We start from the raw sequence: 57,671 nt of genomic DNA on the forward strand, positions 1-57,671 counted from the left end.
GGCGGTCCAGCCGGTAGGCGTGACCGGCGGTCTGCACCACGGCCGAACTGGGTGTGGTGTCTCCACCCATAAACAGCGAGATGCCCACGACACCTTCATTGCCTACGCCAGCGGTTTCGGCGGATGCACCGGTCTCCGTCACATAGTGCAGGGATACGATGGACGTGGTGGGGAAAAATGCGTGGCGCAGCTGCGTGCCGGGCTCGTACAGCATCTGGCCCAGTGGCAGGGGCACCAGCTCCAGGTGGTTGGCAAACAGGTCAAAGTCCGCCTGCGGCAAAGACGCCAACAAATGGTTTTGTTGCGGGTTGTGCAGGGCGGACACGGCGTGAATGTCGGATTTTGGCATCTTAGACACCCGCCACAATTTCAACACCAATACCCCGGTAACCCAGGAAACGGCTGCTGCGGCTGAACATGGGCTCACCACTCACGCGGTACTGCTGCTCCTTGCCGCCCGGCAGGTGGCGGTGGAAGATCAGGTCCAGAAACGGCTCACGCGCCGCGATGGTGGCGCGCAGGGCCTCGCGGTCGGCGGCGTCCCAACCGTCGCCCTCTACCACCTTGGAAACACCTTGCACGGTTTCCACCTGCAGGCCTAGCATCTCCAGCACGGGGCCCGATACCTTGGTGAAGTTGCCGTTTTCATCCTGCTCCCAATACCAGTCCGACGCCAGCTCGGTCAGGCTGCGGTAACGCGCCTCACTCTCGCGCAGCTCGGCGGTGCGCTCCAGCACCGTCTGTTCCAGCACCTTGTTGAAGTCGGCCAGCTTTTTGTACAACAGGCGCACCTCTAGCATGTTGTGGATACGTGTTTTCACCTCGACCAGGTCAAAGGGTTTGCTGACAAAGTCTTTGGCACCCGCTTGCAGGGCACGCAGCTTGTGGCCCGGTTGGGCCGTGAGCACAATCACCGGCAGGTACGCGTCTACCGTGTTGGTCTTGAGGCTTTCCATCACCTGAAAACCATCCATCACCGGCATCTGCAGGTCCAGCAGTATCAGGTCGTAGGCGTTTTGGCTGTGCAGGGCCGCCACTTCCTCGGGGGCCATGGTGGACGTGACACCGGTGTACCCCGCGGAGTGCAGCAGCTGCTCCAGCAGCTGCACGTTGGACTCCTGGTCGTCCACTATCAGGATTTTGGCTTGGAGAATTTCAGTCGTATCGATCATGGGGTGTTACCTTAGTTTCATTTCAATCCAGAAGACGCTGCCCACACCCAGTTTGCTGTGGGCGCCTATCGAGCCGCCCATCAGTTCCATCAGGCGTTTGCTCAGCGCCAGGCCTACGCCCGTGCCTTCTTCCGCTCCGCCCGTCTCGCGCACCAGGCGGTTGTAGGGCTGGAACAGCAGGGCCAATTTGTTGGGGGTCATGCCAAAGCCGGTGTCCCGCACCTCCAGGCGCAACCGCTGCTGTGGCACCACACTGCAGCTCACCTGTACCGAACCACCGGGCCGGTTGTATTTGATGGCATTGGACAACAGGTGGGTCATCACCTGGTGCAAGCGGGCGCGGTCTACCACCACATCCGCGCCCGCGGGGGCCGGTTCAAACTGCACCGTAATGCCCGCGCGGCGTGCGCCGGCCGCCAGGTTGGAGCTGCACTCCTGCAAAAATTCCGACAGCTGCACGGGCTCGGGTTCCAGCTTCAGCTGGCCCGCTTCAATGCTTGTCAGGTCCAGAATTTCACCAATCAGGTCCAGCAGGTACCAGCCGGCCCGCAGGATTTGTTGGATGCTATTGGCCTGTGCCGGGTTGGGGGCGGGCAGGGCGGTTGCCATGAGCTGGGCGAAACCCAGAATCGCATTCAGGGGTGAGCGCAACTCATGCGACATATGGGACAAAAAATCCGATTTGGCCAGGCTGGCCTTGTCCGCCACCGCGCGGGCCGCTTCCAGCTCCTGGCTTTTGGTGCGCAAAGACTCGTCCATCTGCTTGCGTTGTGATATGTCGTTGAGCACCATGCGCTGCACCGGTGTGCCAGCGCCGTCTTGTGCCATGCTGATGCACAGGTGGGCCCAGAAAGCGGCACCGTCGCGCCGGCGCATCTGCAGCTCACACTCCTGGGGGGTCCCGGTGGCCAGCAGGGCCTTGCGGCAGCGGTAATACACGTCCTGGTCCGGTTGGGTGATCAACTGGCTGATGGGTTTGTTGACCAGGTCGCTGCGTGCCAGGTTCAGCAGGGTCGCGGCGGTGAAGTTGGCCTCGGTGATCAGCCCGCTCTCGGCCACCGTGCAATACCCCACCGGGGCCATGTCAAACAGGTCAAAGTACCGGGCCCGCGCAGCGTCCAGGTCCACCTGGGTTTGGCGCAGCTCTTCGTTCTGCATCTCCAGTTCGATCTGGTGCACCCGCAGCTCGTGCAGCATGTTGCGTGCGGCGTCCATCGACACGTCTTGTGTGTCGCCGGTCTTGCTAGTGGTGGCCTGGGCGTAGGCCCTGTCCTCGGCCCGCCGGCGCAGGGACTGCGTGGGGTGGTTAGCGGGATGGTGCATGGTCTTTGCGGCGCTCGGTGGTGGCAATCGCATACATCAGGCCCTCAGCGTTGACCAGGGCCGTAGAGGTGAGTGACACCTCCACCACCTGGCCATCCTTGGTGAGCCTTTGTGTGGCGTAGGGCTCCAACGTTTCTGCCTGGCTGAGCTGGTGCACCCGGTCCCGCTCATGCTTGTAGTTGTCTTTGGGGATACGTTCGCGCACATTTATCTTCAGCGCTTCGTCCTCACTCCAGCCGTACAGGCGGGTGGCACCCGGGTTCCAGGCCAGGGTGCGGCCCTCCAGGTCTTGCACGGTGATGGCGTCCGACGCATCCCGCACCACCACGGCCAGGCGCCGCAGCTCATTGGCCTGGCGCAGGGCCTCACGGGCACGCACGATCTCGGTGATCTCGACAAAGGTGATCACCACCCCCTCAATCACATTGTCCAGCGTGCGGTAGGGCAGTATGCGCATGGTAAAAAACTTGCCTCCCGTGGTCTGCACATCCACTTCCTTGGGGATCAGCGTCTGGAGCACAGCCTGGGTGTCGGCCACCAGGCGGTCGTAACCCACCAGGTTGGAGACAATATGGCCCACCGGTCGGCCCACATCACTCAGTATCAGGTTGATGATCAGCGTAGCAGCCGGCGTAAAACGCAGGATGCGCAGGCTGTGGTCTACAAAAATGGTGCCAATGCCGGTGCCCGCCAGCAGGTTGTTCATGTCGTTGTTGGCGCGGGACAAATCCACCACCTTGGTCTGCAGCTCGGTGTTGACGGTGGTCAACTCCTCGTTGATGGACTGCATCTCTTCTTTGGAGGTCTCCAGCTCTTCGTTGCTGGACTGCAGCTCTTCATTGACCGACTGCATTTCTTCGTTGGACGACTTGAGTTCTTCGTTGGCCGTTTCCAGCTCTTCGTTGGCGGCGTGCAGGTACTCTTCTTTGGCCTGCAGTTCGTCGTTCAGCTCGGCAATCTGGGTGGTGGCGTCGCGGCCATCGTCGGCGTGGGCGAGCTTGGGTTTTGCCGCGGCCTGCGCCACCGGCAGGGCCGCGCCGGTGGCTTGCTCCAGCATGACCAGGTACAGCGGCGACTCCAGCGCAGCGGCCGGCCCCTGCTCCACCGGGCAAATACTCAGATTCACCAGGGTGTGGTGGCCATTGGTTTTGACCCGTATGCCCAGCACGCTGACCGCGTCCTTGGTGCGCACCACCTTGTGCAGCGTGGTGGTCAGGTCGCGGCGCAGGCCCTCGCGCGCCATCTTCAGGATGTTGCTGATGCCGGCTTCACCCGGCGTGGGCTCCAGGTACATGCCACTGCGGCCATGCAGAAACAGCACATCGCCCTGGGCATTGACTAGCGCACCCACCGCCGCCATCTGCCGCAGCAGGGTTTGTTCGGTCAGCTCGCGCAGCGACACCTTGGCGGCCTGTGCCAGCCCGCCTGCGGTGGCCGCTGTGGCGGCATTGGCCCGACCAGAGGAGGGCAAAAACCGGCCCAGCGCTGCACGGTGGGCGCCCTGAAAATCTTCCTTGCGCTGGTACAGCTTGGCCTTGCGCTCCAGTGTGGCAAACAGGTCGCCAAATTCGCCCACCGTCTCCGAGGTGCCCAGAAACAACATGCCGCCCGGGCTCAGTGCGTAGTGGAACGGCGCGATCAGCTTCTTCTGCAGGTCTGCACCCAGGTAGATCATCAGGTTGCGGCAGCTGATCAGGTCGAGTTTGGAAAACGGCGGGTCCTTGATCAGGTCCTGCTCCGAGAACACCAGCATGTCGCGTATGCCCTTGAGCACCCGGTAGGCACCGCCACCGGGCTCCGGCGTGAAAAAACGCGCCAGCCGCTCGGGTGTGATGTCGTCGGCAATACTGGCCGGGTAAAGCCCGGCCCGAGCCACCGCAATGGCGCGGCTGTCGATGTCGGTGGCAAACACCTGGATGCGGAAGTTTTGCTTGAGTGCCTCCAGCCGCTCCTGCAGCAGGATGGCAATCGAATAGGCTTCTTCGCCGGTGGAGCAGCCCGTGGTCCATGCGCGGATGACACTGCCCGATGCCTTTCCCTCAAACAGCTTGGGGATGACCAGCGCTTCTAGTGCCGCAAAGGCCTCGGGGTCGCGGAAAAAATTGGTCACCCCGATCAGCAGGTCGCGGAACAGGGCCTCCACCTCGGGTGGTGTTTGCTGCAGGTACAACACATAACTGTCCAGTGTTTCGACCTGGTGCACGGACATGCGCCGCTCGATGCGGCGGTAAATGGTGGTGGGTTTGTACTGCGAGAAGTCGTGCCCGGTCTGGGCCCGCAGCAGGATGAAGATTTTTTTCAGCGCCTGCTCGGACTGGGGCAGCTCGGTAGCGGCGGCGCGGGGGGGCTTGCCAAACGCATGGCGGGTGTAGGCGATCAGCTGGGCGGGCATTTCTGCCGGGGGCAGCTCGTAGTCCACCTGGCCCGTGGCCAGGGCATTGCGCGGCATGGTCTCAAATTCGCAGGAGGCGATGTTTTGCACCATCACCATGCCACCGCCATGTTTGATGGCCCGGGTGCCCAGCGTGCCGTCGCTGCCGTTGCCCGACAACACGATGCCTATGGCCCGCTCCTGCTGGTCTTGCGCCAAGGACTGGAACAGGTAGTCAATGGGCAAGCGGTGGCCACGCGCGGCCGTGGGCTCCAGCAGGTGCAATGCACCGTTCAGGAACGCCATGTCGCGGTTGGGCGGGATGATGTAGACACAGTTGATCTGCACCACCATGCCGTCCTCTACCTCCCACACCTGCATGCGGGTGGTGCGTTGTATGAGTTCGGTCAGCAGGCTGTTGTGGTCCGGTGCCAGGTGCTGCACCAGTACAAAGGCCATGCCGGGTTCACTGTCGGTGGGCATGCCCGAGAAGAAGGCCGCAAACGCGGCCAGCCCACCCGCAGACGCACCAATGCCCACAATCGGAAACGCGGCAGACGGTGCCAGAGTGGGGGGTGCCGATGGGGTCAAACGCTCTACTCCTAAAAATATAGCAACTAATGTAATGCAGACGGGGGCTAGAGGCTAATTTGGCTCTAAACGTTGGTCTGGAGATCGGTTTGCGCCAGTTCCAGCCCCTGGTCCAGTGCCAGCATGAACTCGGCAATCTTGATGGGTTTGGTCAGGTAACGGAAGAAGCCCGCCTCCAGCCCCTTCTCCACATCCCGTGGCATGGCATTGGCGCTGAGCGCCAGCACCGGTATGTGGGTGGTCAAGGGGTCGTCGCGCAGCAGGCCCAGGGCCTGCAGGCCGCTGATGCCGGGCAGGTTGATGTCCATCAGAATCACATCGGGCTGGTGGGTACGCGCCATGGCAATGCCACGCACGCCGTCTTCTGCGCGCAGCAGGCGTATGTCGGTGCGCCGGGCAATCAGCTGGGCCACCAGTTCCATATTGGCATCGTTGTCTTCCACATACAGCAGGGTGCGCACCGTGGTGCCGGGCTGCACGGGTGCGGGCAGCAGCGCCAGTTCTTCCGCCGCATCCAGGATCAGCGACTGGGGGACGGCCAGGTTGAGCTCGATCCAGAAATCGCTGCCCACACCTACGGTGCTGTGGGCACCAATGCTGCCGCCCATCAGCTCCACCAGGCGTTTGCTGACCACCAGGCCAATGCCGGTGCCCTCTTCGTCGCTGTCCTCCTGGCCCAGGCGGTTGAAGGGCTGGAACAGCTGGTCCAGGCTGCGGGCCGACAGGCCTTCACCCGTGTCGCGCACGCTGATGTGCATACGGGTCTTGCCCGCCGGGCGGAAGGTGATGTCCACCGCGCCGTCCTGGCGGTTGTATTTGATGGCGTTGGCCAGCAGGTTCACAAACACCTGCTTCACCCGGGTGCGGTCGGCCTGCACAAAACAGGGCGCCTTGAAGTTGGGGAAGCGCATCTGTATGCCGCGTTGGCGGGCCTGGGGCTCCATCATGGTCTGGCAGTCGCGCAGCACCTCTTGCAGCGACACGGGTTCCATGGACAGGGACAACTTGCCGGACTCGATCAACGCCAGGTCCAAAATCTCGTTGATCAGCTCCAGCAGGTACCAGCCCGCTTTCAATATCTGCTCGATGCTGGCCCGCTGGGTTTCGGTGGGTGGCGGCACGCCCGAGTCCATCAGCTGGGCAAAACCCAGGATGGCGTTCAGCGGCGAGCGCAACTCGTGGCTCATGCTGGACAAAAAGTCGGATTTGGCGCGGTTGGCCTTGTCGGCAATGGAGCGGGCGGTCTCCAGCTCCCCGTTCTTGACCTGCAATCGCTGGTCCAGCAGCGAACGTTCGGTCTCGGCCAGTTTGCGGGCGGTGTTGTCGGTACCAATCAACAGGTAACCAATGATGGTGTGGTCTTCACCGCGCAGGGCGGTGACCGACACCAACGCCGGCAGGCGGGAGCCGTCCTTGCGGATGTAGCTCAGTTCGTAAATGTCTTCCATGCCGCGCGAGGCCTTGTAGGCCAGGGCCTCAAACCCGGGGGCAATGTCGCAGTCATGCTCGGCGGCCAGGGCCATGGCTCGGGCTATCAGCTCATCGGGGTCGGACAGGTTGGCCGGCGTGATCTGGTTCACCACCTCGGCCGCGGTGTAACCCAGCATACGTTCGGTGCCGACATTAAAAATCTGGATCACGCCCTGGGCATCGGTGGCAATGCAGGAGAAATTGGCGCTGCTGAAGATGGCGCTTTGCAGGGCTCCGGCTTTGCGCAGTTCTTCTTCGGCCTGTTTGCGGGCGCTGATGTCACGCAGGATGCCGGTGAAGTAGAGCTGCCCGCCCAGTGTCATCTGGCTGACGGCAATCTCCAGCGGGAAAAAGCTGCCGTCTTGTCGGAAGCCCATCACCTCGCGGCCCAGGCCTTTGGCGCGCTCCGCGTCGCTGACGCCGTAGTGCTCCAGCGACACCTTGTGTTGCTCCTGGTCCAGCTCGGGTATCAAAAACCCGAACGACTTGCCCTTGAGCGCGTCGGCGCTGTAGCCAAACATCTGCTCGATGGCCGGGTTGGCCGACTCGATGATGCCGCCGCTGGCCTGTAGCGTCACGATGCCATCGCCCACGGTGTTCAGAATGGTCTGCACCCGCGCGGCGCTGTCGCGCAGGGTTTGTTGGGCGGTGTACTCGGCTGTCACGTTGCGGAACACCAGCACGGCGCCTACCACCTGGCCCTGCAGGTCACGCACGGGGGCGCAGCTGTCGGCAATGTCGAACTCGCGGCCATCGCGGCCTATCAGCACGGTGTGGTTGGCCAGGCCCTGCACGGTGCCCATCTTCAAGACCCGTGCGACGGGAATGGTGGCAATGTGGCGGTCCGCCTTGTTGACGATGTGGAACACCTCGCTCACCGGGCGGCCTGCTGCCTGGGCCTGGGTCCAGCCGGTCATCTCCTGGGCGACGGGGTTGAGCAGGGTGATGCGGGCCTGGGCGTCGGTGGCAATCACCGCGTCAGCAATCGAGTTGAGCGTCACGGTGAGTTTCTGGGTGCTGTCCTGCAGGGCGTCGTTGGTGGTCTGCAAGAGTGCGTTGGTGGCCAACTGCTCGGCCAGCAAATGTTGGGTTTCTGCATGCACGCTGTTTTTGAGCCGCATCTGCGCGGCGCGGTAGCTGGCGTAGGCGAAGTACACCGCCCACAGCAACGCCAGCACGGCAATGCCAATGATGATGGCAAACAGCCGGCGCATGCTGGTGTCGAACTGGGTGTTGTGCCGTGCCTGGATGTCGGTCTCGATCTGGACGATGCTGCGCATCTCTGCCCGAATGGCGTCCATCAGCCGCTTGCCTTCGTCGTTGTTGACCACTGCCAGCGCGCCAGCCGCGTCTTTGTTGCGCCGTGCGGCAATGGCGTCGTCCATTTCGTCCAGCTTGGCGGTCAATAGCGGTGCAATGGTGTCCACATGCTGGCGGGCCGGGGCGCTGGTGGTCAGCTCCCGCAACACAGCCAAGTGGGAGCGGATGTTGTCGTGCACACCGCGGTAGGGCTCCAGAAAGGTCTCGCCACCGGTCAGGGCATAACCCCGCTGGCTGGTTTCGGCCACCGTCAGGGCCGACAACAGGTCGTCGGCGGCGGTGATGACGATGCGCGAATCCCGGCGGTGGTTGGAGGCCTGTTCGATCTGGCCGTAGGACCAGAAGGTAAACACCACCCCCAGGCCCATGAGCAGACTCACGGCGGTGAGCCAGGCAATGTTTTTGTGGGTGGATTTCAAGGGACGTACTTTCGTGTTCGGCTCAGTCGTGGCGCTCGGACCCTTATACGCGCATCCTTTGGTGAACAAGCATTTACTTTTTTCCAGCACGCAGACTGGGGGGTGGTAGAGCTAGCGTAGCCCCTTGCCACCTTGTATTCGGTGCGCTGGCACACCCAGCGCAGCACTTATATGAAAAATAGGGCTCTAGCCCCCGTGAATACTGACTAATACGCTATCAAAACAATAGCATATTGCGCGGCGTGTGTTGTGGGTGTGTTTGCGCACAGACCCCCAGGCCGGCCCACACAACAATGGAATTTCACCCGTGAACGTGCATGTTGTACGCCGCGGTTTGTCGTGGTTTCTTTTGTCTGGAGTATTCATCATGAACGTTCACAACAGGTTTTCTGCAGTTTTGCCCGCCGTGCTGCTGGTATCGGTTCTTGGTCTGAGCGCCTGCGCCGGCATGACCCACCAGGAAAAGGGCACCGCCACCGGTGCGGTAGTGGGTGGCGCAGCCGGTGCCGTGCTGGGCGGCGGTGTATTGGGCACGGCTGCAGGCGCAGCCGTGGGTGGTGTGATTGGCCACGAGGTGACCAAGCCCAAGTAAGCAGGTGCTGCCCCTTGCGGGGCATGCTGCAACAGCGGGGCGCTTGGCGCCCCGTTTGGCGTTTGCGGCGGCGTGTCTTTTCTATTGGGTCCGGCGGGCGTAGCGCTCAAAGGCGGTTACCGGCAGCGGCATACAAAAGAAGAAGCCCTGGTAGGTGTGGCAACCGGCGGCACTCAGAAACTCGCGCTGGGCCTCCAGCTCCACCCCCTCGGCAATCACGTTCATGCCCAGGCTTTGCACCAGGGCAATGATGGTCTTGGCAATGGAGGCGTCGTGGTGGTCACTGAGGATGTCGCGCACAAAACTGCGGTCGATCTTGAGCTCGTCCAGCGGCAGGCGTTTGAGGTACGACAGCGACGAATACCCCGTGCCAAAGTCATCCAGCGAAAAACACACACCCTTGGCCTTCAGGATGAACATCTTCTCGATGACCGATGGCACATCGTCTATCAGCAGGGTCTCGGTCAACTCCAGCTTCAGGCGCTGGGCATTGGCTCCCGAGTCGGCCAATGCCTCCAGCACCTGTTCCACAAAGTCGGGCCGGCGAAACTGGTGGGCGCTGACATTCACCGCCAGGCACAGGTGTTGGGTCTTGGGTGACTCGGCCCAGCGGGCCAACTGCGCACACGCGGCCTGCAGCACCCACTGGCCCAAGGGCAGGATGAGGCCGGTTTCTTCTGCCAGGGGAATGAATTTACCCGGCGGCATGAGCCCATGCACGGGATGTTGCCAGTGCACCAGTACCTCGGCACCGGTGGCGCGGCCATCGCCCACCACCTGGGGCTGGAAGTGCAGGATCAACTGGTCGTCCGAGATGGCGCGGCGCAAGTCGGCCTCCAGCGAGGCCCGCTGCAGGATGGCGGTTTGCATGGCCGGGTCAAAAAACTGCAGGCCGTTGCGGCCGATCTCCTTGGTTTTGTACATGGCCATGTCGGCCTGTTTGAGCAGGTTTTCGCTGGACTCTTTGGCACCAAAAAACAAGGTCGCGCCCACACTGGCCGTGCTACGGTGCTCCACATCACCCAGGCGGTAAGGGCGGTTGAGCGAAGCCAGGATTTTTTCGCCCACATCTTGCGCCTGGTTGGCGGCATCGCTGCGCTGGGTGTGCAGGTTTTCCAGCACGACCACAAACTCGTCACCGCCCAGGCGGGCCACGGTGTCACCCTCGCGCACACAGTCGGTCAGCCGTTGCGCCACCTGCTGCAACAACAGGTCGCCCATGTCATGGCCCAGTGTGTCGTTCAGTGTCTTGAAGTGGTCCAGGTCCAGAAACATGACACAGCCGTAGGTGGTGTTGCGGGTGCTCACAATCATGGCCTGCTGCAGGCGGTCCAGCAGCAGGGTGCGGTTGGGCAGGCGGGTCAGAGGGTCAAAAAAGGCCAGTTCGTTGATCTTCTCGTCAGACCGTTTGCGCGCGCTGATGTCGCGGATATTGCATTGGATGACGGTGACACCGGCGCAGTCGTAGGTGTTGCTGACAAATTCAACCGGCACGATGGCGCCGTTTTTCTTGCGCAGCGGCAGGTCGTCATACCGCACATAACCTTGGGACTGCAGTTCGGAGAATTTTTCCTGGCTCTCCAGTACATCCACAAAGGCCCCCACTTCCCACAGCTTCTTGCCCAGTAGTTCCGTGTGGGAGTAGCCCAGCAGGTCGATCAGGAAGGGATTGGCGTCTTCAATTTCTGCCGTACTGGCGTTCAGCAGCAGGATGCCGTCCCGGGCCGTTTCGAACAATCGTCGGTAACGCATCTCCGATACCCGTAGCGCAGCCGTAGCGCTGCCTTTGCGTGCACCCGGCTGACGGGCGGCCTTTTTGGCGGGGCATGGGTCTGGCATAGGAGTGGTGCGCGACGCGGTGGGAGGGCAAAGAAGACCCGAACCAACTGGCACGGGAGAAGTGGTTGACGATAAAGGCGCCCTCCCAATGGTGTCCGTGCGATGGCGAACCCTGTGTGTGGCCTGTTGTTGGCGTGTTACTGCGCTGTGTGTGTGGCAACGAACGGACGGATACACGGGTACTGCGTAGTCTCGGGCTTTTGATAACAACAGGAGCTACCCATGAAACCCGTTCTTAGACTGACGATCACCGCTGTTGCGGTGCTGATGGCCGGCCAGGCGCTTGCCGAGGTCACCTTTTTCGAGCGAGAGAACTTCCAGGGCCGCTCCTTCACGGCCCAGCAGCAGGTTCCCAATTTGCAGCGTTCTGGATTTAACGACCGCGCCTCCTCCATGATTGTGGGTGGTGACCGCAATGCGCGCTGGGAAGTGTGTGAAGACGCCCGCTTTGGCGGCCACTGCATGATCCTTCGCCCAGGGCATTACCCCTCGCTGTCGGCCATGGGCCTGAATGACCAGGTCTCGTCGGTCAAGCCGGTGCGCCGCAATGGGCGTGATGTGGATGAGCGGATGGCGCCTGCGCCGCTGCCCTCACAGGTGACGTTTTATGAAAACGAAGGCTTTCAGGGCCGCAGCTTCTCTTCAGACAAGCAGGTTGAAAATTTTGCCAGCACCGGTTTTAACGACCGGGCCTCGTCGGCCGTGGTGCTGGGCCAGCGCTGGGAGGTGTGTAACAACAGCCGCTTCGGCGGAGACTGCATGGTGCTCAACCCTGGCCGTTACCCCTCGTTGGCTGCCATGGGCATCAATGACCGCATTTCTTCCGTGCGCGCACTGGAAGGGAATGTCCGTGTAGATGAGCGTCGGCTTGCACCCGCGCCGCTGGCCGTGTATGACAACCGCCGCCGCCAGAACGAACGCATCTTCGAGGCAGACGTGACTTCGGTCCGTGCCGTGGTTGGCCCGCCGGAGCAGCGCTGCTGGATGGAGCGTGAAGAGGTCGCGGCAACCCGTGGCGAAGCCAATGTGGGCGGTGCTGTTATCGGTGCGCTGATCGGTGGCGTATTGGGTCACCAGGTGGGCGGTGGTGTGGGCAAAGACATTGCAACCGCGGGTGGTGCCGTGGCCGGAGGCGTCATCGGCTCCAATGTGGGCCGCAACAACAGTGGCACACCGGCCACCACACGCGACGTGCAGAAGTGCGCCACACGCCCCAGCACTGCCGCACCGGCATTCTGGGATGTGTCGTACAACTTCCGCGGTGTGGAGCACCGTGTCCAGATGACCACACAGCCGGGTGCCACGATTCCGGTCAATGCCCAGGGTGAACCCCGCAGCTAAAGCGGTAGTGTTGCGCTGACGAAAAAAAGCCCGGGCAACCGGGCTTTTTGCTGTCTGGCGGTAAGCCGGAAAACTCAGACCTGGGACTTGAAGTAGTGGAAGGAGTGCACAAAGGCGTCACGCACTTTGTCCATCTCGGCCACCATGGCATCCCAGCTCTCTTCGCTGGCGGTTTTCATTTCACCGAACTTGGCCACGGCGAGGTTGGACTGCTCTTGCAGCTTGGCCATTTCGGCCTTGTACATGTCGCGTGCGTCTTCCTTGGCTTCTGTGGCTTTGGCCTGCAGGGCGTTCATGTTGGTGTTGAGGTCGTCCAGCTGGGACTTCATTTTTTCGATGTAGGCGGACTTTTGGGTCATGGTGTTGGTTCCTGGTTGGTAAGGGGTCGTACAAGCATGTTTATGCTGCCAGCTCAGCATTGGCTGGCGAGTGGGTGTGCGTCCGTTCGCTTGCGCACGGACTTTGGCCGGGCCGCTGGTTAATCTGTGCTCCAGTTCCTCAGCACGTTCATGAAACCGCTATGACCCACTATCTGCGCCTGCCCACCGCCCTTCGGCTTCTGCGTCTGGCCTGTATGGCGGGATTGGGTCTGTGTTTTACCGCCTGTGCCTCGTTACCCGACGTGGCCTATCTGCAAGAGATCACGCCGTCGGCATCGGGCCCCACAGTCACCAGCGGCAAAGGAACCTTGAGCAAAAAAGCTGGCGGGGCGCTACTGCCCAAGCGCTGGAAAAATTCGCATGTGGATGTCAATGCGCTGGCCTCTTTGGAGGAACTTGCGACCGGCAAACCGCTGATTGCAGGCAACAAGGTGACCCTGCTGTACGACGGCCCCCAGACCATGGCATCCATGATGGCCGCCATTGCAGCGGCCAAAGACCATATCAACCTGGAGACCTACATCTTTGACCAGGACGAGATCGGCCTGCAATTTGCGCAGCTGCTGATCGCGCGCCAAAAGTCGGGTGTGCAGGTGCACATCATTTATGACGCGGTGGGAACCTTTGGCACCCCCCAGGCCTTTTTTGACAACATGCGCGAAGCGGGCATACGCCTGGTTGCCTTTAACCCCGTCAACCCGTTGAAAGGTTGGGGCAGCTGGTCGCCCAATAACCGGGACCACAAAAAACTGCTGGTGGTGGACGGCAAAGTGGCGTTTACCGGGGGTGTGAACATCAGCGGGGCCTATGCGAACAGTTCGTTGTTCCGGTCCCGGAACCGCAGCAGCGCCAAGGTCGGGTGGCGCGACACCCATATCCGCGTAGAAGGCCCGGCGGTGGCGGCCATGCAGTGGGAATTTTTGACCAGTTGGGTGAGCCAGGCATCGCCCGAACTGAGCGACAGCAATTTTTTCCCTCCGCTGGGCAATGCAGGGGACAAGCTGGTGCGGGTGCTGGCCAGCGGGCCCGATACAGACCAGGACATTTACGCGGCACACATCCTGGCGATTGACTCTGCCGTCAAGTCCATCCACATCACCAGTGCCTACTTTGTGCCGGATGTGCAGATCTTGCGGGCCTTGACCCGGGCTGCGCGCCGCGGTGTGGATGTAAAAATCATCTTGCCCGGCGTCACGGACGTGGGCCTGGTGTTTTATGCCGGTCAGTCGTTCTACGACGAAATGCTGAGCAGCGGGATTCGGGTGTTTGAGCTGCAGATTGCCGTTCTGCACGCCAAGACAGCCGTCATCGACCGGCTGTGGTCTACGGTGGGGTCGACGAATATCGACACGCGCAGTTTTCTGCACAACTACGAACTCAATGTGGTGGTGCTGGACAACGCGTTTGCCGAGTCCCTGGAGTCGGCCTTTGAAGAAGATCTGCGTTATTCCACCGAGGTCAAGGCCGATGAGTGGGGCAAGCGCCCCTTCTCCAACCGACTGAAGGAATGGGCCGCGCGCCGCATGGAGTATTGGCTGTAGAGCCGGAAGACCTGCGCTCTGGCCCAAGGGGCATCAGTTGTTCAGTAGCAGTTGCAGGATCACACCGGTGGCGATGGCCACCAGGATGTAGTCGCTGCCACTTTGTACCCAGTGGTAACCACGCGGTGGTGCGCTGAGGCGGTGGCCGCGCCAGTCTTCTACAACGTATTGCCGTGTGCGGTACTGGTATGGCAGGTGACCGCCGCGGTAGTACGAATGGTTGGGGCCGGCACCACGCTCTGCGCGGTAGTCACCACGGTTATCTCGGTCACCGCGTTGGTTGTTGTGGCCGTGGCCACGTCCGTCGTTGTCATTGTTGTAGTAACGATTTTGTTGGCGGGCATCGTCGCGGCGGTCCCGGTCGCGGTTGTTGTCGTTGTTGCGCTGGTTCTGTTCATAGCGGTTGCGGTTGGCACCGGGCGCATCGCCTTGGGCAAACGCAAACTGCCCGGCGAAGAGTGAAACTGCCAGCACCGTACAAAGGGTGGCCTTGCTTTTCATGATCATGGTGAACTCCAGTGGTTTGCGGGTTTGCAATCTGAAGATAGGGCCGTGTGGTGCAGATGTCGGTGCGCAGCCGCACGCACATGGGAATGCGACAGGGATGCGGAAAAAAACGGGCCGTATGTTTGCCATCGCACCGATGGCCGGAGGCTTTGTTTTTAGTATTCACCCGTAGGCCAAAGCTTGGCTCACATGTTCCCGTTATTCAATTTCTTAAAGGACTCCACACCATGAACAAAGACCAAATCTCCGGTACCGCCAAAGACATCGCTGGAAAAGTGCAAGAGGGCGCCGGCAAACTGGTAGGCAGCACCGAGCAACAGCTCAAGGGCCTGGAAAAGCAGATCGAGGGCAAGGCTGAGAAGCGCGCGGGTGATGTGAAAGAACTGGTTCAGGACGCCAAGGATATTGTCAAGAACGCTGTCAAATAAGCCGAAACCACAGAGCATCTCACCCTGGCGCGTATTACGGCCTGGTCTGCTGTAGCCCCAGCATGGCCAGGAAGTCAACGGCATACTGCGCCATGGGTGAGTAGCTGCGCCCCTTGAGGGACACCACACCCAGGTCGGAAAACTGGGTGGGGATGTCCGAGGTGGTCAAACGCACCAGCCGCCCGTCGGCAACCTCTTCCAGCGCACCGGCGTCGGCGCAAGCCACCACGGTGTCGGTGGCCATGGCCACGGTCTTGAGCAGGTTCAAATCGTCGCACTCAATGGCCAGAGGCAGGCGCACATCCTGAGGCAACCCCATCAGGGATGCCAGCAACAACAAAATCTTTTCCGGCACCCGCACGCTGGCCAATCCATAGGGCAGCAAGGCCTTGCCCTGCACGCTTGTTTGGTTCAGCAAGGGATGGCCTTTGCGCACATAAAAACTCGCCGTCAACTGTCCGATGCGGGTGACTTCCAGATCCGATGTAGCCGGTATGTTGCGCAGGTCGGCCACATAAAAATCCAGTTCTTCTGCACGCAGGTGGTCGGCCAGGTAATTGGCATTGTTCACCTCCACCCGCACATGGACGGCGGGGAACCGCGTGCGCATGTCGGTCAGCAGGACCGGCAGCAGCGTGGCCGCGGGGTAAGGGCCTACGCCGATGGCAATGTCGCCCATTTGGCGTTCGCGGTACAGGCTGACGTCACGTTCCAGGCAGTGGTTGTCGAACACCAGTTTGCGGGCGCGCTCAACCACAAACGCACCCGCATCGGTGCAGCGCACCTCGGTTGAACCCCGGTCGAACAGCTGCAGGCCCAGTTCGTCTTCAGCAGCCTGGATGCTGCGGCTGAACGCCGGCTGGCTCAGGTGGCATTGTTGTGCCGCGCGACCAAAGTTGCGGGTGTCGGCCAGTGCCACCAGGTGTTTGAGCCGCCGAATTTCCATACAGATCTTCCTTGTCATCCAATGCAGCCGATGCATTGATTTTCGCGTTTGAATGCATTGGACGAATTTTAGGGGTGCTTCCACAATCCGTCCAAAACTTGGATAGGACAGGAAAATGGCAAAACACCGAACCCCACGCCGACTGGCTTTTGCAGTGGCCACACTGCTTGTGTTGTGCACGGGCTGTAGCAAAACCGCAGGCATTGGCGGCACGGCGGGTGATGCCAGCCCTGAGACCCTGAAGGTCAACGCCCAATTCGCCCAAGCGCTGAAGCTGGACGACACAGCTGACTTTGAAGATGCCAAGCGCGGTTTCATCGCCCGGCCCAGCGGCACCATCACACAGGCCGACGGCACGGTGTTGAAGGACTTTGCGGCCTACGACTTTTTGGCTAGCAAGGCCGCCGATACGGTCAACCCCAGTCTGTGGCGCCATGCCCAGCTCAATGCCAATATTGGCCTGTTCAAGGTGACCGATGGGGTGTACCAGCTGCGCGGGTTTGATATCGCCAATATGACGCTGATCGAAGGCAAGACGGGCTGGATTGTGGTTGACCCGCTGACCGCCCGCGAGACGGCCAGCGCGGCCTTGGCGTTTGCGCGCCAGCACCTGGGCAACAAGCCCGTGTCGGCCATCGTTTTCACCCACGCCCACGCCGACCATTTTGGTGGTGTGCTGGGCATCGTGACGCCGCAGGACGTTGCCCAGCGCAAGCTGCCCATCATTGCATCGGCGGGCTTCATGGAAGAGGCCACCAGTGAAAACATTCTGGTGGGTACCGGCATGGCGCGCCGCTCCTTGTACCAGTTTGGCCGGGACCTGCCGCGTTCTGCCAAGGGCAATGTGGACACCGGCCTGGGCAAGGATGTGGCCTACGGCAACATTGGCGTGCTGCCGCCCAACCTTGTGATTGACCAACCCACGCAGCCAGTGCAGGTGGACGGCCTGGACTTTGTGTTTTACAACGTGCCGGGCGCTGAATGCCCGGCCGAGCTGACCTTCAGCATCCCCAGCAAAAAACTGTACGACGGTGCCGAGAACCTGGCCCAGACCATGCACAACCTGCTGCCCGTGCGTGGTGCCAAGGTGCGCGATGCACTGCGTTGGTCCAACTACATGGACCAGGCGCTAGTGCAGACCCAGGACGCTGACATTTACATTGGCTCACACAACTGGCCCATATGGGGCAAGGCCAATATCCAGAAGATGATCACTATGCACCGCGATGTTTACAAGTACACCCACGACCAGACGGTGCGCCTGATCAACGCGGGCCACACGCCGCGCGAAATCGCGGACATGGTGAAACTGCCCAAGTCCTTGACGGATTTTTTTGGCGCACGCGGCTACTACGGTGACTTACGCCACAACGTCAAGGCCGTGTACCAGTTCTACCTGGGCGCCTACGATGGCAATCCGGCCAACCTGAACCTGTTGCCACCGCAGGAGTCGGCCAAGCGCTACCTTGCGTTGCTGGGTGGTGCCGACAAGGCCGTGGCCGCAGCCCAAAGTGCGTTTGACCAGGGCGACTACCGCTGGGCCGCCGAATTGCTGAACCACGCGGTGTTTGGCGATCCCTCCAGCAAGGCCGCCAAGGAACTGCTGGCCAAGACCTATGACCAGATGGGGTATATGGCCGAGGCCTCGACCTGGCGCAACTCGTACCTGACGGCAGCCCAGGAGCTGCGCCAGGGCCCACCCGCCAAAGGTGCGTCCAAAGCCATGCTCATGGACATGCTGTTGCAAACACCCATGGAGCGTTTTCTGGAAGCCATGGCCGCGGGCTTGAATGGGCCCGACGCAGAAGGCAAGGACCTGAAGGTCAACCTGGTGTTAACCGACCTGAAGGAAACCTATGTGTTGTGGATTGAAAACGCCGTGCTGCACTTCAGGCGGGGTGAGGCTGCGCCCGATGCCCACGCCACGTTGGCGCTGACCAAGGACATTTTTGTCAAGATGGTTGCCGGTACCGCAGGGGTCAAAGACACGCTGCTCAGCGACGACCTCTCGGTGACGGGTAGCAAGATCGACCTGGTGCAATTCTTCCGCCTGATCGACAAGGCGCCCGGTAATTTTGCGATCGTGACCCGGTAGACGGCTAGTGCACGCCCTTGATGGCGGCCAGGCGGGCTTCCAGGTCTTGTCGCAGCTCTTTGCGCAATAGGGCCTGCTCGTAGCGGCGCTTCTCCCGCTCATTGACGGGTTGCCGCGGGGGGACGGCGACCGGTTTGCGGTCGTCATCCACTGCCACCATGGTGAAGAAGCAGCTGTTGACATGGCGCTTTTGCTGGCTGCGGATGTTTTCCGCAATCACCTTGATGCCAATTTCCATGGACGACTTGCCGGTGTAGTTGACGCTGGCCAGAAACGAGACCAGCTCGCCCACATGTACGGGCTGGCGAAACATGACCTGGTCCACGCTGACGGTCACCACATAACGGGCGGCATAACGGCTGGCACAGGCATAGGCCACCTGGTCCAGAAACTTCAGCAAGGTGCCGCCGTGCACATTGCCGGCGAAGTTGGCCATATCGGGCGTCATCAACACGGTCATGCTGAGTTCGTGGGCGGCTGTTTCCATGGTCTTGAATCGTCGTAAAGAGTTGAAGGTACTGCCCCGATTGTCCCTGTTTGTGCAGGGCGCAGCCGCAGGCCCGGCTCAGCGCCGGAATTTGCCGGTAGTGCCAATGATGGACAGGTCCGCAAAGTCCAGGCCCGTGTGGTTGGTTGTGCTGTAGCTGATTGCCATGCCCCCCAGGTCAAACCGGCTCATGCCCTCCAGTGCCGCCTGGATACGCTCGCGTGTGGGTTTGGGGCCGGCTCGGCGCAGGGCTTCCACCAGTACCTTGGCCGATGCAAAACCCTCCAGCATGGCCGGGCTGAGATCATCGATGTTGCGAACCTTGGCCAATTGGGTGGCTTCGCGAACCAGGGGCACGTTCATGGATTTGGGCAAGACCTGGCTCACGATGACACCTGCTGCGTCTTCGCCCAGCAGCTGGATAAATCCGCCGGAGGCGTTGTTGGACAGGGTCACGAACTGCGGTTTGTTGCCCACAGCCTTGATCGCCCGTATGCCGCTGGCTACGGCCGGCCCCGATCCTATGATCATGACGGCCTGCACCGGTGACTTGCTGAGTGACTGGGCAATGCTGGAAAAGTCTGGCTTGTTGCGGTCAAACTTGGCAATGAGGGTGGCCTGCAAACGGGCGCCTGCCAGGCTGCGTTGTGCCCCTTCCAGTCCGTCCAATCCGAAGCTGTCGTCCACGTGCAGGATGGCAATGTGCTGTATGCCAATGGATGCCAAATGCGAGATGGCCATCTCGGCCTCACGCTGGTAGGTGGCGCGTACATTGAATACAAACTTGCGCACCGGCACGTGCAGCACCATGGCGCCCGTGGAGGGCGCAATCAGGGGGACGCCATGCTGCTCCAGCGTGGGAATAATGGCCTCGGTGTGGGGTGTGCCACGGGTCATAAACATGGCCACCACCTTGCGCTCTTCGACCAGGGTGCGTGCGTTGGTGGCCGCCAGCTTGGGGTCGAACTTGTCATCCAGCGTGACGATGTCAATGGTTTCACCGCCCACGCCCCCACGGGCGTTCACGGCATCCAGGTAAAGCTTGGCGCCTATGCCCGTTTCCTTGACGGTGGCGGCCACGGCGCCGGTCACACCGGTGGTCTGTCCTATCAGGATTTGTCCGTGGGCCAGGCAGCCCAGGGTGGCCAGCAGCAGCCCGGCCAGGTGTTGGGGATATGTCATGTGCGTGTCTCCTTTTATAGTGGTGCGTTTGTTCCGCACCAAGACTGCGCACGCTTTGTGCCAAGGCCTTGCTTGTTGCAAGTGTTTGTTTTTGTTCAGGTTTTCTGTGTTGCTTGGGCGTTGATGTCTGGGACTTCAGAACGGCGCGCGGTGTTTTCCCAATTTCCGCACAGCGACGCGTGTTGTGCGCTAGGCGCGGCCGACCGGAATGCCGTGTTTCTTCAGCTTGTCGTACAGCGTTTTCTTGGGAATACACAGTGTTTGCGCGGCCAGCGCCACGTTGAAGTCGCTGGCGCGCAGGGCCGCCTGGATCAGTGAAGCCTCATACGCATCCAGGCGCCGGGGCAGGCCGTCGAAACCTGGGGTGGTGTCTATGGGTTGGGAAGGGGCTTCGCCGGAGTGTTGCCCCATGTCTGCCACGCCCAGCACCAGCTGGTCCGCAAAATTGCGCAGCTCGCGGACATTGCCCGGCCAGTCGCGCTGCTGCCACTGGGCCATGTCCGCGGCGCTCCAGGGCGGGGCGGCCTTCTGGTAACGCAGCGCCGCGCGCTGCACAAAATGCGCCAGCAGCAGGGGGATGTCTTCACGCCGGTCGTTCAGGCGGGGCAGGGCCACACTGACCACACCCAGCCGGTAGTACAGGTCTTCGCGGAACTTGCCCTCGGTACTGAGCTGGCGCAGATCGACCTTGGTGGCCGCGATCACGCGGCAATCCAGCTCCACGGTGGCGTTGCCGCCCAGGCGCTCCAACTGGCGCTCCTGCAGCACCCGCAGCATCTTGACCTGCAAGGCCATGGGCATGCTCTCGATTTCATCCAAGAACACGGTGCCCCCGTGTGCGTACTCCAGTTTTCCGATGCGCCGTTTTTGTGCGCCCGTGAAGGCACCTGCTTCATTGCCGAAAATCTCGCTCTCAAACATCGACTCGGGCAGGGCCGCGCAGTTGATGGCCACAAACTCACCCTTGCGCCGACTGGCAAGGTGCAGCTGGCGCGCCACCACCTCTTTGCCACAACCGGTGGCGCCGTTGATCAGCACGTCGGCCTGTGTGGGGCCAATGTTCTGGATGAATTTGCGTAGCCGTTCGATGCCAGGAGACTGGCCTATCAACTCGGGCATGGACGGGTGCGCGGCCCAGGCCTTGGTCAGGCGGCGGTTTTCCAGCACCAGGGTGCGCTTTTCCTGGGCGCGCAGGCAGCTCTCCAGCAGGCGTTCGGCGGCAAAGGGTTTTTCGATGAAGTCGTAGGCACCGGTGCGCAGTGCCTGCACCGCCATGACCACATCCCCATGGCCCGTTACCAGGATGACGGGCAGGTCGGCGTCGGTGTGCAGGGTGTGGGCCAGCAGGTCCAGACCCGAGGATTGGGGCAGGCGCACGTCGGTGACCACAATGCCGCAGTAGTCGGCGTTGATCAGTGCGTAGGCTTGTTCGGCATTGGCACAGGCTTGCACGGTAAAGCCCCCCAGCTCCAGGGTTTGTGTGGTGGCCAGGCGAACGGCCTGTTCGTCTTCAACCAGGATGGCGTGGCAGTGGGACAGGTTGCTTGTTTTCATGCGGGTAGTTTTTCTTGCGCACAGCGCGGTATGTAGACCACAAACTCGGCCCCGCAGTCGGGGTTGTTCCGGGCCTCCAGGTGGCCGTTCATGGCTTGCACAATCGACGATGAAATGGCCAGGCCCAGACCCAGGCCGTGGCCGGTGGCCTTGGTGGTGAAGAAGGGTTCAAACAGATGTTTGACCACCTCTTGTGGCAGGCCCATGCCCGAGTCCAGGATGCGAATGCGCACCTGCTGCGCATCGGCCTCCAGCACCACCCGCACGGTTTTCTCGGGGGCCTGTTCCACGGCGTCCAGCGCATTGCGCAGCAGGTTGATCAGCACCTGCTCAATCCGCACGGTGTCACCCAGCACGCAGAAGGTTTCGGGCAGATCCAGCTGCAGTTGCACGCCGTGGCGTGCAAATTCGCTGTCGAGCAGCAGGGCTGCGTCCTGGATGGCCCGGTTGACCTCCACCACCGCGACGGCCTCCGGGCTCTTGCGGGCAAAACCCTTGAGCTGGCTCACAATGCTGCCCATGCGTGCGCTGGCGGCGCTGATGTGGCGCAGGTTGTCATCGGCCTGTGTGGTTTGCCCGCGGGACAGGTAGGTACTGGCGTTGTCGGCAAAAGCGCGGATGGCGGTCAGGGGCTGGTTCAGCTCGTGGGTGATGCCGGCCGCCATCTGGCCCAGCATGGCCAGCTTGCCGGCCTGCACCATCTCGTTGCGGGTGGAGCGCAGCAGGTTTTCGGTTTGCTGCAGCTTGTCGTATTTGGCGGCCAGTTGTGTATTGGCCGACTGCAGTTCCTGGGTGCGCAGGGCGATGTTGTGTTCCAGGTCGTCTGCGGCTTTTTTGAGGGCCAATTGTGCTGCACTGCGCTCTTCCAGCCTGCGGCGGCGTTGGTACTGCACGGCCGCCACGGCTGCCGCTACCAGCAACAACAAGACCGTGATGCTGGCCCACAATATCCCGGCGCGCAGCACCTTGGCCTGCGATGGGAACAGCATCAACTGCCAGCCCAGACGCCCCACGGGGCGTCCCACATAGGCACCAAAACCCTTGCGTGCAGCACCGGGCAGGCTGGCAATCGGTTTGATCTGTTTGCCCATGTACTGCTGGGTTTGTTCGATGTCACTTTGCACCAAAGGGGCCAGCGGGCGCAGGCTGTTGTAAACCCAGTCGCTGCGGTTGCTGAGGAACACCACACCATGCCGGTCGACCAGGGCAATGGGGTCCTCGTTGCTGCGCCAGGTCTGCTCAAACGAGGCCAGCGTGATCTTGACCGCGATCACCCCAATCGGCGCTACCGAGCCGCGTTTGGTGCCTGCGGGGTAGACCGGTTGGGAAATGAAGTAACCCGGGATGCTGGTGGTGTTGCCGATGGCGTAAAAGTAGCCGGGCTGGCCATGGATGGCATCCCGAAAATAGGGCCTGAACCCAAAATTCTGTCCGAGAAAAGACTGCGGTGTGTCCCAGTTGCTGGCCGCAATGGTCTTGCCTTTGTGGTCCATCAGGTAGATGGCGGCCACCTTAGCCTGTTGCGCAAGGTCTTGCAAGGTGTCGTTGAGTTCGCCCTGCAATGCTGCATGGCCAGGCGCCGCCAGAAGCTGGGAGGCCATTGGCAGGTGCGCCACCGAGTAGGGCAGGGTGTCAAAGCGGTCCAGCACCGCCTCCAGGTCCAGTGCAATGATCTGCAGTTGCCGCTCGCCGGTAAGGTGGATGTTGGCGTCCGCATTGCGAGCGCCAAACCAGAAGGCAACCGACACCAAGCCCAGGGCCAGCGCCAGGGCGCCGGACCAAGAGACAAGGCGTCGGGCGCGGACCATGGCCCTTAGTCTACTGCCGCCATCTTCAGTTCGTCATTGTGGTGGCGCTGCTGCTCTTCCATGACCAGTTGCCCCAGTTCACGCTTGAGCGCATTAAAGGCGGCAGACGATGGGTCGCGCAGGCGGGGCAGGTCCACCAGGATGTCCCGTTTGACCGTGCCGGGGCGGTAGGTCATCACCACAATACGGTCGGCCAGGTAGATGGCTTCTTCGATGCTGTGGGTCACGAAGATGATGGTCTTCTTGAGCTCGGCCCAGATGCGCAGCAGCTCGTCCTGCAGGTTGCGCCGGGTAAGCGCATCCAGCGCGCCAAAGGGTTCGTCCATCAGCATGGTGGGCGAGTTCAAGGCGAGCACCCGCGCAATGGCAACCCGTTGGCGCATGCCGCCCGAGAGGTCTTTTGGAAACCGCTGCCGAAAGTCCGTGAGACCCAGCATGGCCAGCAACTGGCCCACACGTTGCTGAATCTCGGTTTTGTCCACGTTTTTGATTTCCAGCCCGAAGCCGATGTTCTGCTCCACCGTCATCCAGGGGAACAGCGCATATTCTTGGAACACCATGCCGCGGTCCGGGCCAGGCCCGGTCACCGTGGTGCCGTTCACGGTGATGGCGCCGGAGCTGGGCAATGAGAAACCCGCCACCGCGTTGAGCAATGTTGACTTGCCACAACCCGATGGACCCAGCAGGCAGACAAACTGGCCTTCGGGAATGTCCAGGTTGATGTCGCGCAGCGCCACCACCTCTTTGTCGGCGGTCTTGAAGATCTTGTTGACGGCCTTGACTTGAATTTGTGTAGCGTTCATTTCAGCTCTCCAGACCACGGTGCCAGCGCAGCAAATAGTTGTTGAGTTTGTTCATGCCAATGTCCAGCGCCAAGCCAATCAGACCGATGGTGAACATGCCGGCCATGACCTTGTCGGTCCACGAGTATTCGCGGGCTTCGTTGATGCGAAAGCCCAGGCCATCGGGCACCGCAATCAGCTCGGACACGATCACGATCATGAAGGCCGCGCCGATGGCGATGCGTATGCCGGCCAGGATGTAGGGCGTGGCGGCCGGCAACATCACCCGCAGGAACAGGGTGCTCTGGCTGGCACCCAAATTGCGTGCCGCCCGCAGGTAAATGCTGTCAACCTGGCGCACACCCACGATGGTGTTGATCAGCACCGGGAAGAAGGCTGCAATGGAGATCATGAAGACGGCGGGCGGGTTGCCCAGGCCAAACCACAACATGGCCAAGGGTGTGTAGGCGCTGGGGGGGATGGGCCGCAGCACCTGCACCAGGATGTACATCTTGTCGTAGATGCGCTGGTTGGCACCCATCAGGATGCCAATCGGCAAGGCCAGTCCGCCGCCAATCAGAAAACCGATCAACACGCGGTACATGCTGCCCCAGGCGTCACGCAGCAGTTCGCCTGAAACGGCCCAGGCCAACCAGCTGCCGGCACCGGGTGTGTAGGCATCAACCGGAGACAAATACTGCACCCAGCGCTGCGCCACCGCCAGCGGGGATGGCAACTTCAGCGGGTTGACCCAACCCAGCACACACACCAGTTGCCACAGGGCGATAACCGCCACGGGCACGATGAGACCTGACGCAATGGCGCGCCAATTGATTTTGCTCATGCCGATCGCTCCTTACTTGACGGCCAGGCTCTTCTTGGCCTGGTCCAGCAGGTCGGTACGCACCCAGTCGGTTGCCACGGGTGGTTTGGCCATCTTGCCCACACCGTACTTGGCCATGGTGTCGGTGGTGGTCTGGATGTGGGCAGCCGTCACGTCGTAGGAGTAGGGGGAGTTGGCGATGGCATCCTGGAAATCATCCGATGTGATCTGTCCCTTGAAGATGGTTTCGCGCACGTATTTCTCGGCCTGGCCTTTGGTCTCGATGAATCCTTTGGTGGATTCGACGAAACAACGCATGAATTTCTCGGCCACTACGCGGCGGTCCTTGTAGAAGCTCTCGGTCATCACCAGCGTGCGTACGGGTTCGCCAATGGGCGTGTCGTAGGGCTTCATCACCTCGACCGCAAAACCTTTGTTGATGGCCTGCGAGGACTGGGGCTCGCTTTGCATGATGGCGTCCAGGTTCTTGCCCAAGAGCGCCTGGTTCAGGTCGGCAAAGGCCAGGTACACCACCTGCACATCCTTGCCCGGCTGGTCGGACATGCTCAGGCCGTTCTGACCCAACTGCGCCGCCAGCAGTACCTCATGGATGCCGCCGCGGGTCACGCCCACCCGTTTGCCCTTGAGGTCTTTGACCGACTTGATGCCGGCATCCGGCCGGGCTACCAGGCGGGCGCCGCCCTTGGCAAAACCCGCCACCACATAGATGGGTGCACCGTTGGCACGGGCGGAGATGGCGCCTTCGGACGCGGTGGCGCCCACATCCAGTTCACCCGCCAGAATGGCCTGCATCACATCAGGCCCTTTGGCAAACACATGTTCTTCGACTTTGATTCCGCACTTGGGTGCGATCTCTTTGATGTAAGAAATGGCGCCGTAGTGGGCAAACTTCAGATTGCCCAGGCGGACGACCTCTTGTGCCTGTGCGGCACCCGTGAACAGCACCGACAGTGCCAAGGCGGAAATCAGTTGTGTTTTCAACATGTTGTTGTCTCCAGTAAGTTGCAATGGACTAAACCGCAGGATGTTTTGCACGCACCGTGCCAACCGGTGCGTGTTGCTAAGTCCTTGATTTACATAGAGTGATCGCCGCGTTTGTGTCCATCGCCGTCTGAAAAATCGGAATCGGACTATGGGGTGTGCGGTTTCTCGCGCAGGGCATGTACGGAATGCCGGCCGCTGGATGTGCCGTGGCGTACGGACCGCTAAGCCCACGCGCCAGCACAATGCAAGGCCAAGGCATTGCTGCCAAACACGCGACCAAACACACGCCCAATCCCACCATGCACCGTACCCTCTTGTTGATTCCACGCCTTTTGTTGGGCGCCATGCTGTTGTGCAGTATTTCGGTGACCGCAGCAGCGGCAGTGGAGCCGCCCAACAGCCACAACGCGGCCAGTCTGCTGGCCAAACAGGCCGAGTTCCACACCCAGTTGCAGGGCAAGACGTTTGGCGAGCCACTGCACCTGGCGTCACAGGACAGTGGCAACCGCTTGCATGCGGATGTTTATGCAGAGCTGGGTGCACCCTTTGCAACGGTGAGCAGCCTGTTGAGCGGGCCGGAGTCCGTGTGTGGCGTATTGTTCTTACACCTCAATGTGCGCGCCTGTGACGTACAGCGCAGCCCCCAGGGCGACGTGCTGATGCTGACGGCGGGACCCAAACAAGCCGCCGCCGGGGGCGCTGCGACCTACAGCATGGCTTACACCATGCGGGTGGATAGCACCAGCGCAGACTACGTTCGCGTGACACTGGTGGCCGCCAGCGGACCCTTGTCCACGGCGGACTACCGCATTGTTTTTGAAGCTACGCCACTGGCAGGGCAGCGCACTTTTCTGCACTTTGCCTACGGTTACCGTTACGGGAGCATGGCCAAGATGGCGCTGAATCTCTACCTGGCCACCGCAGGGCGCAACAAGATCGGCTTCAGCGTGGTGAGCACGGGTAGCGATGGCAAACCCCAATACGTGCAGGGTGAGCGCGGCTCGGTGGAGCGCAATGTGATGCGCAATTACCTGGCGTTGCAGGCCTATACCGGCGTGGCAGGCGGCGCACCCGCGGCGCAAATGGATGCACGGCTGCGCGCCTGGTTCGCGTTGACCGAGCGGCATCCCGCGCAATTGCATGAATTGACGCTGGAGGAGTATCTGGCGCAAAAGCGGGAAGACCTGGCCAAGAAGGTGGCCACCGCACGCTGAGCCGGCACCACACGACGCGCCTACAGCGCGATTTCTTCAGATGGATAATGCAGCCTTTTCTTTCATGCTGGAGTGTTGGCTGTGTGTCTACTTGAATCGGCAAATGCAAAAGTAATCGCGTGCGTATGGGGCATGCCATGGCGGTAAAACCTGCCAAGGCCGACATGGCGAACCGCCTAGCCGAAGCATCCCGCTATCGACTGTCTGGCAATCTGAAGGCCGCCAAAGCGGTCTATTCGGACATCCTGCGCAAGGATGCCGACAACGCTGAGGTGCTGCACTTGTTGGGCTGCCTGTCTGAAGAAATGGGCAGTGCGGACCAGGCCATCAAGTTGGTCACGAAGGCCGTCAAGGCCGATCCGACGGTGCCCGCTTATTGCTACAACCTGGGCAATATGTTGTTGCGCCAGGGCCATCTGGCAGAGGCCATACGGTACTACCGCGAGGCGATTGCGCTCAAGCCAGACTACGCCGTTGCGCACAACAACCTGGGGCGGGCCCTGAGCCAGGCGGGGGACCGGGAAGGCGCCAAGGCCAGCTTCCAAAATGCCATTGCCCACGCGCCGCGTTATGCGGACCCGCTCAACAGCCTCAGCCTGGAACGCAAGGCGCAAGGCGACCTAGAGGGTGCGGTGGCGGCCTGCAAGGCAGCCATCGACATCAAGCCGGATTTTGCCGAAGCACATTGCAATCTGGGCGGTGCTTACCTGATGATGCAGCGGGTGGTAGAGGCCGCAAGTGCCTACCAGACCGCCGTCAGGCTTCAGCCGGCACGGGCCATGTACCACGCCAACCTGGGCGGCGCCCTGTTGCGCCTGGGCCGCCAGCGTGATGCGGTGTTGGCATTTGAAGAAGCATTGCGTCTGGACCCCAGGGATGCGCTGACACGCAGCAGCCGCATCCTGGCCAGCAGTTATGTGTCGACCAGCGCGCAGGCGCTGTGGCAGCAAGTCCAGTCATGGGGTGTCCTGCACGGGCAGGCCTTGCAGAACCAGGGCCCGCGGCACACCAACGTGCCAGACCCGGAGCGCAGACTGCGCATCGGGTTGGTGTCGGCCGATTTTCGCAACCATGCGGCCGCCTACTGGATCGAACCTTTGCTGGCTGGTTTGCACGAGGGCGACTGTGAGGTGGTGTGTTACAGCAACAATGGCGCCGTGGATGCTGTTACCGAGCGCCTCAAGGCCTATGCGGACACCTGGGTCACCTGTGCCGCTATGGGTGACGCGGAACTGGCCCAGCGTATTGCGGCCGATGGCATCGATGTATTGGTGGACCTCTCCAGCCATACCGAGGGTCACAGGCTGCTGGTGTTTGCCCGCCAGGCCGCGCCGGTGCAGGTCAGCTGGTTTGGGTTTCCGGTTTCTACCGGCTTGCAGACCATGCAGTACCGTTTAACCGATGCGGTCATGGATCCACCCGGCCAGAGTGATGCGTTTTATACGGAACAATTGGTGCGGCTCCCGCGCTTCTACGCTGCCTTCCGTCCAGACCCCGCGTGTGGTCCAGTGGGGCTGGGGCCTTTGGTGCGCAACGGATTTGTCACCTTTGCGTCGTTCAACACCCTGGCAAAGATCACCCCGGAGGTACTGCAATGGTGGGCCAGCATCCTCACCCGCATGCCGGATGCACGCCTGCTGGTGCAGGCGGCGGGCCTGGAGCATGCCGAACTGGCGGCTGCGTTACACGCTGCGTTCGACACACACGGCGTAGAGCCACACAGGCTGTCTCTGCGTGGATGGACGGGTATGGAAGACTATCTGCGTCTGGGCCAGGAGGCTGACATTGCGCTGGACCCGTTCCCCTTCAACGGCGGGGTTACGACCTGCCATGCTTTGTGGATGGGGCTGCCCGTCATCACCCTCGCAGGGGAGACGGCCGCCAGCCGGGTGGGCGCCAGCATGTTGAGCGGCATGGGGCTGCAAGAGTGCATTGCCAACGATCCCCAGAGTTACGTAGACAAGGCGGTGTCGCTGGCGCAAAACGCCCAGGCGCTGGCTGCACTGCGTGCATCACTGCGCACACGTATGGAAGGCGCAGGTTTGCTGGATGGCCGTGGCCTGGCATCCGAGGCCGAGGGGGCCTTCAGGGCCATGTGGCGCACCTGGTGTGCCAGCCGGGGTGTTACCCAACCCTGAATGTGGGCTAGGGCGTGACCAGCCCATCCATACGCACCACTTCAAAGCTGGAGCCCTTGACACTGCCCAGCTCCGACACCAGTTTGTCGTTGTTCCAGCGCGGGTCGGGGGCGCCGCTGACATACCAGTTGGAGCCGTTGTCAGCCAGCAGCATGCCGTAGGTCTTCATGCTCTGCAAGATGGCTTTGCTCTCGGTGCTGAAGCTGGCGGGGATCACATAACTGGCCTTGAGTCGCACCCGCATGCCCATGGGGGGCACATTGGCGCTGGTGTTGCTGGACGCCCAGTGGGTTGCGGGCGGCACATAGGCGCGGCGCGTGGTGCTGGCGGTAAACCGCAGCGCGTGGCGGATCACACCGGTGGACGCTTCGTCATACCGCGCCAGCCCGGGGAAGATGGGCAGGCCCGCCGCGTCGGCACTGGTCCAGCCCGGTTGACCGCCGGGGCGCACGGTGTTGGAGTCGGTGTGGAACACCGCACCGCCACTGGCACGCCACGCTCCGCCGGCCTGCGGATACGAGTTGCCGGTTTCATACAGGCGGTTGGCATCGCGGTCTATGACCAGCACATGGCGGTCGCCACCAAAGCTGCCGCCATTGGCCAGCTGGCCTTCAATCGGCGCGTCGGCCGGTATCGGGTAGGGGCCGGGGTCGCTCTCGTCGCCATAGTCGGTAAATGTGACCGCCACCTTGGGCTGGGTGGACGACACCACCACATAGGGAATGCCAATGGGTGCACCTTCGTACAGGCCGGAGCCAAAGTCCGGATGCAGGCCGCGGGTCAGGCCGATGCTGGCGATCAGCGCGTCGGAATTGGCGTCTACCGGTGCCCCCGAGATATCGGTGTTCCAGGCGTTGTTGGCCGGGAAGGGAATGGCGCCATTGAGGCTGGCACCGGCACCCAGGCTGGCGCCGCTCAGGTTGGCATATACCGCGCCAGCCCCGGGCGTGCTGCTGCCCACGCTCAGCAGGGTGTAGGTGTTGATACGCACGCGCACATTGTTGTAGGTGGCGCCCTGGAACGTGACCGCGCCCAGTGTCAGCAGGTTGGTGCCCGCATCAAAGGTGTCTGCCACCGGGGTTCCGCCATCCACGCCCAGCAGGGTGTAGGCACTCACCGTCGCCCGGACATTGTTGTAGGTGGTGCCACCCAGCGTCACCGCGTCCAGCGTCAGCAACTGGGTGCTGGCGTCAAATGTATCCACCGCCTGCGCAGCGAAGGATGCCAACAGGGTCAACACAGCAGCGGCGCGTGCCGTGTACTCCAACGGTTTGTTTTTCAGCTTCATAAATACCTCTCGGATGCCACAGCCTATCTTCACCCTTTTGTCGGCGCAAATGCAGGGGAGGCCCCCGCGCATTTTGTAACCGTTGGTGTCTTGCAGGCCTTGCCTATACTGCTGCGTCCAACACAAAGACACCCCATGCTGACACCTGAACAACAAGCCACCTACCAACGCGACGGCTACCTCGTGTTGCCCAATTTCAAGTCGCCCGACGCCATCCAGGCCCTGCGCCAGCGGGCCGGGGAGCTCGTGGACGCCTTTGTTCCACCGGCCACCAAAACCATCTTCACCACCAACGAGCAGGTGCGTTCGGTGGACCGCTATTTCCTGGATTCCGCCACCAACACCAGTTGTTTCTTTGAAGAAGAGGCCTTCGGGCCCGATGGTGAACTGCGCCAGGCCAAGGCGCTGTCCATCAACAAGATCGGGCACGCCATGCACGATGTGGACCCCGTGTTCTCGGATTTTTCGCGCGGGCCGGAGTTGCAACAGCTGGCCCAGGGCCTGGGCCTTGCGCAGCCCCAGATCTGGCAGTCCATGTACATCTTCAAACAACCCGGCATCGGCGGTGAGGTGGGCTGGCACCAGGACGCCACGTTTTTTGAGACCACTCCTATCAGCGTGACCACCTTCTGGTTTGCGCTGGAAGACGCGACGGTCCACAACGGGTGTTTGTGGACGCAGCCAGGCGCACACCGTAGCCCGCTGCGCGAACGGTTTGTGCGCGCGGGTGACCAGGTCAGCATGCAGAAGCTGGACGCCACACCGTGGCCCGACACCACGACCGCCATTCCGCTGGAAGTGGAAGCAGGCGCCCTGGTGGTATTCCATGGCCTGTTGCCGCACTACAGCGCCCCCAACCGTTCCAGCGCGTCACGCCATGCATATACCTTGCACGTGACGGATGCCACTACGCTTTATTCACCTGCCAACTGGATACAACGCGGCGCAGACATGCCGGTGCGCGGTTTCTGAGGCACTTTCTGCGCCAGGGTGCTTGGTGTAAAAATAGCCTCTAGCCCCCGATAAATATGGGGGTGATGCTATTAATTTGGTAGTACTTCAGTGTTGCTTTGCAGCATGGCAAAGTCTTCGTCCACCGCCAGCCCGGGGAAGTGAAAACGCACTGGCCCGTCGGGCAGGGCATGCACATACTGGTGGACCATGGGGTCCGTGCTGGTACGCACCGCGTCGGGCGTGCCTTCGATGGCGACCTTGCCATTGGCCAGCACAATCACGTGGTCGGCAATCGCCAGGGTTTCTTTCAGCTCGTGCGACACAAACACACTGGTTAGCCCCATGGAGTCGTTGAGCTGGCGGATCAGCTTGGCCGCGGTCTTGAGCGAGATGGGGTCCAGGCCCGAGAAAGGCTCGTCGTACATCACCAACTCGGGGTCCAGCGCAATGGCGCGGGCCAGCGCAATGCGCCGCGCCATGCCGCCCGAGACCTCGCTGGGGTACAGTTCACGTGCACCGCGCAGGCCCACGGCGTTGAGCTTCATCAGCACGATGTCGCGGATCAGGGCCTCGGGCAGGTCGGTGTGTTCGCGCAGCGGAAAGGCCACGTTGTCAAACACCGTGGAGTCGGCAAACAACGCGCCAAACTGGAACAGCATGCCCATGCGCCGGCGTGCGGCGTAGAGCTGCTGCTGGTCCATGCGGCCCACGTCTTGGCCATCAAACAGCATTTCGCCGGATTGCGCTTTTTGCTCGCCGCCCATCAGCTTGAGAGTGGTGGTCTTGCCCGCGCCCATGGGGCCGATCAGCGCCGTGACCTTGCCTTTGGGAATGTGCAGAGACACGTTGTCGAGGACCAGGTGGTTCTCGTAACTGAAGCTTAAGCTTCGGAATTCGACGAGGGCGTCGGAAGGGGTATTGGGGGTTGCCATAGGGAAAAGTCCATGCCAGGCTTGTGCTGGCAGCTAAGCAATGATAGCCCCGGCCGCACTTTGGGTGATGGCGTCCACCAGCGCATCCCGCAGCGGGTGTGGGGTGGCCACCTGGGGCAGCAGCAGGCCCACGCTGAAGGGAATGGCCATGGCCAGGGGTTTGACAACCAGATTGGGTCCAGCCATGGCCGCGGCGGTCAGTGGGTTGACGATGGCCACACCCAGGCCCTGTTGCACCATGGCGCAGACGGCTACGGCGCTGGTGGTTTCCAGCCGTGTGGCGCGTTGTACGCCGGCTTGCAGGAACATGGCGTCTATGGCTTGGCGGTAGGTATCGCCTTCGGCCAGACTGACAAAACGCTCGGATTCAAAGTCTTGCGGCTGCAGTGTGACGCGCTTGCACAGGCGGTGACCTGGTGGCAACACCGCTACTTCGTTGGCGGTGAGCAGCGCGCGCAATTCCACGCCGGTGGGCGCCTCGGTGGTTTCGCCCAGGCCGATATCAAAGCGTTGTTCGCTTAATGCCTGTTCCAGCCAGGGGGATTCCAGCGGCACCACGCTCACACTGGCCTCGGGCAGGGCTTTGCTGAAGTGTTGCAGGGCCTGGGGCACCAGTGCGTGGGCCAGTGCGGGCAGGCAGGCCAGGCGCAGGCGGCCGGTGCTGAGGGTGCGCAGTTCCTGGGCGCGGGCTGCTATCTGTTCCAGGCCTATGAAGGAGCGTTCTACCTCCTGCATCAAGGCCAGGGCACGGGCGGTGGGGCGCAGGCGGCCGCGTACGCGGTCGAACAGGGCGAAGCCTAATACGTATTCCAGTCTTGCCAGTTCGCGGCTGAGGGTGGGTTGGCTGGAGCCTGTCGCGTCCGCTGCACGGCCCAAGTTTCCGTGCAGCATGATGGCGCGGAACTGGTTAAGTTGGCGGTGGGTTAGGGGCGGGGCTGGGTCGGTTCGCGCACGGAGCCTGGGCGACTGGGCGTTTTGCTCCGTGTCCCCCGCCCGCTGTGCGGGCTCCTCCTTTACCTGCGCAAAACGCCCAGTCGCCCAGGCTCCTGGGGGCGTTGATGCAGATGGCTTGGGTTGGCGGGGCATTTGCTAACTATATCCATATTGAATAGATATCTAACAAAAATGGCATTGATTGAATCGACTAGGGCTGGGATCATCCAGCCTATGAATCCATTTACACCCTCCACCCTTGCATCTTTGGCTCAACAACACGGCACACCGCTGTGGGTGTATGACGCCGCCACTATTCAACGCCAAGTCCAGGCGCTGCGCCAGTTTGACGTGGTGCGTTTTGCGCAAAAGGCCAATTCCAATACCCACTTGCTGCGCCTGCTGAAAGCTGACGGCGTGATGGTGGATGCGGTGTCGTTGGGCGAGGTCGAGCGTGCGTTGGCTGCTGGCTACACGCCCGGTTTGCACAACGGCCATGCCGAAATCGTCTTTACCGCCGACCTGCTGGACCGCACGACGCTGCCACGTTTGGTGGAACTGGGTATTCCCGTCAACTGTGGCTCCATCGACATGCTGGACCAGTTGGGTGCCGTCAGCCCCGGCCACCCGGTGTGGCTGCGCATCAACCCCGGCTTTGGCCATGGTCACAGCAACAAGACCAATACCGGCGGCGAGCACAGCAAACATGGCATCTGGCATGGTGATCTGGTCGCCGCGCTGGCCAAGGTGCGCAGCAATGGCCTGGCGCTGCAGGGCTTGCACATGCACATTGGTTCGGGTGTGGACTACGGGCATCTGCAAGAGGTGTGTGGTGCCATGGTGGACCTGGTGCGCACGGTCAAGGCGCAGGGCATGGATTTGCATGCCGTGTCGGCGGGCGGTGGCCTGTCCATCCCCTACCGGGCGGACGAGGCTCCTATCGACACCGCGCACTACTTCTCGCTGTGGGACGCTGCCCGCCAACAGATCGCCGCAGACATGGGCCATGCCATTGCGTTGGAACTGGAGCCCGGCCGTTACCTGGTCGCCGAGTCCGGCGTGTTGGTGGCCGAGGTGCGTGCCACCAAGGCCCAGGGCAGCCAGCATTTTGTGATGGTGGACGCGGGTTTCAGCGACCTGATGCGCCCCTCCATGTATGGCAGCCACCACGGCATGGAGATCGTCCACGCTGACGGTACCCCTGCCACCGGGCAGGTGCAGCCCAGCGTGGTGGCCGGGCCGCTGTGTGAATCGGGCGATGTGTTCACGCAAGGCGAGGGTGGTGTGGTGTTGCAGCGCGACCTGCCGGTGGCGCAGGTGGGAGACCTGCTGGTGATCCACGACACCGGCGCGTATGGCGCGTCCATGTCCTCCAACTACAACACCCGCCCGCTGATTCCGGAAGTGCTGGTGGAAGCCAATGGCAATGCCCGCCTGATACGCCGCAAGCAGACGGTAGCGGAACTTATTGCGCTGGAGGCGGTATAACCTTAGGTAAACCCTAAGGACACCCATGGACCACAACATCTCCCTGATCACCACCATTGCCGCGGGCTTTGGTGTTGCGCTGGTGTTTGGGTTCATTGCTGAACGCATCAAAATCCCGGCGCTGGTAGGGTATCTGGTGGCGGGCATCCTCATCGGCCCGGCCACGCCAGGGTTTGTGGCTGACGTGCACATCGCCTCGCAGCTGTCCGAGATCGGCGTTATGTTGCTGATGTTTGGCGTGGGGCTGCATTTTTCACTCAATGATCTGCTAGCCGTCAAACGGATTGCCGTGCCCGGTGCCGTGGTGCAGATGGGGCTGGCGACCGGGCTTGGGGTGCTTACCGCCTGGTGGTGGGGCTGGAGTTGGGGCGCGGGGCTGGTTTTTGGTCTGTCGCTCTCCTGCGCCAGCACCGTGGTGTTGCTCAAGGCGCTGGAAGCCCGTGGTGTGCTGGACACCATGAATGGGCGCATCGCAGTGGGCTGGCTGGTGGTGGAAGACCTGGCCACGGTGATGGTGCTGGTGTTGCTGCCACCGCTGGCGGGTGTGCTGGGTGGTGCAGTGGCGGGTGCCAGTACCGCACCGGTGGCGGAGGCCAAACCGATCTGGATGGCGATTGGGCAAACCCTGTTGCAGGTGGCGGCCTTTATTGCGCTGATGCTGGTGGTGGGGCGCCGCGCATTGCCCTGGCTACTGTGGCAGGTGGCGCGCACCGGTTCACGCGAGCTGTTCACGCTGGCCGTCATCGCCACGGCGATTGGTATTGCCTACGGCGCCTCGGCCCTGTTCAGCGTGTCGTTTGCGCTGGGTGCATTTTTTGCCGGCATGGTGATGCGCGAGTCCGAATTCAGCCACCGCGCGGCGGAAGAATCACTGCCCCTGCGCGATGCCTTCTCGGTGCTGTTTTTTGTGTCGGTGGGCATGTTGTTTGAGCCCGCCATCCTGGTGGAGCAGCCCATGCGGGTGTTGGCCGTGGTTGCCATCATCATCCTGGGCAAGGCGCTGGTGGCGGCGGCCCTGGTGCTGGCCCTGCGTTACCCCATCAACACGGCGCTGACGGTGGCGGCCAGCCTGGCGCAAATTGGGGAGTTTTCGTTCATTTTGGCGGGCCTGGGTGTATCGCTGGGTCTGTTGCCCGCCATGGGCATGAGCCTGGTGCTTGCCGGTGCGCTGATCTCGATTGCGCTGAACCCCTTGCTGTTTGCCGCCATTGAGCCGTTCAGGCGCTGGGTTTTGGCCCGTTCAGAACTGGCCCGTCGCCTGGAGCAGCGGCAAGACCCTTATGCCGAACTACCCACGAGCACCGAGCGCAAATACCTGGAAGGGCAGGTGGTGCTGGTGGGTTATGGCCGGGTGGGCAAACGGATTGCCAAGGCCATGGAGGCTCGCGGCATCCCCTATGTGGTGGTGGAGCAAAACCGCGAACGGGTCGAGCAGTTGCGCGGCCAGGGTGTGGCCGCCGTGTCGGGTAGCGCGGCCGACCCGGCGGTGCTGATCCAGGCCCACATCGCCCATGCCGCCATGCTGGTGATCGCCACACCGGACCCGGTGGGTGTGCGGCAAATGGCGGACACCGCACGCGCGCTCAACCCCAGCATCGAAATTGTGCTGCGCACCCACAGCGAGGCCGAGTCACAGATGCTGCGCGACGATGGCATCGGCAAGGTCTTTTTTGGCGAGGAAGAGCTGGCCAAGGGCATGACCCAGCATGTGCTGGAGCGTTTCGCACCCCAACCGGCCTGAAGAGACTAAAGGGCCGGCATCACGCGGAGTGGTCAGGCCACGCCGCGGGCCTGCACCAGGCGCACGCGCCTGCTATTGACCAGGCCCTCCAGGCTGTACACCACCAGCGCCCCCCAGATCAATGCAAAACCGACCAGGCGCGGCAGCTGCAGTGACTCGTTGAACACGGTCACGCTCAGCAGGAACAGGATGCTGGGCGATACGTATTGCAGTATGCCCAGTGTGGTCATGGGGATGCGGCGTGCGCCAGCGGCAAACAGCAACAAGGGGATAGCCGTCAGCGGCCCGGCAATCGCCAACCAGCCCAAGGCGCTGGCATTCGCTTGCAGAAGCACACTGTCACCCTGTGCCACACCGTAGACCAGGTAGGCCAACGCAAACGGCGCCAGCATCATGGTTTCCAGCGTCAGGCCCTCCAGCGCGCCCAGCACCGCCACCTTGCGCAGCAGGCCGTAGAAGCCAAAGGTCAGGGCAAGCGCCAGCGCCACCCAGGGCAGCCGCCCGGTCTGCACGGTTAGCCACACCACACCCAGCGCCGCCAAGGCCACCGCCATCCACTGGCCGCGGCGCGGGCGTTCACCCAGAAAGGCGTAGGCAAAGGTAACGTTCACCAGCGGCAGGATGAAGTAACCCAGGCTGGCGTCCAGCACGTGCTGGTTTTGCACCGCCCATACATAGATCAGCCAGTTGCTGGACAGCAGCAGGGCCGACAGCGCAAAGGCACCCAGAACCTTGGGCTGGCGCACCACCTGGCCTATCCAGGCCCAGCGCTTGAGCACCAGCAGGAGCAGCACCACAAACAGCAGGGACCACACGGTGCGGTGCATCACCACCTCCAGCGCGGGCACGTCGGCGATTTGCCGAAAATACAGCGGGAACAGGCCCCACACCATGTAGGCAAGGGTGGCGTAAATGATTCCAGGGTTCATGGGTGTTTGGCTTCCAGTAGCGGGCAATGGTAGGGCGCCGATACCGGTTTGCAAAACGATAAAACTTTGCATATCTTGCTACTTATCCTCACATTAAGATGTTGCGAATGAACGCCCTGCACCGTTTGCCCAACCTGTCCGCCCTGCGCGCCTTTGAAGCCGCCGCACGGCACGAGAACTTTTCACGCGCCGCGGAAGAAATCCACGTGACACACGGTGCCATCAGCCACCAGGTGCGGGCGCTGGAGGCCGAGCTGGGTGTGCCCCTGTTCACCCGCAACGGCAAGCGTGTGGCCATCACTCCGCAGGGCCTGCGGTTTGCGCAAACCGTTCGCAACGCCTTTGAGGACATTGCCGACGGCGTGCAGCAGGTGCGGGCCCACTCCCAGCAGAAGCGGCTGACCGTGTCCTGCCTGCCATCTTTTGCCGCCCGCTGGCTGGCGCCGCGCCTGGGCAAGTTCATCGAGGCCCACCCCGATACCGAGCTGGTGTTGCAGTCCAGCGGCCAACTGCAAGACCTGGTGCGCGATGGCATCGATGTGGGCATCCGTTTTGGCAGCGGCCAGTACCCGGGCATGGAGGTGGAGTTGCTGATGGGTGACTCTTACTACCCGGTGGCCAGCCCGCGGTACCAGGGCGGCCAGTTACCCAAGAGCCCGGCGCAACTCAAAGGTGCGCGCTTGTTGTTGTCCGACGAGCCCTGGGCACCGTGGCTGCAGGCGGCCAAAGTGGCCATGACCGAACCCACGGGGGGAGTGCGCTTCCAGGACATGTCGTTTGTGATCCGCGCTGCGCTGGATGGCGAGGGCATAGGCCTGGTGCGCCATGTGGTGGCCGAGCAGGAGATTGCCCAGGGCAGCCTGCTGCGCCTGTTTGACGTGGCGGTTAAATGCGAAAGCCAGTACTACCTGGCCTACTCGCCGGGTGCGTCGGAAAAGCCCCAGGTTGCGGCTTTCCTGGAATGGCTGCGGGGGGAGGTTGCGCGGTTCAAGGCCCAGGCTGGGGATTTGGTGGCTTAGGTTCTTGTCGTTCGTTCATCCTATGGGGCATTGATGTGGGGGTGTAGCAGTCGGGTAGCGGGTTTTGCTCCGTGTCCCCCGCGCCCTTTGGGCGCTCCTCCTTTAACTGCGCAAAACCCACTGCCCGACCGCTACACGCAGTTTGGCGTGCGGCGCGCGCAGAGGCAATGGTTCGAGCATCAGGCTTGGGGTGGCCGTTTTGCGCAGGTAAAGGAGGAGCCCGAAGGGCGGGGGACACGGAGCAAAACGGCTGCCCCATGCCTGCTGCGGGCAAGCAGCCAAAAACGTCGTCGGTTTTCGGTCAGCTTCGCACGCGTACGATGCGGCACAATCCCGTCAATCTCCCTGCAACCCCACTGAGCGACACCAATCCATGTCCGACACCACCCACATTGCCCCCCGCGACAAAGCCGAAATCCTGGCCCAGGCCCTGCCCTACATCCGCAAGTACCACGGCAAGACCATGGTTATCAAATACGGTGGCAACGCCATGACCGACCCGGCCCTGCAGGCCGACTTTGCCGAAGACGTGGTGCTCTTGAAGCTGGTCGGCATCAACCCGGTGGTCGTGCACGGCGGCGGCCCCCAGATTGAAAACGCCCTCAAACGCCTGGGCAAAAAAGGCGAGTTCATCCAGGGCATGCGTGTGACCGACGCCGAAACCATGGAAGTCGTGGAGTGGGTGCTGGGCGGCGAGGTGCAGCAGGACATCGTGGGCCTGATCAACCAGGCCGGTGGCAAGGCCGTGGGCCTGACCGGGCGCGACGGCGGCATGATACGCGCGCAAAAACTCAAGATGCTGGACAACACCGACCCCAATGTGGAACACGATGTGGGGCAGGTCGGCGATATCGTCAGCGTGGACCCCAGCGTGGTCAAGGCCCTGCAGGACGACGCCTTCATCCCCGTCATCAGCCCCATTGGTTTTGGCGAGAACAACGAGAGTTACAACATCAACGCCGACGTGGTGGCCGCCAAACTGGCCACCGTGCTCAAGGCCGAAAAACTGATGATGCTGACCAATATCAGTGGTGTGCTGGACAAAAACGGCGAGCTGCTGGCCGACCTGACCGCGCGGCGCATCGACGAGTTGTTTGCCGACGGCACCATCAGCGGTGGCATGTTGCCCAAGATTGCCGGTGCGCTGGACGCTGCCAAGAGTGGTGTCAACGCGGTGCACATCATCGACGGGCGTGTGCCCCACGTGTTGCTGCTAGAAATATTGACCGACCAGGCCTTTGGTACCATGATCCGATCCCATTAGGATTGCTATTGTTGTTATAGCGATATAGGTCCATTTCACGAGGGCTGGAGGCCAATTTCATGCGACTCTTGTTGGTGGAAGACGATGTCATGGTGGCCAGCGGCATCAAGCTGGGGCTGACGGGCGCGGGCTACGCGGTGGACTGGGTGGGCAGCGCCGAACGTGCGCTGGAGGTCACCCGCTCCGAGGCCTTTGATCTGGCCGTCATCGACATCGGCCTGCCCGGCATGGACGGTCTGGAGCTGACCCAGAGCCTGCGCAAAGAAGGCCATGCCATGCCGGTGCTTATCTTGACAGCGCGTGACGCCCTGCAAGACCGGGTGCAGGGGCTGGACATGGGCGGCGACGACTACATGGTCAAACCGTTCGAGTTGCCCGAGCTGTTGGCCCGCCTGCGCGCACTCTTGCGCCGCTCACAGGCCGCTACCTCGGCCACGCTGAGTTTTGGCCCGCTGGAGCTGGACACGGCGTTACGCCAGGCCAGCGTACGCAGCCCGGATGGCGCCAGCCAGCCCATCGAGCTGGGCCCGCGCGAATGGACGGTGATGGAATACCTGATGCTGCAGGCCCCCAAACCGGCCAACAAAGACAAACTGCTACAGGCCCTGACTGGCTGGGACAAGGAAATCACGCCCAATGCGGTGGAGGTCTACATCTCCCGCCTGCGCGGCAAGCTGGAGCCCCACGGCCTGGCGCTGCGCTCCATCCGCGGCTTTGGTTACCGGCTGGAGCTTTTGAACCCGCCCACGGCAGCTGGCCCTGCAGCACCTGCACCCGCTGAGTGATGCCTTCTGCGCAAGTCGGCATGGCTTCGGGTTTGCAGCGGCGGCTGCTGCTGTTGCTGCTGGCGCCCCTGCTGCTGCTGGCGGCGCTGAACACGTGGTTTGACTTTCGATCCGCCGACAGCGCCGCGCTGGAGCAAGACCGCCAGCTGCTAGCCATGGTGCCCATGATGGCTGCGTCTGTAGTGGCCCGCGGCGCCACCGACGACGCGCCACCGGTGCTGCTGATGGCCCCGCCACTGGAAGACTTTTTAGCCCAACGCCCTAGCCTGTCCGCCTATGCCTTTGTGGCCCGTGAAGGCAGCGTTCTGGTGGGCGACAGCTGGCTCAGCGGCATGCCACCGGCCACTGGAGAGCCCGAGTTTTCCAGCCAGGAGTTTGACGGCGTGACCTACCGCATCGTCAGCCAGCGTGTGCACACCGTGGCCGGTGACCTGGTGCTGCGCCTGGCCGACGGCTCGGACCCGCGCCAGCAGTGGCTGCGTCTGTTGTGGCTCAAGGTGGGCTTGCCCAACCTGGTGCTGGCGGTGGCGGCCTTTTTTGCGGTGAACTGGGCAGTGCGCCGGGCACTGCGCCCCTTGATCGAGTTGAAAGAGGCGGTGGAGAGCCGTTCGCCCCGGGACCTGTCGGCGCTGGACGCCGAGGGTTCGCCCGACGAGGTGCGCCCGCTGGTGCTGTCGCTGAACCGCCTGTTCGACCTGGTCAACGCCCAGGCCGAGAGCCAGCGCCGCTTTGTGGCAGACGCAGCCCACCAGTTGCGCACACCACTGGCCGGCCTGCAGGCCCAGGTAGAGGCTTGGGCGCAGGCGGTGGGGGCCACCGCAGCCAAGGCCCACCCCGAACATGTCTATATGGAAAATAGCCATCTAGCCCCCGCAGAACTTGAAGGTATCGCTATCACTTTGGAAGCAAGCCAGGTTTTCAAGTTGCGCCAGGCGGTGCGCCGTACCTCACAACTGGCCAACCAGCTGCTGGCCCTGTCACGCGCAGACGCCCGCAGCGCCAACACCCAGGCCATGCAGCGGGTGGACCTGCGCCAACTGTGCGAGATGCTGCTGGAAACCCACCTGGACGCCGCATCCGCCAAGGAAATGGATCTGGGGCTGGAAGCCGTGGACGTGCATGCGACCGGCCACGAATGGCTGCTGCGCGAGCTGCTGGGCAACCTGTTGGACAACGCCATCCGTTACACGCCACGCGGTGGCGCCATCACCCTGCGCTGCGGCTGGGCGCAGGAGCCCGGCATGGATGCTGCCCAGCCCTTTTTGGAGGTGGAAGACAACGGCCCCGGCGTGCCGGTGGCCGAGCGCACCCGCATGCTGGAGCGTTTCTACCGCCTGACCGGTACGCAGGGTGAGGGCAGTGGCCTGGGCCTTGCCATCGCCGAAGAAATCGCCCGCGTGCACCACAGCCATTTGCAGGTGCTGGATGGGCATGGCGGGCGGGGCTTGCGGATGCGGTTGAGCTTGCCGGCATAGTCTCGTAAAATCAAACTAGTTCAATAAACTAGTCATATCATGCAAACGCCTCCTACACTATCGCCAGCAAATGCTTGGCGACTGCAAGACGCCAAGGCGCAATTCAGCGAGTTGGTGGACAACGCCATGCGTGGCGTGCCCCAGCACGTCACGCGGCGTGGAAAACAAGCCGTGGTGGTGCTGTCGGAGGCAGATTTCGAGGCACTGCAGAGAAATGCGGCCGCCAAGCAACCCAGGGGCCTGATCGAACACTTGCTGGCCATTCCAAAGACGCCCGTGCCTTATCAGTCCAAAGAGCGCACGGTAGCGGACGCAGAGTTCCCCCGCCTTGACCTGCAGCCACGGGAGATTGACTTTTCATGATCCTGCTCGATACCGTGGTTCTGTCGGAGTTGCGCAAGACAAAGCCGAATGCCAATGTGACAAACTATCTCAAAGCGCAGGCCGAAGGCACCACATTCCTAAGTGCCTTGTCGATTGGTGAAATTGAAGCTGGCATTGAACGTCAGCGCGGTCACAATCCCGCGTTTGCGGACGAACTGGCGCAATGGTTGGTGGCATTGGAGCTGCAGTTCTCACAGTACATATTGCCGGTGACCCCTGCGATCGCCAAACTATGGGGGCGGCTGTGTGTGCAGACCGGTAACAAGGGGATAGACAACCTGATCGCTGCAACCGCGCTATGCCACAACCTCAGCGTTGTCACGCGCAATACCAAACACTTTGAACCTACGGGTGTTCGGGTGTTGAATCCGTTCGACGCGCAGTAATCAGCGTCGATTGGTGTGCGTATTAACCCTTGCCACCCCTATGCGAGAATGATTTATCACCATCGCTTTGTGCACCATGCCAGACGCCCTTACCCAGTCCCCTGAGCCATTAGAAGACCAGGCAGCAGCCGGGCAGGCGTCCGACGCGCTGCCTGCGCCCGCCACCACCACCACCCGCAAACGCCCCAAGCCCGGCGAGCGCCGGGTGCAGATCTTGCAGGCCCTGGCCAGCATGCTGGAGCAGCCCAGTGGTGAGCGCATCACCACCGCCGCACTGGCGGCCCGGCTCGATGTCAGTGAGGCGGCCTTGTACCGCCACTTCGCCAGCAAGGCGCAGATGTTTGAAGGCCTGATCGAGTTCATCGAACAAAGCGTGTTCTCGCTGGTCAACCAGATCGTGGAACGTGAGCAGGCAAATGCCGATGGCGCGGCCGATGTGGGCCAGCGCCAGGCCGCCAAACTGATTGCCATGGTGCTGCAGTTCGCCGAGAAAAACCCCGGCATGGCCCGCGTCATGGTGGGGGATGCGCTGGTGTTTGAGAACGAACGCCTGATCGCCCGCATGAACCAGTTCTTCGACAAGATAGAAGCCACGCTCAAGCAGTGCCTGCGCGACGGTGCCGCGTCTGATGCCTCGGCCACGCCCACCGTGGACGCGCAGGTGCGTGCCTCGGTGCTGGCGGCTTTTGTGGGGGGGCGTCTGCAGCGGTTTGTGCGCTCAGGCTACAAACGCCTGCCGTCCGAAAACCTGGAAGCCAGCCTGCGGGTGCTGCTGGGGTAAACCCATGCCCGGTTTAGAAAACCGGCTCTAGACCACAAAAAAATTTCCCGGCGCGGGGTGTAATGCATGCAGAATAGCACGATCGTTCTATTTTGTAGTACATTGCGTCCATATCTATCGCGTCACTCTCCGCCAAGCTGATCCGCAAAGCCCGCCCGGCCGAAGCGCGCGCCGCCGCTTCTGCGGCCGGCAAGTCCCCCTCGGGGCGTGCCCTGCAAAAGGGCCAGCAAACCAAGCTGGCCATTGTGGATGCCGCGCTGAGCCTGGCCACCCAGATTGGCCTGGAAGGCCTGAGCATCGGCGCCCTGGCCGAGGCCACCAATATGAGCAAGTCGGGTGTTTTCGCACACTTTGGCTCGCGGGAAGAACTGCAGATCTCGGTCATCCACCAGTATTTCGCGCTGTTTGAGCGTGACGTGTTTTATGTGGCCATGGAGCAGCCCCGCGGCCTGCCCCGCGTCAAGGCCCTGTTTGCCAACTGGATGAAGCTGGTGGCCGAGGAGATCCAGGCCGGCTGCATCTTCATCAGCGGCGCCGTCGAGTTTGACGACCGCCCCGGCCCCGTGCGCGACGCGCTGGCCACATCCGTACAGACCTGGCTGGCGGCCATGAACCGCTCCATCGTGCTGGCCAAGGCCTGCGGCGACCTGCGTGCCGATGTCGACGAAGAACAAATGGCGTTCGAGATCCACGGCCTGATCCTGGCCCTGCATTACGAAGCCCGTTTCCTGAACAAGCCTGGCTCGATAGAGCGTGCCAACAAAGGCTTTGAAAACATCCTGGCGCGTTACGGTGCCAAGACCCCATCCACTTCCAAATCCACAACCTGATTTTTTCCGAATCACTGTTCCACAAGGAGTTATCGATATGCCTACATACACCCCACCCCTGCGTGACATGCAGTTTGTGATGCACGAAGTCCTCAAGGTCGTGGACGACTTCAAGCAAATCCCGCAACACGCCGAGATCGACGCCGACACCATCAACGCCGTGCTGGAAGAAGGCGGCAAGTTCGCCTCGGAAGTGATCTTCCCGTTGAACATCTCCGGTGACGCCGAGGGTTGCACGCTGGACACCAAGACCCACGCGGTGACCACACCCAAGGGTTTCAAGGAAGCTTACAAGACCTATATCGAAGGCGGCTGGGCGGCTCTGGGTTGCGACCCCGAGTTTGGCGGTCAGGGCCTGCCCCTGGTTGTCAACAGCATGTTTTATGAAATGCTGAACAGCGCCAACCAGGCTTGGACCATGTACCCCGGTCTGACCCACGGCGCTTATGCTGCCTTGCACACGCACGGTACCGACGAGCAAAAGGCCACCTACCTGCACAAGATGACCAGTGGTGAGTGGACCGGCACCATGTGCCTGACAGAACCCCATTGCGGTACCGACCTGGGCCTGATGCGCACCAAGGCCGAGCCCCAGGCGGACGGCACCTACAAGATCACCGGCAACAAGATCTTCATCAGCGCCGGTGAACACGACATGGCCGACAACATCATCCACCTGGTGTTGGCCCGCCTGCCCGATGCGCCTCCCGGCATCAAGGGTGTCAGCCTGTTCATCGTGCCCAAGTTCAATGTGAACAAGGACGGTTCTTTGGGTTCACGCAATGGCATCTATTGCGGTGGCCTGGAGCACAAGATGGGCATCAAGTCCAACGCTACTGCCCAGATCGTCATGGAAGATGCCATCGGCACCATGGTCGGCCAGCCCAACAAGGGCATGCAGGGCATGTTCGTGATGATGAACGCCGCCCGCCTGGGTGTGGGCAACCAGTCCCTGGGCCTGACCGAAGTGGCGTTCCAGAATGCGCTGGCCTATGCCAAAGACCGCATCCAGATGCGCAGCCTGTCCGGCCCCAAGGCCAAGGACAAGGCGGCGGACCCCATCATCGTGCACCCCGATGTGCGCAAGATGCTGCTGACAGCCAAGGCCTATGCCGAAGGTGGCCGTGCGTTGCAGGCCTTCTGCTCCATGCTGCTGGAAAAAGAACACGGCCACCCGGACGAAAAAGTCCGCAAGGACTCGGGCGAAATGTTGTCCATGCTGACACCCATCGTCAAAGCCTTCCTCACGGACAACGGCCACATCTCCACCAATGCCTGCATGCAGGTGTTTGGCGGCCATGGCTTCATCAAGGAATGGGGCATGGAACAGTTTGTCCGCGACAACCGCATCAACCTGATCTACGAAGGCACCAACACCATCCAGTCGCTGGACCTGCTGGGCCGCAAGATTTTGGGCAACAACGGCGCCACGCTGAAGAAGTTCGGCAAGCTGGTGGGCAAGCTGGTGGAAGAAGAAGGCGTCAACGAAAAGATGGCCGAGTTCATCACCCCCATCGCCATCCTGGGTGACCAGATGACCAAGTTCACCACCGAGATTGGTTTCAAGGGTTTCCAGAACCCCGACGAAGTGGGCGCTGCTGCGGTGGACTATCTGCGCGTGGCAGGCCATCTGGTGTTTGGCTACTTCTGGGCCCGCATGGCACAGGTGGCTCTGCGCGAAATCGCAGCGGGCAATACCGACCCGTTCTATGGTGCCAAGTTGCAGACAGCGCGCTTCTACTTCAGCAAGCTGTTCCCTGAAACCGCAACGCTGATGCGCACTGCACGGGCAGGCAGCAAGGTTCTGATGGATACCGATCTGGCTCTGGCCTGATACCGGTTCGTTTTGCCGGATTGTTTGTTCGATTCAAGAAAATAGAGGAGTCCCCATGTTGCGTACCGTCATTGCAGGTCTGGTGTTTGGTTTCAGTGTCTCGGCCATGGCCCAGATGTCGCCTGTGGGCGTATGGAATTCGGTAGATGACAAAACCAAGGAACTGAAGTCCGAGATCGTGATCACCGAAAACGCTGGCGTGTTGAGTGGGAAGATCTCCAAACTCCTGCGCAAGGACGCCAAGCAGGACGACGTGTGCCGCGAGTGCACCGACGACCGCAAGGACAAACCCCTCATTGGTCTTGAGATCATCCGTGGCGCCAAGAAGGCGGATGGCAAAGACGTGTGGGAGGACGGCAAGATCCTTGATCCTGAAAACGGCAAAACCTATGCCTTGCGTATGACCCCTATCGAGAACGGATCCAAGCTCGAAGTGCGCGGCTCCATTGCCTTCTTTGGACGGACCCAGACCTGGGTTCGCGCCAAATAACCTCTTACTCAGAGAGATATATTCATGTCCCGTTTCCAAGTCAGAAAAGTCGCCGTGCTCGGCGCCGGTGTGATGGGTGCGCAAATCGCCGCCCATCTGGTCAATGTCAAGGTGCCGGTGGTGCTGTTCGATTTGCCGGCCAAGGAAGGCCCGAAGAACGGCATCGTCACCAAGGCCGTCGAGGGCCTGAAAAAACTCAAGCCTGCACCCTTGGGTGTGGCCGAAGATGCGGTGCTGATCCAGCAGGCCAACTACGAAGAGCACATGGATGTGCTCAAGGAATGTGACCTGATCATCGAGGCCATTGCCGAACGCATGGACTGGAAGCTGGACCTGTACAAGAAGATCGCACCCTTTGTGGCGCCGCACGCCATCGTGGCGTCCAACACGTCGGGCCTGTCGATCACCAAGCTGAGTGAAGCGCTGCCCGAAGAAATCAAGCCACGCTTCTGCGGCATCCACTTCTTCAATCCACCCCGCTACATGGCACTGGTGGAACTGATCAACACCCCCACTACTCAATCGCAGGTGCTGGATGATCTGGAAGCTTTTGTCACCAGCAACCTGGGCAAGGGCGTGGTTCATGCCAAGGATTCGCCCAACTTCATCGCTAACCGCGTCGGCATCGCTGGCATGTTGACGACGATGAAAGAGGTCGAAAACTTTGGTCTGACTTTTGATGTGGTCGATGACCTGACCGGCAAGAAGCTGGGCCGCGCCTCCAGCGGCACCTTCCGTACCGCCGACGTTGTGGGTCTGGACACCATGGCCCACGTCATCAAGACGCTGCAGGACACGCTGAGCATTGAGACCGATCCGTTCTACGCCAGTTTTGCCACCCCTGAGGTGCTGAAGACGCTGCTGGAAATGGGCAACCTGGGTCAGAAGACAAAAGCCGGTTTCTTCAAAAAGGTCGGCCGTGATGTGCTGCGCTTTGATCTGGCCAGCAAAGAATACGTGCCTGCCGGTGAAAAGGCCGATGAGGTCTATGGCCGCATGCTGAAAAAGCCTGCCGCTGAGCGCCTGAAGCTGCTGCGCAATGCCGAGGGCAAGCAGGGGCAGTTCCTGTGGGCTATTCTGCGCAACAGCTTCCACTATGCCGCCATCCATTTGGCATCGATTGCCGACAACGCGCGTGATGTGGACTTCTGCATGCGCTGGGGCTTTGGTATGCAGCAAGGCCCGTTCGAGCTGTGGCAAGAGGCCGGCTGGCTGGAAGTGGCCAAGATGGTCCAGGAAGACATCGATGCGGGCAAGGCGCTGTGCAAAGCACCGTTGCCCAAGTGGGTGTTTGAAGGCCCTGTCGCGGAGCGTGGTGGTGTGCACCAGCCGGAGGGCTCGTTCAACCCCACCACCGGCAAGTTTGTTGCACCACGCAGCCTGCCCGTGTATGCCCGCCAGCACTTCCCCGAAAGCGTGCTGGGTGCGAATGCACCTTCCGCCACAACGGCTGGCAAGACGCTGTTTGAAGACGAATCGATTCGCCTGTGGACGCTGGACGATGAAGTCGTCATCGCCAGCATCAAGACCAAGATGCATGCCATCGGCCCCGGTGTGGTCGAAGGTCTGCTGGCCGGCCTGGACATGGCCGAGAAGGATTACAAGGGCCTGGTGGTCTGGTCTCCCGATGACATGTTCTCCGCGGGTGCCGATCTGCAGTCCATGTTGCCCGCTTTCATGATCGGCGGCGCTGCCGCCATCGACGGCGCCGAGCTGGAGATGCAGCAGGCTATGCTGAAGTTGCGTTACTCCAATGTGCCGGTGGTGTCTGCGGTGCGCGGCCTGGCATTGGGTGGCGGATGTGAATTGGCCGTATATTCCAGCCGCCGCGTGGCCGCCATGGAAAGTTACATCGGTCTGGTGGAAGTCGGAGTAGGCCTGGTTCCCGGTGCCGGTGGCCTGACCTACATCGCCCGCCGAGCGGCCGAGAACATGGCCCTGTCCACCTCCAAGGACTTGCTGCCGTTCCTGACTGAAGGTTTCACCGGCGCCGCTATGGCCAAGGTGGGCACCAGCGCGCTGGAAAGCCGCAAGCTGGGCTACCTGCTGGACAGCGATGTTATCGTGCCGCACAAGGACGAGCTCCTGTTTGTCGCCATCAACGAGGCCAAGGCCTTGTTTGCTGGCGGCTACCGCGCGCCGCACAAGCGCCTGTTCCCGGTGGCCGGCCGCAGCGGCATTGCCACCATCACGGCACAGCTGGTCAATATGCGTGACGGTGGTTTCATCAGCGGACACGACTTCCATATCGGTAAGCTGATCGCCGAAGTGGTGTGTGGCGGCCAGGTGGATGCCGGCACCCTGGTCAGCGAAGAATACCTGATGACATTGGAGCGCAAGGCCTTTACCTCGCTGCTGACCAACGCGAAGACGCAGGAACGCATCATGGGCATGATGTCCACCGGCAAACCGGTGCGCAACTGATATGTCCACGACCGCTCGTCCCAACCGCCTGGCACGCACGCTGGCCCAACTGGACCGGGTGCCTGCACCGCTGCGTCCGCTGGTGCGCAACCTCGTGTTGCGCCGCGCCGTGCCTTTTACCGGTACGGCACGCCTGGACTTTGCCGTGATGACGCCTGAGAAGGTGGAGATTGGCATTGCCAACCAGCGCCGGGTGCAAAACCATATCCAGGGCGTGCACGCCGCTGCGATGACGCTGTTGGCCGAAACGGCCACCGGCATGGTGGTCGGCATGAATGTGCGCGACGATTGCCTGCCCCTGGCCAAGGAACTCAAGGTGCAGTTCAAACGCCGCACCCAGGGCGACATGCGCGCCGTGGCGCAGTTGACCGCCCAACAGCGCCAGCAGATGCAGACACAGGACAAGGGCGAAGTGGTCGTGCCGGTGACCGTGACCGATGCATCGGGCCAAGAGCCTATCCAGTGTGAATTCATCTGGGCCTGGGTGCCGACCGCCAAGAAGGCGGCCACCACCAAGACCCGCAGCGTTCCGGCCTGATGCCGGGACCCACCCAGAACCGTTAAGGAGTTACTCCATGAAACAAGTGCAAGACGCCTACATTGTTGCTGCCACCCGCACGCCCATCGGGCGCTCCGGCCGCGGCTACTTCCGCAACACCCGCCCCGACGAACTGCTGGTGGCTGCCATCCGCAGTGCCATGCTGCAGGTGCCTTCGCTGGACCCCAAGGCGATTGAAGACGCCATCATTGGCTGCTCTTTCCCTGAGGGTGAGCAGGGCATGAACATGGCCCGTATTGCCACCGGTCTGGCCTTTGCCAATCCGGTGGGCGGCGTCACCGTCAACCGCTTCTGCGCTTCCGGTGTGACCGCGATCCAGATGGCCGCCGACCGCATCCGCGTGGGCGAGGCCGATGTGATGATTGCCGGTGGAGCCGAGTCCATGAGCATGGTGCCCATGGGTGGCAACAAGACCTCGTTCAACCCCGCAGTGTTCGAGCGTGACGAAAACATCGGCATCGCCTACGGCATGGGCCTGACCGCCGAGAAGGTGGCTCAGCAGTGGAAAATTTCGCGCGAAATGCAAGATGCCTTTGCGCTGGAGTCGCACCTGCGCGCCGTCAAGGCCCAGCAGGCCGGTGAATTCACCGACGAAATCACCCCCTTCGACGTGATTGAACGCACACCCGACCTGGCCACCGGTGAGGTGCGGAGCAAGACCCGCACCGTGAGCCTGGACGAAGGCCCCCGCCCCGACACCACGCTGGAAGCCCTGGCCAAGTTGAAGCCGGTGTTTGCTGCGCGCGGCAGTGTCACCGCCGGCAATAGCTCACAAACCAGCGACGGCGCCGGTGCGCTGATCCTGGCCAGCGAAAAGGCGGTCAAGCAGTTTGGCCTGACGCCCTTGGCACGTTTTGTGTCGTTCGCCGCACGCGGCGTGCCGCCCGAGATCATGGGTATTGGCCCTATCGAGGCCATTCCCGCCGCGCTGCGCTACGCCGGCATCAACAGCCAGGACATCGGCTGGTACGAGCTGAACGAAGCCTTTGCTGCACAGTCCTTGGCCGTTATCAATACTTTGGGTTTGGACCCTTCCAAGGTCAACCCCATGGGCGGTGCCATTGCCCTGGGCCACCCCCTGGGCGCTACCGGTGCTATCCGGGCCGCGACAGTGGTGCACGCCTTGCGTCGCCATAATCTGAAGTACGGCATGGTGACCATGTGTGTGGGTACGGGCCAGGGCGCTGCAGGGATTTTTGAGCGCGTCTGATCCCATCGGATACCGCCCAACCCGAGGTCGCCTGCTGGTGGCCTTTTTTCATGGGAGAAATCGATGTGAGTAGCCATGCTTTTGACCAGGCCATAGCCCTGGAACTCCAGGGTGACGGCAGCTTTGCCGGCCACACCAGTGCGGCCTACGCCAACATGGTGGGCCCGTTTGGTGGCATCAGTGCCGCACAAATGGTGAATGCCGTGTTGCTGCACCCGGATCGCCTGGGCGACCCGGTATCACTGACCATCAACTTTGCAGCGGCCCTGGAGGCGGGGCCGTTTGTGGTGCAGGCCCGTGCCGCACGCACCAACCGCTCCACCCAGCACTGGATCATTGAAGTCCTGCAAAAAGGCGAGACTGTGCTCACCGGCACCGCCTTCACCGCGCTGCGCCGTGAAACCTGGGGCGTGGACGACGATGCCATGCCCCTGTGCCCACCCCCACAAGACACGCCGCACGGCAAGAGCCCCATGCCCATGGAGTGGGTCAAACAGTACGACATGCGGCCCATTGCCGGTGCCATGCCCCTGGTCTGGGACGGCAGTGGCGACACCAGCCTGACCCAACTGTGGGTGCGCGACAACCCGCCGCGCCCGCTGGACTTTGCCTCACTCACCGCCTTGTCCGATGTGTTTTTTCCTCGCATCTTTGTGCGCCGCGCGACGCTGGTGCCAGTGGGCACCGTGACCATGACGGTGTATTACCACGCCGACAGTGCCCAACTGCAGGCCAGCGGCACCAGCTACCTGCTGGCCCAAGCCCGCGCTCAAGCTTTTCGCAACGGATACTTCGACCACACGGCCCAGCTGTGGAATGAGGCCGGCGTGTTGCTGGCGACTACCCACCAGGTTGTTTATTACAAAAACTAATATGTTTGCGGGACAGACCGCAGCTGCGAAGCAGCAAGCTCTGTCCCCAACTGACTAGAAATTGCGGGACAGACCGTAGTCGCGCAGCGACAAGCTCTGTCCTCAACTGATTAAGAAGGAGACGTTATGCAAGACATTCTGACCCACACCGCCGACGGCGTGATGACTCTCACCATCAACCGCCCGGACAAAAAGAACTCGTTCACCCAAGCCATGTACGGCGCCATGGCCGACGCGCTGGAGCAGGCCAAGAACGACGCCACCATCCGTGTCACCGTCATCCAGGGCGACGTGACCGTGTTCAGCGCTGGCAATGACATCAGCGACTTTTTGCAACGCAAACCCATGCCGCAAGAAGAAGCGCCGGTGTTCAAGTTCCTGCGTGGTATTGCCACCCACCCCAAGCCCATCGTCGCCGCCGTCTGCGGCCCGGCCGTGGGTATTGGCACCACGCTGCTGTTCCACTGCGACCTGGTCTACGCCGGTGACAACGCCGCCTTTTCCATGCCCTTTGTCAACCTGGGCCTGTGCCCCGAGGCCGGCTCCAGCCTGCTGGTGCCCCAGATGATGGGTTACCACCGCGCGGCGGAGGCGCTGTTGCTGGGTGAGCCCTTCATGGCCGAGGCCGCGTTGGAAGTGGGCCTGGTCAATCGCATCCTGCCCCCCACCGAGGTCAACGACATGGTGCAAACGCTGGCGCGCAAGCTGGCCGCCAAGCCCATGGGTTCGCTGATTGAAACCAAACGCCTGATGAAGAAGGGCCAGATGGCCCAGGTGTTGGCCCAGATTGCAGAGGAGGGCGAGAACTTTGCCCGCCTGTTGCAAGAGCCTGCGGCTAAAGAAGCCTTCACCGCGTTTCTGGAGAAGCGCAAGCCCGATTTTTCCAAGGTTTAACCCCTACGTACCCGGCGGCACCAAGGGGCTTCAGGTGGCGCTGGGCCAAGAGGCTTTGAATCATTTTGGCCTCTAGCCCCCGAGAATACTAGTTCTGTAGCTATAAAAATAGTAGCACTATTGTGCTGCTCCACCAGGAGACAAACAACATGAACACCCCTACCGCACCGGCATCCACGCTCCAGGGCAAGACCCTGTTCATCACCGGCGCCTCGCGTGGCATTGGCTTGGCCATGGCCAAACGCGCGGCGCGGGACGGCGCCAACATCGTCATCCTGGCCAAGACCACGGACCCAAACCCCAAGCTGCCCGGCACCATCTACAGCGCTGCGGCCGAAATTGAAGCCGCGGGCGGCAAGGCGCTGCCGCTGGCGGTGGACATCCGCGACGACGACGCAGTGTTCGCGGCTGTGGCCAAAGCGGTGGAGACCTTTGGTGGCATCGACATCCTGGTCAACAACGCCAGCGCCATCAGCATGACCAATACCGAAGCCACGCCCATGAAACGCTTCGACCTGATGAATGGCATCAATGCGCGCGGCACCTACTTGTGCACGGCTGCCTGCCTGCCGGAATTGAAGAAATCAGCCGCTGCCGGGCGCAAGACCCAGGTGCTGACCATGTCGCCACCCCTCTCCATGAAGACCCACTGGTTCGCCGCCCACACGGCCTACAGCATGGCCAAATACGGCATGAGCATGTGCACGCTGGGCCACGCCGGTGAGTTCAAGAAACTGGGCATTGCCGTGAATAGCCTGTGGCCACGCACGGCCATCGCCACGGCCGCGATGCAGATGATTCCCGGTGTGGACATAGCCCTGTGCCGCACGCCCGAAATCATGGCGGACGCTGCCTACTGCGTGCTGACCAACTCCGCGTTTGAGACCGGCAACTTCTACATCGACGATGCGGTGTTGGCCGCGCATGGCATCACCGACCTGGATGCCTATGCGGTTACGCCGGGCAACAAGAACTTTTTGCCAGACTTTTTTGTAGATTAACGCTTACCGCGCCAGATATCCACCGTCTACCGGGTAATAAGACCCGGTGACAAAGGATGCACGGTCTGACGACAACCACACCACCAGCTCCGCCACTTCCTCTGGCCGGCCAATGCGGCCCAGGGCGTGAGCGCTGGCCAAGGCAGCGTCTACGGCAGGGTCGCTCACTAGGCCCTGGATCATGGGGGTGTAGATAAATCCTGGCCCAATGGCGTTGATGCGTACACCCTGGGTGCCGTATTCCAGTGCGGCGGCCTGGGTGAGGCCCACGACGCCGTGTTTGGCCGCGGTATAGGCCGGCGCAGTGGCAAACCCGACGGCGCCTAGTATGGACGCCACGTTGATGATGGAACCACCGCCGGACGTGAGCATGGCGGCAATCTGGTACTTCATGCCGTAGAACACGCCTGAGAGATTGGTGTTGATGACCTGTTCCCAGCCATCCACTGGGTAATCGGCAGTGGGAGCCTGTGGGCCGCCAATGCCCGCGTTGTTGCAGGCGACATCCAGTCTTCCAAAGTGGGCAACCGTGCGCTCCACCAGCGCGCGCGCGTCGTCGGCCTTGCCAACGTCCGCCGCTACAAAGATGGCATCCCCGCCTTGGGCACGCACCAGGGCAACTGTCTCCTCGCCTGCCGGGGTCGTGATGTCGGAAACAACTACCCTTGCGCCTTCACGGGCCCAGGCCAGCGCAATGGCGCGGCCAATACCAGACCCGCCACCGGTCACCAACGCAACTTTGTTCTTCAGCATAAGTCCTCCAGACGTGAACCCCATGTGTCACAGTTCATTGTGGGTTGTGTGCCGTGTTGCGGACTTGATATGTGTCAACCCATGGCAAGTCTGCGCGGCAGGTGGGGCAAGTTTGCCGGCCGGTTGTGCGCGCGGTGCGCTCGGGTTTGCGCAGGTTGCTGGCCACCCATACTGCTCGCGGTTCGTTGATGCGGCCGGTCGCGGCCCAGCGGCGGGCCTCCAGCGCAGGGTTGTGCAGCATGGCGGCTAGCCACACGGCCTCGTCGGTGGTGAGCTGGTCGGCACGTTTGGCGAAATAGGTGTGGGCCGCCGCCTGTGCGCCACACACGGTGGCGCCCCAGGGCGCGTTGTCCAGGTACAGGCGCAGGATGCGGGCCTTGCCCAGGGTGTGTTCCATCTCCACCGCGTACAACAGTTCACGCAGCTTGCGCACCGGCGTGCGTTCACCGCCAGTTACCAGCAGCTTGGCCACCTGTTGCGACAGCGTACTGGCACCGCGCAAGCTGGTGTGCGGCGTCTCACCGGCGGCCTGCACGGCGCGCTGGTTGTTGCTGCGCAGGGCGTGGGTTATTTCCACGATGTCGTAACCGGTGTGCTCGAAGAAGCGCTGGTCTTCTGCGGCGACCACGGCGCGCGCCAGCAGGCTGTTGGGTCCCAAGGCCACGGGCTTCGTGCGGGCCGGCAGGCCCTTGTTGCAGGTGCTCTGCGCATTGGCCCATTGGTCCGTGCCCAGTCCCTGCACCGCCATGCCCACCAATTGCGGCTGCACGGTCAGGGCGCGGGACGGCAGGCTGAGCGTCGCCCGTAGGGCGAAAGTGCCCGCGATCTGTGCAGCTTTCAGTTCGGGTATGGCTTCGGCAAACAGGGCATACCCATCCCGCACCGGGGTCGGCGGCAGGTCCATGTCCAGCAGCAGGCTGGTATGGGTCAACTGGCCGCGCCAGCTTGCGGCCACCGCACCCGAGGCCACCGTGCCCTGCAGTTGCATGCCAGTACGCCGCACGCTGACATCGACCGCAGGCAGGCGCAGCGCGGTGGTGCCCCAGCTGGGGTTGCGCAGGCTGCAGGGTTGGCAGCGCAGGGTCAAGACTTGGTCTTGCGCGACCCAGCCCAAGCGCAAGGGGCCTGCGGGCGAGGGCAGGGTGTGGCCCGCCAGTCGTTGCGCCACCCAGGGCGTGGTGCCCAGCCAGATCAGCGAGGCAACCCCTACCTCTACCGGCACCGGCCCCACCTGCACGGTCGTAGCCCAGGCCCCCGGCGCAGGGCGTATGGCTGCGCGGGCCACAAAAAATAGCAGCAGCGTTGCACACACCAGGCTGGCGGTGACCACGCTCACCCAGTAGGCCAGACGGTACAGGGCACGTGATGCCGACAGCGTGGCAAAGTGAAGTAAAGCAGCGATGTGGTTCATAGCGGTGTGGCAACGGTGATGGCTTTCCAGGGGCCGTGGGATTGGCCAGCGACCGACGCCCAGTACCAGGACGAGGTGTCGGTAAAGCCCTGGCCGTTGGCATCTTCAATGCGTTCACACACACGCACGCTGCGGCCTTTGCGCTGCGCCACAAAACAGCGCCAGTGGTCATTGGTGTGTGCCTGGGCTTCCAGCTGTTCGTTGGTGACGTGGTAGCCCAGGCCGCGGTAACAGTCGGTGGCGGGGTGCAGCATGCGTGTGGGTTTGCTTACCGTGCGCAGCACCAGCGTGTGTTGGCCGTCGGTCATGCGCGCCACGGTGCCGGGAAAGTGTTTGGCAAAGCGCAATTCCACATCGCTCAGTGCCAGCGGGCGCAGAGGGGCACCTTGCCATTGACTGGGCATTTCATCTGTGACCTTGGCAGCACCTGGTGTTGTGCGCCCATGGGGTCCGGCGTCTTCGACCACCCTATGTCCATCGGATGCAATGTGGGCGACACCGGCCAGCGCACACAGGGGCAGCACGGCCGCCCACAGGGCCTTGTGCAGCACGCGGTTCAAGAAGCGGTTTTCCAACAAACGCTTGTGCATGGTTATCTCGTGTTGTTCAATGGGCGAGGACGATTGGCTGCCATGGCCCAGGTAATGCCCGCGCAGACCAGTGCCAGCACCACCAGACCTACTACTTCATGGCCCCAGCCAGGCAGCGGTGCGCCCGAGGCCTGAAAGCTCACCAGAACGGTGTTGCGCAGCACATTGCCCACCAGCACCAACGCACTGACGATAGGCAAGCGCAGCAAAAAGCTGCGGTTGGCGCGGCCTACCACCAGCGCCACCACACAGGCCGTGAAATAGCCCAGCCAGACCATCTGCACTCCAGAGCAAGGCGCGTCCACGATGACCAGTTGCCCGTCGACTATCAGGCTGCTGCCGCTGCGCTCCACCGTGTGGGCTGCAGACAGCAACCAGCGGCTGGCCTCGGCGGTGACCACGCGCAGGGGAAAGCCCGCATAGAACTGAAGTGATGCCAGCAGCGGCAGGGACAGCACCGACAAACCCAGCACCGGTGCCGTAGCCACCTGCGATGGCAAAAATGCCAGCAGCCCCAGTGCGAGTGACAACAAACCGACCAGCGCCACCAGCAGATCGGGCAACTGGGCGTGCAGCGCGGTGGTCAACACCGCACCGGCCAGTGCTGCCACCTGAAAACCCAGGCGCGGTGCAGCACGCAGGCGCAGGCGGTGTTGCCATACCAGGGTGCCCAGAGCCGCCACGGCCAGTACGCCCAGCGGGTCGTCCGAGCCATCGACCATGCGCTGACCCATCCACCACCAGGTTGGCCACAGCGCCACTGCCAGCAGGGCCAGCCAGCGCCATTCGGCGGCCGTGTCGATGGCGATGCCAAAGCGCACGAAGCGTGGCATCTGCAACAGACGAGGCAGGGTGCGAGGGTGTTCCATGTCCAGCCTTCAGCTTGTCAAGTGGTGGTAGCGTGCGCGGCGGCGGCGGCGGCGGCGGCGGGTGGCCAGCATGGCCAGGACCGATAGCGTGACGGCCATCGCACCCCAGGTTGCGGGCTCGGGCGTGCTGGGCACTTCGGCGCCCAGGGCCGTGTTCTCCACACCCTGGGGCAATGGAGAGGGCTGGTTCACGCTGGTACTGTCTTGCGGCGCCAGGTTGCGCACCACCTGGTCTACCGCCAGGAAG

General features: G+C 62.0%; 51 protein-coding genes (2 of these 51 only partly in view). 26 read left to right on the plus strand and 25 right to left on the minus strand.

Annotated features, from left to right (window positions below; all coding sequences use genetic code 11):
- The 5 genes from HZ993_RS18035 to HZ993_RS18055 form a co-directional block, all read right to left on the minus strand.
- Positions 1-349 carry the 5' portion of a Crp/Fnr family transcriptional regulator gene (locus HZ993_RS18035; protein WP_209394108.1) on the minus strand. Its footprint begins 401 nt before the window's first position, so the window shows 349 of its 750 coding nt (coding positions 1-349); its start codon is at positions 347-349; its stop codon lies beyond the left edge, outside the window.
- Position 350: 1 nt separating this feature from the next.
- Positions 351-1,172 carry a response regulator gene (locus tag HZ993_RS18040; RefSeq protein WP_209394109.1) on the minus strand — a complete coding sequence of 274 codons (822 nt, stop codon included), beginning with the start codon at positions 1,170-1,172 and terminating at the stop codon, positions 351-353.
- 6 nt (positions 1,173-1,178) lie between these two features.
- Complete coding sequence (locus tag HZ993_RS18045; protein ID WP_209394110.1) at positions 1,179-2,495, minus strand: PAS domain-containing sensor histidine kinase; 1,317 nt, start codon at positions 2,493-2,495, stop codon at positions 1,179-1,181.
- Positions 2,479-5,457: a chemotaxis protein CheB gene (locus HZ993_RS18050; RefSeq protein ID WP_245213681.1), complete on the minus strand. Its 2,979-nt coding sequence runs from the start codon at positions 5,455-5,457 to the stop codon at positions 2,479-2,481. The genes HZ993_RS18045 and HZ993_RS18050 overlap by 17 nt, the downstream gene beginning before the upstream one ends.
- Positions 5,458-5,522: 65 nt before the next feature.
- Positions 5,523-8,666 (minus strand): PAS domain S-box protein, encoded by a 3,144-nt coding sequence (locus HZ993_RS18055; protein ID WP_209394111.1) that lies wholly within the window; start codon positions 8,664-8,666, stop codon positions 5,523-5,525.
- 367 nt (positions 8,667-9,033) lie between these two features.
- Between HZ993_RS18055 and HZ993_RS18060 the strand changes: the two genes are divergently transcribed.
- Complete coding sequence (locus HZ993_RS18060) at positions 9,034-9,258, plus strand: glycine zipper 2TM domain-containing protein (RefSeq protein ID WP_209394112.1); 225 nt, start codon at positions 9,034-9,036, stop codon at positions 9,256-9,258.
- 81 nt (positions 9,259-9,339) lie between these two features.
- Here the strand turns inward: HZ993_RS18060 and HZ993_RS18065 are convergent, their stop codons facing one another.
- Positions 9,340-11,097, minus strand: coding sequence for a bifunctional diguanylate cyclase/phosphodiesterase (locus tag HZ993_RS18065; RefSeq protein WP_209394113.1), 1,758 nt, complete (start codon positions 11,095-11,097; stop codon positions 9,340-9,342).
- Positions 11,098-11,319: 222 nt separating this feature from the next.
- On the opposite strand from HZ993_RS18065, the gene HZ993_RS18070 reads away from it, so the two are divergent.
- Complete coding sequence (locus HZ993_RS18070; RefSeq protein ID WP_209394114.1) at positions 11,320-12,438, plus strand: beta/gamma crystallin-related protein; 1,119 nt, start codon at positions 11,320-11,322, stop codon at positions 12,436-12,438.
- 74 nt (positions 12,439-12,512) lie between these two features.
- Here the strand turns inward: HZ993_RS18070 and HZ993_RS18075 are convergent, their stop codons facing one another.
- On the minus strand, positions 12,513-12,797 hold the full coding sequence (locus HZ993_RS18075; protein ID WP_209394115.1) for a hypothetical protein: 285 nt from the start codon (positions 12,795-12,797) through the stop codon (positions 12,513-12,515).
- A gap of 161 nt (positions 12,798-12,958) precedes the next feature.
- On the opposite strand from HZ993_RS18075, the gene cls reads away from it, so the two are divergent.
- Positions 12,959-14,359, plus strand: coding sequence for a cardiolipin synthase (gene cls, locus HZ993_RS18080; RefSeq protein ID WP_209394116.1), 1,401 nt, complete (start codon positions 12,959-12,961; stop codon positions 14,357-14,359).
- Between the two features lie 33 nt (positions 14,360-14,392).
- On the opposite strand, the gene HZ993_RS18085 is transcribed toward cls, so the two are convergent.
- Entirely contained in the window at positions 14,393-14,866 is a 474-nt protein-coding gene (locus HZ993_RS18085; RefSeq protein ID WP_371816941.1) for an RcnB family protein, read from the minus strand.
- Positions 14,867-15,093: 227 nt separating this feature from the next.
- Between HZ993_RS18085 and HZ993_RS18090 the strand changes: the two genes are divergently transcribed.
- Positions 15,094-15,294 (plus strand): CsbD family protein, encoded by a 201-nt coding sequence (locus HZ993_RS18090; RefSeq protein ID WP_209394117.1) that lies wholly within the window; start codon positions 15,094-15,096, stop codon positions 15,292-15,294.
- 34 nt (positions 15,295-15,328) lie between these two features.
- Here HZ993_RS18090 and HZ993_RS18095 read toward each other — a convergent pair whose 3' ends face one another.
- Positions 15,329-16,240, minus strand: coding sequence for a LysR family transcriptional regulator (locus HZ993_RS18095; RefSeq protein WP_209394118.1), 912 nt, complete (start codon positions 16,238-16,240; stop codon positions 15,329-15,331).
- A gap of 115 nt (positions 16,241-16,355) precedes the next feature.
- Between HZ993_RS18095 and HZ993_RS18100 the strand changes: the two genes are divergently transcribed.
- Positions 16,356-18,335 (plus strand): alkyl/aryl-sulfatase, encoded by a 1,980-nt coding sequence (locus HZ993_RS18100; RefSeq protein WP_209394119.1) that lies wholly within the window; start codon positions 16,356-16,358, stop codon positions 18,333-18,335.
- 4 nt (positions 18,336-18,339) lie between these two features.
- Here HZ993_RS18100 and HZ993_RS18105 read toward each other — a convergent pair whose 3' ends face one another.
- The 7 genes from HZ993_RS18105 to HZ993_RS18135 form a co-directional block, all read right to left on the minus strand.
- A complete protein-coding gene (locus tag HZ993_RS18105; RefSeq protein WP_209394120.1) occupies positions 18,340-18,822 on the minus strand; it encodes an acyl-CoA thioesterase in 483 nt (160 codons plus the stop codon).
- A 78-nt stretch (positions 18,823-18,900) separates the two neighbouring features.
- Positions 18,901-20,004, minus strand: coding sequence for an ABC transporter substrate-binding protein (locus HZ993_RS18110; RefSeq protein ID WP_209394121.1), 1,104 nt, complete (start codon positions 20,002-20,004; stop codon positions 18,901-18,903).
- A gap of 189 nt (positions 20,005-20,193) precedes the next feature.
- Complete coding sequence (locus HZ993_RS18115) at positions 20,194-21,558, minus strand: sigma-54 dependent transcriptional regulator (protein WP_209394122.1); 1,365 nt, start codon at positions 21,556-21,558, stop codon at positions 20,194-20,196.
- On the minus strand, positions 21,555-23,366 hold the full coding sequence (locus HZ993_RS18120; protein ID WP_209394123.1) for an ATP-binding protein: 1,812 nt from the start codon (positions 23,364-23,366) through the stop codon (positions 21,555-21,557). Before HZ993_RS18120 ends, HZ993_RS18115 begins: the two co-directional genes overlap by 4 nt.
- Before the next feature lie 5 nt (positions 23,367-23,371).
- On the minus strand, positions 23,372-24,169 hold the full coding sequence (locus HZ993_RS18125; RefSeq protein ID WP_209394124.1) for an ABC transporter ATP-binding protein: 798 nt from the start codon (positions 24,167-24,169) through the stop codon (positions 23,372-23,374).
- A 1-nt stretch (position 24,170) separates the two neighbouring features.
- Complete coding sequence (locus tag HZ993_RS18130) at positions 24,171-24,992, minus strand: ABC transporter permease (RefSeq protein WP_209394125.1); 822 nt, start codon at positions 24,990-24,992, stop codon at positions 24,171-24,173.
- Positions 24,993-25,004: 12 nt separating this feature from the next.
- The gene (locus tag HZ993_RS18135) at positions 25,005-25,976 is read right to left on the minus strand and encodes an ABC transporter substrate-binding protein (protein ID WP_209394126.1); all 972 of its coding nucleotides are present in this window, start codon (positions 25,974-25,976) and stop codon (positions 25,005-25,007) included.
- A 299-nt stretch (positions 25,977-26,275) separates the two neighbouring features.
- Between HZ993_RS18135 and HZ993_RS18140 the strand changes: the two genes are divergently transcribed.
- Both HZ993_RS18140 and HZ993_RS18145 read left to right on the plus strand, forming a co-directional pair.
- A complete protein-coding gene (locus HZ993_RS18140) occupies positions 26,276-27,190 on the plus strand; it encodes a hypothetical protein (RefSeq protein ID WP_209394127.1) in 915 nt (304 codons plus the stop codon).
- A 137-nt stretch (positions 27,191-27,327) separates the two neighbouring features.
- On the plus strand, positions 27,328-29,328 hold the full coding sequence (locus HZ993_RS18145) for a tetratricopeptide repeat protein (RefSeq protein WP_209394128.1): 2,001 nt from the start codon (positions 27,328-27,330) through the stop codon (positions 29,326-29,328).
- A 7-nt stretch (positions 29,329-29,335) separates the two neighbouring features.
- Here the strand turns inward: HZ993_RS18145 and HZ993_RS24650 are convergent, their stop codons facing one another.
- On the minus strand, positions 29,336-30,616 hold the full coding sequence (locus HZ993_RS24650; protein WP_245213682.1) for a hypothetical protein: 1,281 nt from the start codon (positions 30,614-30,616) through the stop codon (positions 29,336-29,338).
- A gap of 135 nt (positions 30,617-30,751) precedes the next feature.
- Here HZ993_RS24650 and HZ993_RS18155 point away from each other — a divergent pair, with 135 nt between their 5' ends.
- Complete coding sequence (locus HZ993_RS18155) at positions 30,752-31,588, plus strand: phytanoyl-CoA dioxygenase family protein (protein WP_209394129.1); 837 nt, start codon at positions 30,752-30,754, stop codon at positions 31,586-31,588.
- A gap of 71 nt (positions 31,589-31,659) precedes the next feature.
- On the opposite strand, the gene HZ993_RS18160 is transcribed toward HZ993_RS18155, so the two are convergent.
- On the minus strand, positions 31,660-32,502 hold the full coding sequence (locus HZ993_RS18160) for an ABC transporter ATP-binding protein (RefSeq protein WP_209394130.1): 843 nt from the start codon (positions 32,500-32,502) through the stop codon (positions 31,660-31,662).
- 33 nt (positions 32,503-32,535) lie between these two features.
- Complete coding sequence (locus HZ993_RS18165; RefSeq protein ID WP_245213683.1) at positions 32,536-33,393, minus strand: LysR family transcriptional regulator; 858 nt, start codon at positions 33,391-33,393, stop codon at positions 32,536-32,538.
- 276 nt (positions 33,394-33,669) lie between these two features.
- On the opposite strand from HZ993_RS18165, the gene lysA reads away from it, so the two are divergent.
- Both lysA and ybaL read left to right on the plus strand, forming a co-directional pair.
- Entirely contained in the window at positions 33,670-34,923 is a 1,254-nt protein-coding gene (lysA, locus tag HZ993_RS18170; protein WP_209394132.1) for a diaminopimelate decarboxylase, read from the plus strand.
- Between the two features lie 25 nt (positions 34,924-34,948).
- Complete coding sequence (gene ybaL / locus HZ993_RS18175) at positions 34,949-36,664, plus strand: YbaL family putative K(+) efflux transporter (RefSeq protein WP_209394133.1); 1,716 nt, start codon at positions 34,949-34,951, stop codon at positions 36,662-36,664.
- A gap of 32 nt (positions 36,665-36,696) precedes the next feature.
- On the opposite strand, the gene rarD is transcribed toward ybaL, so the two are convergent.
- Positions 36,697-37,593: an EamA family transporter RarD gene (gene rarD, locus HZ993_RS18180; protein ID WP_209394134.1), complete on the minus strand. Its 897-nt coding sequence runs from the start codon at positions 37,591-37,593 to the stop codon at positions 36,697-36,699.
- A 107-nt stretch (positions 37,594-37,700) separates the two neighbouring features.
- On the opposite strand from rarD, the gene gcvA reads away from it, so the two are divergent.
- The 16 genes from gcvA to HZ993_RS18260 all read left to right on the plus strand — a co-directional run bounded on the left by gcvA (position 37,701) and on the right by HZ993_RS18260 (position 53,801).
- Positions 37,701-38,612: a transcriptional regulator GcvA gene (gene gcvA / locus HZ993_RS18185; RefSeq protein WP_209394135.1), complete on the plus strand. Its 912-nt coding sequence runs from the start codon at positions 37,701-37,703 to the stop codon at positions 38,610-38,612.
- A 373-nt stretch (positions 38,613-38,985) separates the two neighbouring features.
- Positions 38,986-39,876 (plus strand): acetylglutamate kinase, encoded by an 891-nt coding sequence (gene argB / locus HZ993_RS18190; protein ID WP_209394136.1) that lies wholly within the window; start codon positions 38,986-38,988, stop codon positions 39,874-39,876.
- Between the two features lie 59 nt (positions 39,877-39,935).
- On the plus strand, positions 39,936-40,661 hold the full coding sequence (locus HZ993_RS18195; protein WP_209394137.1) for a response regulator transcription factor: 726 nt from the start codon (positions 39,936-39,938) through the stop codon (positions 40,659-40,661).
- A gap of 20 nt (positions 40,662-40,681) precedes the next feature.
- The gene (locus tag HZ993_RS18200) at positions 40,682-42,136 is read left to right on the plus strand and encodes a sensor histidine kinase (RefSeq protein ID WP_209398583.1); all 1,455 of its coding nucleotides are present in this window, start codon (positions 40,682-40,684) and stop codon (positions 42,134-42,136) included.
- 39 nt (positions 42,137-42,175) lie between these two features.
- The gene (locus HZ993_RS18205; RefSeq protein WP_209394138.1) at positions 42,176-42,499 is read left to right on the plus strand and encodes a type II toxin-antitoxin system Phd/YefM family antitoxin; all 324 of its coding nucleotides are present in this window, start codon (positions 42,176-42,178) and stop codon (positions 42,497-42,499) included.
- Positions 42,496-42,906, plus strand: a complete 411-nt coding sequence (locus HZ993_RS18210) for a type II toxin-antitoxin system VapC family toxin (protein ID WP_209394139.1) — start codon at positions 42,496-42,498, stop codon at positions 42,904-42,906. The genes HZ993_RS18205 and HZ993_RS18210 overlap by 4 nt, the downstream gene beginning before the upstream one ends.
- Before the next feature lie 76 nt (positions 42,907-42,982).
- A complete protein-coding gene (gene slmA / locus HZ993_RS18215; protein WP_209394140.1) occupies positions 42,983-43,687 on the plus strand; it encodes a nucleoid occlusion factor SlmA in 705 nt (234 codons plus the stop codon).
- A gap of 140 nt (positions 43,688-43,827) precedes the next feature.
- A complete protein-coding gene (locus HZ993_RS18220) occupies positions 43,828-44,517 on the plus strand; it encodes a TetR/AcrR family transcriptional regulator (protein ID WP_209398584.1) in 690 nt (229 codons plus the stop codon).
- Between the two features lie 37 nt (positions 44,518-44,554).
- Positions 44,555-46,351 carry an acyl-CoA dehydrogenase C-terminal domain-containing protein gene (locus tag HZ993_RS18225; RefSeq protein WP_209394141.1) on the plus strand — a complete coding sequence of 599 codons (1,797 nt, stop codon included), beginning with the start codon at positions 44,555-44,557 and terminating at the stop codon, positions 46,349-46,351.
- Between the two features lie 55 nt (positions 46,352-46,406).
- Complete coding sequence (locus HZ993_RS18230; protein WP_209394142.1) at positions 46,407-46,841, plus strand: DUF2147 domain-containing protein; 435 nt, start codon at positions 46,407-46,409, stop codon at positions 46,839-46,841.
- A gap of 24 nt (positions 46,842-46,865) precedes the next feature.
- Positions 46,866-49,265: a 3-hydroxyacyl-CoA dehydrogenase/enoyl-CoA hydratase family protein gene (locus HZ993_RS18235; RefSeq protein ID WP_209394143.1), complete on the plus strand. Its 2,400-nt coding sequence runs from the start codon at positions 46,866-46,868 to the stop codon at positions 49,263-49,265.
- Position 49,266: 1 nt separating this feature from the next.
- Positions 49,267-49,803: a DUF4442 domain-containing protein gene (locus tag HZ993_RS18240; RefSeq protein ID WP_209394144.1), complete on the plus strand. Its 537-nt coding sequence runs from the start codon at positions 49,267-49,269 to the stop codon at positions 49,801-49,803.
- A 37-nt stretch (positions 49,804-49,840) separates the two neighbouring features.
- Positions 49,841-51,034, plus strand: coding sequence for an acetyl-CoA C-acyltransferase (locus HZ993_RS18245; RefSeq protein WP_209394145.1), 1,194 nt, complete (start codon positions 49,841-49,843; stop codon positions 51,032-51,034).
- Positions 51,035-51,099: 65 nt separating this feature from the next.
- Positions 51,100-51,906: an acyl-CoA thioesterase II gene (locus HZ993_RS18250; RefSeq protein ID WP_245213684.1), complete on the plus strand. Its 807-nt coding sequence runs from the start codon at positions 51,100-51,102 to the stop codon at positions 51,904-51,906.
- 126 nt (positions 51,907-52,032) lie between these two features.
- Entirely contained in the window at positions 52,033-52,800 is a 768-nt protein-coding gene (locus HZ993_RS18255; protein ID WP_209394147.1) for an enoyl-CoA hydratase, read from the plus strand.
- A gap of 149 nt (positions 52,801-52,949) precedes the next feature.
- Positions 52,950-53,801, plus strand: a complete 852-nt coding sequence (locus HZ993_RS18260) for an NAD(P)-dependent oxidoreductase (protein WP_209394148.1) — start codon at positions 52,950-52,952, stop codon at positions 53,799-53,801.
- A 3-nt stretch (positions 53,802-53,804) separates the two neighbouring features.
- Here the strand turns inward: HZ993_RS18260 and HZ993_RS18265 are convergent, their stop codons facing one another.
- The 5 genes in view from HZ993_RS18265 to HZ993_RS18285 are tightly spaced (at most 34 nt apart) and all read right to left on the minus strand, a layout consistent with a single transcriptional unit that may run on beyond the window.
- Entirely contained in the window at positions 53,805-54,554 is a 750-nt protein-coding gene (locus HZ993_RS18265; protein WP_209394149.1) for an SDR family NAD(P)-dependent oxidoreductase, read from the minus strand.
- A 34-nt stretch (positions 54,555-54,588) separates the two neighbouring features.
- Positions 54,589-55,965: a biosynthetic peptidoglycan transglycosylase gene (locus HZ993_RS18270; protein WP_209394150.1), complete on the minus strand. Its 1,377-nt coding sequence runs from the start codon at positions 55,963-55,965 to the stop codon at positions 54,589-54,591.
- Positions 55,962-56,555, minus strand: coding sequence for a hypothetical protein (locus HZ993_RS18275; RefSeq protein ID WP_209394151.1), 594 nt, complete (start codon positions 56,553-56,555; stop codon positions 55,962-55,964). The genes HZ993_RS18270 and HZ993_RS18275 overlap by 4 nt, the downstream gene beginning before the upstream one ends.
- Before the next feature lie 2 nt (positions 56,556-56,557).
- Positions 56,558-57,424 (minus strand): exosortase Q, encoded by an 867-nt coding sequence (gene xrtQ / locus HZ993_RS18280; RefSeq protein WP_209394152.1) that lies wholly within the window; start codon positions 57,422-57,424, stop codon positions 56,558-56,560.
- Positions 57,425-57,433: 9 nt separating this feature from the next.
- Positions 57,434-57,671, minus strand: the final stretch of a protein-coding gene (locus tag HZ993_RS18285) for a VIT domain-containing protein (protein ID WP_371816942.1). The gene runs 1,856 nt beyond the window's last position; the window shows 238 of its 2,094 coding nt (coding positions 1,857-2,094); the start codon falls outside the window, past its right edge; its stop codon occupies positions 57,434-57,436.

Source organism: Rhodoferax sp. AJA081-3, assembly GCF_017798165.1.
GTDB lineage: Bacteria > Pseudomonadota > Gammaproteobacteria > Burkholderiales > Burkholderiaceae_C > Allorhodoferax.

Bases quoted from the DNA above. Each gene is read 5' to 3' on its own strand.
- HZ993_RS18130 (WP_209394125.1), bottom strand. From the start codon at position 24,992: ATGAGCAAAATCAATTGGCGCGCCATTGCGTCAGGTCTCATCGTGCCC.
- HZ993_RS18090 (WP_209394117.1), top strand. From the start codon at position 15,094: ATGAACAAAGACCAAATCTCCGGTACCGCCAAAGACATCGCTGGAAAA.
- HZ993_RS18200 (WP_209398583.1), top strand. From the start codon at position 40,682: ATGGCTTCGGGTTTGCAGCGGCGGCTGCTGCTGTTGCTGCTGGCGCCC.
- HZ993_RS18125 (WP_209394124.1), bottom strand. From the start codon at position 24,169: ATGAACGCTACACAAATTCAAGTCAAGGCCGTCAACAAGATCTTCAAG.
- HZ993_RS18195 (WP_209394137.1), top strand. From the start codon at position 39,936: ATGCGACTCTTGTTGGTGGAAGACGATGTCATGGTGGCCAGCGGCATC.
- HZ993_RS18255 (WP_209394147.1), top strand. From the start codon at position 52,033: ATGCAAGACATTCTGACCCACACCGCCGACGGCGTGATGACTCTCACC.
- HZ993_RS18105 (WP_209394120.1), bottom strand. From the start codon at position 18,822: ATGGAAACAGCCGCCCACGAACTCAGCATGACCGTGTTGATGACGCCC.
- HZ993_RS18070 (WP_209394114.1), top strand. From the start codon at position 11,320: ATGAAACCCGTTCTTAGACTGACGATCACCGCTGTTGCGGTGCTGATG.
- HZ993_RS18165 (WP_245213683.1), bottom strand. From the start codon at position 33,393: ATGCTGCACGGAAACTTGGGCCGTGCAGCGGACGCGACAGGCTCCAGC.
- HZ993_RS18075 (WP_209394115.1), bottom strand. From the start codon at position 12,797: ATGACCCAAAAGTCCGCCTACATCGAAAAAATGAAGTCCCAGCTGGAC.
- argB (WP_209394136.1), top strand. From the start codon at position 38,986: ATGTCCGACACCACCCACATTGCCCCCCGCGACAAAGCCGAAATCCTG.
- HZ993_RS18225 (WP_209394141.1), top strand. From the start codon at position 44,555: ATGCCTACATACACCCCACCCCTGCGTGACATGCAGTTTGTGATGCAC.
- HZ993_RS18135 (WP_209394126.1), bottom strand. From the start codon at position 25,976: ATGTTGAAAACACAACTGATTTCCGCCTTGGCACTGTCGGTGCTGTTC.
- lysA (WP_209394132.1), top strand. From the start codon at position 33,670: ATGAATCCATTTACACCCTCCACCCTTGCATCTTTGGCTCAACAACAC.
- HZ993_RS18045 (WP_209394110.1), bottom strand. From the start codon at position 2,495: ATGCACCATCCCGCTAACCACCCCACGCAGTCCCTGCGCCGGCGGGCC.
- HZ993_RS18265 (WP_209394149.1), bottom strand. From the start codon at position 54,554: ATGCTGAAGAACAAAGTTGCGTTGGTGACCGGTGGCGGGTCTGGTATT.
- HZ993_RS18240 (WP_209394144.1), top strand. From the start codon at position 49,267: ATGTCCACGACCGCTCGTCCCAACCGCCTGGCACGCACGCTGGCCCAA.
- HZ993_RS18060 (WP_209394112.1), top strand. From the start codon at position 9,034: ATGAACGTTCACAACAGGTTTTCTGCAGTTTTGCCCGCCGTGCTGCTG.
- HZ993_RS18040 (WP_209394109.1), bottom strand. From the start codon at position 1,172: ATGATCGATACGACTGAAATTCTCCAAGCCAAAATCCTGATAGTGGAC.
- HZ993_RS18100 (WP_209394119.1), top strand. From the start codon at position 16,356: ATGGCAAAACACCGAACCCCACGCCGACTGGCTTTTGCAGTGGCCACA.
- HZ993_RS18115 (WP_209394122.1), bottom strand. From the start codon at position 21,558: ATGAAAACAAGCAACCTGTCCCACTGCCACGCCATCCTGGTTGAAGAC.
- rarD (WP_209394134.1), bottom strand. From the start codon at position 37,593: ATGAACCCTGGAATCATTTACGCCACCCTTGCCTACATGGTGTGGGGC.
- HZ993_RS18160 (WP_209394130.1), bottom strand. From the start codon at position 32,502: ATGGCAACCCCCAATACCCCTTCCGACGCCCTCGTCGAATTCCGAAGC.
- gcvA (WP_209394135.1), top strand. From the start codon at position 37,701: ATGAACGCCCTGCACCGTTTGCCCAACCTGTCCGCCCTGCGCGCCTTT.
- HZ993_RS18140 (WP_209394127.1), top strand. From the start codon at position 26,276: ATGCACCGTACCCTCTTGTTGATTCCACGCCTTTTGTTGGGCGCCATG.
- HZ993_RS18275 (WP_209394151.1), bottom strand. From the start codon at position 56,555: ATGCACAAGCGTTTGTTGGAAAACCGCTTCTTGAACCGCGTGCTGCAC.
- HZ993_RS18065 (WP_209394113.1), bottom strand. From the start codon at position 11,097: ATGCCAGACCCATGCCCCGCCAAAAAGGCCGCCCGTCAGCCGGGTGCA.
- HZ993_RS18205 (WP_209394138.1), top strand. From the start codon at position 42,176: ATGCAAACGCCTCCTACACTATCGCCAGCAAATGCTTGGCGACTGCAA.
- HZ993_RS18230 (WP_209394142.1), top strand. From the start codon at position 46,407: ATGTTGCGTACCGTCATTGCAGGTCTGGTGTTTGGTTTCAGTGTCTCG.
- HZ993_RS18210 (WP_209394139.1), top strand. From the start codon at position 42,496: ATGATCCTGCTCGATACCGTGGTTCTGTCGGAGTTGCGCAAGACAAAG.
- HZ993_RS18235 (WP_209394143.1), top strand. From the start codon at position 46,866: ATGTCCCGTTTCCAAGTCAGAAAAGTCGCCGTGCTCGGCGCCGGTGTG.
- HZ993_RS24650 (WP_245213682.1), bottom strand. From the start codon at position 30,616: ATGAAGCTGAAAAACAAACCGTTGGAGTACACGGCACGCGCCGCTGCT.
- HZ993_RS18085 (WP_371816941.1), bottom strand. From the start codon at position 14,866: ATGATCATGAAAAGCAAGGCCACCCTTTGTACGGTGCTGGCAGTTTCA.
- cls (WP_209394116.1), top strand. From the start codon at position 12,959: ATGACCCACTATCTGCGCCTGCCCACCGCCCTTCGGCTTCTGCGTCTG.
- ybaL (WP_209394133.1), top strand. From the start codon at position 34,949: ATGGACCACAACATCTCCCTGATCACCACCATTGCCGCGGGCTTTGGT.
- HZ993_RS18110 (WP_209394121.1), bottom strand. From the start codon at position 20,004: ATGACATATCCCCAACACCTGGCCGGGCTGCTGCTGGCCACCCTGGGC.
- HZ993_RS18260 (WP_209394148.1), top strand. From the start codon at position 52,950: ATGAACACCCCTACCGCACCGGCATCCACGCTCCAGGGCAAGACCCTG.
- HZ993_RS18270 (WP_209394150.1), bottom strand. From the start codon at position 55,965: ATGAACCACATCGCTGCTTTACTTCACTTTGCCACGCTGTCGGCATCA.
- HZ993_RS18095 (WP_209394118.1), bottom strand. From the start codon at position 16,240: ATGGAAATTCGGCGGCTCAAACACCTGGTGGCACTGGCCGACACCCGC.
- HZ993_RS18145 (WP_209394128.1), top strand. From the start codon at position 27,328: ATGGCGGTAAAACCTGCCAAGGCCGACATGGCGAACCGCCTAGCCGAA.
- HZ993_RS18120 (WP_209394123.1), bottom strand. From the start codon at position 23,366: ATGGTCCGCGCCCGACGCCTTGTCTCTTGGTCCGGCGCCCTGGCGCTG.
- HZ993_RS18245 (WP_209394145.1), top strand. From the start codon at position 49,841: ATGAAACAAGTGCAAGACGCCTACATTGTTGCTGCCACCCGCACGCCC.
- xrtQ (WP_209394152.1), bottom strand. From the start codon at position 57,424: ATGGAACACCCTCGCACCCTGCCTCGTCTGTTGCAGATGCCACGCTTC.
- HZ993_RS18155 (WP_209394129.1), top strand. From the start codon at position 30,752: ATGCTGACACCTGAACAACAAGCCACCTACCAACGCGACGGCTACCTC.
- slmA (WP_209394140.1), top strand. From the start codon at position 42,983: ATGCCAGACGCCCTTACCCAGTCCCCTGAGCCATTAGAAGACCAGGCA.